The organism is Vibrio sp. 1401 (assembly GCF_033340295.1).
The window spans coordinates 57672-106613 of record NZ_JAWOWF010000012.1 but is presented as its reverse complement, the minus strand read 5'-3'; the positions used below and the strand labels follow the sequence as shown (position 1 = coordinate 106613).

Annotated in this window: 37 protein-coding genes (1 of these 37 cut by a window edge); 14 read left to right on the top strand and 23 right to left on the bottom strand. The window is 44.8% G+C overall.

Going from position 1 to position 48942, the window contains the following annotated elements; translation table 11 throughout:
• Positions 1 to 284: 284 nt before the first annotated feature.
• Complete coding sequence (locus tag R7Z77_RS08915) at positions 285 to 656, bottom strand: hypothetical protein (RefSeq protein WP_017634450.1); 372 nt, start codon at positions 654 to 656, stop codon at positions 285 to 287.
• 7 nt (positions 657 to 663) lie between these two features.
• Positions 664 to 972: a monooxygenase gene (locus R7Z77_RS08910; protein WP_005374871.1), complete on the bottom strand. Its 309-nt coding sequence runs from the start codon at positions 970 to 972 to the stop codon at positions 664 to 666.
• Positions 973 to 1080: 108 nt separating this feature from the next.
• On the opposite strand from R7Z77_RS08910, the gene R7Z77_RS08905 reads away from it, so the two are divergent.
• From R7Z77_RS08905 to R7Z77_RS08890, 4 genes are all read left to right on the top strand, one after another.
• Positions 1081 to 1971 (top strand): LysR family transcriptional regulator, encoded by an 891-nt coding sequence (locus R7Z77_RS08905; protein ID WP_064354962.1) that lies wholly within the window; start codon positions 1081 to 1083, stop codon positions 1969 to 1971.
• 280 nt (positions 1972 to 2251) lie between these two features.
• A complete protein-coding gene (locus R7Z77_RS08900) occupies positions 2252 to 3517 on the top strand; it encodes a DUF1835 domain-containing protein (protein WP_213967499.1) in 1266 nt (421 codons plus the stop codon).
• Positions 3518 to 3906: 389 nt separating this feature from the next.
• Complete coding sequence (locus R7Z77_RS08895; protein ID WP_213895966.1) at positions 3907 to 5211, top strand: dicarboxylate/amino acid:cation symporter; 1305 nt, start codon at positions 3907 to 3909, stop codon at positions 5209 to 5211.
• A gap of 402 nt (positions 5212 to 5613) precedes the next feature.
• Complete coding sequence (locus R7Z77_RS08890) at positions 5614 to 6078, top strand: DUF6795 domain-containing protein (protein ID WP_225491615.1); 465 nt, start codon at positions 5614 to 5616, stop codon at positions 6076 to 6078.
• Positions 6079 to 6211: 133 nt separating this feature from the next.
• Here the strand turns inward: R7Z77_RS08890 and R7Z77_RS08885 are convergent, their stop codons facing one another.
• The 5 genes from R7Z77_RS08885 to R7Z77_RS08865 form a co-directional block, all read right to left on the bottom strand.
• Positions 6212 to 6655: a DUF6795 domain-containing protein gene (locus R7Z77_RS08885; protein ID WP_104980194.1), complete on the bottom strand. Its 444-nt coding sequence runs from the start codon at positions 6653 to 6655 to the stop codon at positions 6212 to 6214.
• Positions 6656 to 6825: 170 nt separating this feature from the next.
• Positions 6826 to 7200: a YkvA family protein gene (locus R7Z77_RS08880; RefSeq protein ID WP_054700617.1), complete on the bottom strand. Its 375-nt coding sequence runs from the start codon at positions 7198 to 7200 to the stop codon at positions 6826 to 6828.
• 212 nt (positions 7201 to 7412) lie between these two features.
• A complete protein-coding gene (locus R7Z77_RS08875; protein WP_025768633.1) occupies positions 7413 to 8537 on the bottom strand; it encodes a M20 family metallopeptidase in 1125 nt (374 codons plus the stop codon).
• Between the two features lie 9 nt (positions 8538 to 8546).
• Positions 8547 to 9014 (bottom strand): YjiG family protein, encoded by a 468-nt coding sequence (locus R7Z77_RS08870; protein ID WP_005374849.1) that lies wholly within the window; start codon positions 9012 to 9014, stop codon positions 8547 to 8549.
• Positions 9014 to 9754, bottom strand: coding sequence for a nucleoside recognition domain-containing protein (locus tag R7Z77_RS08865; RefSeq protein WP_213891063.1), 741 nt, complete (start codon positions 9752 to 9754; stop codon positions 9014 to 9016). Before R7Z77_RS08865 ends, R7Z77_RS08870 begins: the two co-directional genes overlap by 1 nt.
• A gap of 529 nt (positions 9755 to 10283) precedes the next feature.
• On the opposite strand from R7Z77_RS08865, the gene R7Z77_RS08860 reads away from it, so the two are divergent.
• Both R7Z77_RS08860 and R7Z77_RS08855 read left to right on the top strand, forming a co-directional pair.
• Positions 10284 to 10490, top strand: coding sequence for a hypothetical protein (locus tag R7Z77_RS08860; protein WP_005374843.1), 207 nt, complete (start codon positions 10284 to 10286; stop codon positions 10488 to 10490).
• A 96-nt stretch (positions 10491 to 10586) separates the two neighbouring features.
• Entirely contained in the window at positions 10587 to 11303 is a 717-nt protein-coding gene (locus tag R7Z77_RS08855; protein ID WP_213967500.1) for a DsbA family protein, read from the top strand.
• Between the two features lie 69 nt (positions 11304 to 11372).
• On the opposite strand, the gene R7Z77_RS08850 is transcribed toward R7Z77_RS08855, so the two are convergent.
• From R7Z77_RS08850 to R7Z77_RS08830, 5 genes are all read right to left on the bottom strand, one after another.
• Positions 11373 to 13433 (bottom strand): alpha-amylase, encoded by a 2061-nt coding sequence (locus tag R7Z77_RS08850; protein ID WP_213967501.1) that lies wholly within the window; start codon positions 13431 to 13433, stop codon positions 11373 to 11375.
• 180 nt (positions 13434 to 13613) lie between these two features.
• Complete coding sequence (gene mtgA / locus R7Z77_RS08845; protein ID WP_025768637.1) at positions 13614 to 14288, bottom strand: monofunctional biosynthetic peptidoglycan transglycosylase; 675 nt, start codon at positions 14286 to 14288, stop codon at positions 13614 to 13616.
• 136 nt (positions 14289 to 14424) lie between these two features.
• A complete protein-coding gene (gene glgB, locus R7Z77_RS08840) occupies positions 14425 to 16617 on the bottom strand; it encodes a 1,4-alpha-glucan branching protein GlgB (protein WP_250155567.1) in 2193 nt (730 codons plus the stop codon).
• A 283-nt stretch (positions 16618 to 16900) separates the two neighbouring features.
• Entirely contained in the window at positions 16901 to 19081 is a 2181-nt protein-coding gene (malQ, locus tag R7Z77_RS08835; RefSeq protein WP_005374838.1) for a 4-alpha-glucanotransferase, read from the bottom strand.
• Positions 19082 to 19198: 117 nt separating this feature from the next.
• Complete coding sequence (locus R7Z77_RS08830) at positions 19199 to 21652, bottom strand: glycogen/starch/alpha-glucan phosphorylase (protein WP_053307964.1); 2454 nt, start codon at positions 21650 to 21652, stop codon at positions 19199 to 19201.
• 734 nt (positions 21653 to 22386) lie between these two features.
• Between R7Z77_RS08830 and malT the strand changes: the two genes are divergently transcribed.
• The 7 genes from malT (at position 22387) to sstT (ending at position 31108) form a co-directional block, all read left to right on the top strand.
• Positions 22387 to 25095: an HTH-type transcriptional regulator MalT gene (gene malT, locus R7Z77_RS08825; protein WP_213967503.1), complete on the top strand. Its 2709-nt coding sequence runs from the start codon at positions 22387 to 22389 to the stop codon at positions 25093 to 25095.
• 578 nt (positions 25096 to 25673) lie between these two features.
• A complete protein-coding gene (locus R7Z77_RS08820; protein WP_031778872.1) occupies positions 25674 to 26591 on the top strand; it encodes a DUF368 domain-containing protein in 918 nt (305 codons plus the stop codon).
• Between the two features lie 243 nt (positions 26592 to 26834).
• Entirely contained in the window at positions 26835 to 27260 is a 426-nt protein-coding gene (locus tag R7Z77_RS08815; RefSeq protein WP_025768641.1) for a hypothetical protein, read from the top strand.
• A gap of 9 nt (positions 27261 to 27269) precedes the next feature.
• Positions 27270 to 27884, top strand: a complete 615-nt coding sequence (locus R7Z77_RS08810; RefSeq protein ID WP_213967504.1) for an SCO family protein — start codon at positions 27270 to 27272, stop codon at positions 27882 to 27884.
• Entirely contained in the window at positions 27874 to 28182 is a 309-nt protein-coding gene (locus R7Z77_RS08805; protein ID WP_213967505.1) for a PTS transporter subunit EIIB, read from the top strand. Before R7Z77_RS08810 ends, R7Z77_RS08805 begins: the two co-directional genes overlap by 11 nt.
• 275 nt (positions 28183 to 28457) lie before the next feature.
• A complete protein-coding gene (gene rsgA, locus R7Z77_RS08800) occupies positions 28458 to 29534 on the top strand; it encodes a ribosome small subunit-dependent GTPase A (protein ID WP_213967506.1) in 1077 nt (358 codons plus the stop codon).
• Between the two features lie 356 nt (positions 29535 to 29890).
• Complete coding sequence (gene sstT / locus R7Z77_RS08795; protein ID WP_005374821.1) at positions 29891 to 31108, top strand: serine/threonine transporter SstT; 1218 nt, start codon at positions 29891 to 29893, stop codon at positions 31106 to 31108.
• A gap of 65 nt (positions 31109 to 31173) precedes the next feature.
• Here sstT and pdxY read toward each other — a convergent pair whose 3' ends face one another.
• From pdxY to R7Z77_RS08765, 6 genes are all read right to left on the bottom strand, one after another.
• Positions 31174 to 32043, bottom strand: a complete 870-nt coding sequence (gene pdxY, locus R7Z77_RS08790; RefSeq protein WP_054574874.1) for a pyridoxal kinase PdxY — start codon at positions 32041 to 32043, stop codon at positions 31174 to 31176.
• A 101-nt stretch (positions 32044 to 32144) separates the two neighbouring features.
• A complete protein-coding gene (locus tag R7Z77_RS08785; protein ID WP_017634469.1) occupies positions 32145 to 32333 on the bottom strand; it encodes an AbrB/MazE/SpoVT family DNA-binding domain-containing protein in 189 nt (62 codons plus the stop codon).
• 146 nt (positions 32334 to 32479) lie between these two features.
• Positions 32480 to 33790, bottom strand: coding sequence for a putrescine-ornithine antiporter (gene potE / locus R7Z77_RS08780; protein WP_005374814.1), 1311 nt, complete (start codon positions 33788 to 33790; stop codon positions 32480 to 32482).
• Positions 33791 to 33851: 61 nt separating this feature from the next.
• Positions 33852 to 36032 carry an ornithine decarboxylase SpeF gene (speF, locus tag R7Z77_RS08775; protein ID WP_011106546.1) on the bottom strand — a complete coding sequence of 727 codons (2181 nt, stop codon included), beginning with the start codon at positions 36030 to 36032 and terminating at the stop codon, positions 33852 to 33854.
• Positions 36033 to 36442: 410 nt separating this feature from the next.
• Positions 36443 to 36889, bottom strand: a complete 447-nt coding sequence (locus R7Z77_RS08770; RefSeq protein ID WP_005374797.1) for a helix-turn-helix transcriptional regulator — start codon at positions 36887 to 36889, stop codon at positions 36443 to 36445.
• Positions 36890 to 37426: 537 nt separating this feature from the next.
• Positions 37427 to 38623 carry a tetratricopeptide repeat protein gene (locus R7Z77_RS08765; RefSeq protein ID WP_213967507.1) on the bottom strand — a complete coding sequence of 399 codons (1197 nt, stop codon included), beginning with the start codon at positions 38621 to 38623 and terminating at the stop codon, positions 37427 to 37429.
• A 546-nt stretch (positions 38624 to 39169) separates the two neighbouring features.
• Here R7Z77_RS08765 and pulA point away from each other — a divergent pair.
• Positions 39170 to 43159, top strand: a complete 3990-nt coding sequence (gene pulA / locus R7Z77_RS08760; protein WP_213967508.1) for a pullulanase-type alpha-1,6-glucosidase — start codon at positions 39170 to 39172, stop codon at positions 43157 to 43159.
• Between the two features lie 99 nt (positions 43160 to 43258).
• Here pulA and R7Z77_RS08755 read toward each other — a convergent pair whose 3' ends face one another.
• The 5 genes from R7Z77_RS08755 to R7Z77_RS08735 all read right to left on the bottom strand — a co-directional run.
• Positions 43259 to 44875, bottom strand: a complete 1617-nt coding sequence (locus R7Z77_RS08755) for an endonuclease (RefSeq protein WP_158173269.1) — start codon at positions 44873 to 44875, stop codon at positions 43259 to 43261.
• A gap of 331 nt (positions 44876 to 45206) precedes the next feature.
• Positions 45207 to 46820, bottom strand: a complete 1614-nt coding sequence (locus R7Z77_RS08750; protein ID WP_213967509.1) for an alpha-amylase family glycosyl hydrolase — start codon at positions 46818 to 46820, stop codon at positions 45207 to 45209.
• A gap of 120 nt (positions 46821 to 46940) precedes the next feature.
• Positions 46941 to 47447, bottom strand: coding sequence for a hypothetical protein (locus R7Z77_RS08745; RefSeq protein ID WP_005374788.1), 507 nt, complete (start codon positions 47445 to 47447; stop codon positions 46941 to 46943).
• Between the two features lie 316 nt (positions 47448 to 47763).
• Positions 47764 to 48573 carry a MalM family protein gene (locus tag R7Z77_RS08740; RefSeq protein ID WP_005374786.1) on the bottom strand — a complete coding sequence of 270 codons (810 nt, stop codon included), beginning with the start codon at positions 48571 to 48573 and terminating at the stop codon, positions 47764 to 47766.
• Positions 48574 to 48673: 100 nt separating this feature from the next.
• On the bottom strand, positions 48674 to 48942 hold the final stretch of the coding sequence (locus R7Z77_RS08735) for a maltoporin (RefSeq protein WP_005374784.1). It continues 1003 nt past the right edge of the window; 269 of the gene's 1272 nt are visible here — the last part of the coding sequence; its start codon lies off the right edge, out of view; it ends in the stop codon at positions 48674 to 48676.

The following is a 48942-nucleotide window of genomic DNA, read 5'->3' as shown; positions in this document are numbered from 1 at the left end:
GCCTGATATCGACTCACTTCTTCCCTGGAACTTCTCCCACACATAAAAAAGCGCCCGTGTGTTCATGGGGCGCTTACGATTGAAGTCGCGCAAGGTCGCTTCGAGCAATCAGGCGTTGAAGTTAAAGGTGTGATTCTCAATGCAGTTGAGAAAAAAGCATCTAACTCATACGGCTATGGATACGGCTACTATAACTACGCGTACAAAAGCGAATCATAACTTGAATTTAGATCGCTAATTAAACCAAATATGACAAAGCCCTGCTAGAAACAGCAGGGCTTTTTCTATTGCACTCTTAATTGCTTGTACGTAATCAAACTAAGCAAGACAAAGAATATTGGGTCACTCCAACCAAAACCGACAAATACTCCGATAATGCCGGCATAGGTAGTAATCACTGCCCCTAAGCCATTAGTAATCAATAATGCTTTAAACAGCTGTTTCGCAGTATGCCCTGATTCCACATTACGTAACATCAAACTCACCGCTGCGATTCCACCTAAAAAGATCGAAGTATGCTGCGATAAAAACAGCGCGTACTGGTCGTTAATTTGTACTCCATACATCGGCCACATTATGGTTGGTACAAAAAACAACGCAAAAGCGAATACCGTATATACGACACCATGAACGGTTAGAAAAGTGCGGTTGGTCATCATCTCCTTATCCTCTAATAGGCCCTTGATTGAGCGTCGTTAACGGCACATTGATATCGAAAATTTGACCTCGTACTTCGACTACGCCCATTTTTCGTAAGCGTGCGGCATGCATTTCGAGATAAGCTTGCGCCGTGGCTTCATCTTCAAAAAGATAGATACCACCACCGAGTTTGTCTTTTTCGCTTTCCGTCCAGATTTTCCAAATCATGCCCGGCTCTTGGTTAATCGACTTAGCTAAGTCGACCAGAGCATTCGACATCTCGTCACCAAACGGACCATGAAATTCAAAATCAACTTGCAATAATTTCGCCATCTTGAGTCTCCTCTTCTTATTGACTCGTTTTCGATGACAAGATTATTACCTTTATAAAACTGACAGAAAAGTTCATAATTTCGCCATTAACTGTCTAAAAATTGACTCATGAGACTAAAAACGACCTTAGAACAATGGCAAACGCTACAAGCGATTAATCAAGAAGGCAGCATTCAATCCGCAGCTTTACTGCTCAACAAGAGCCATACCACATTGATCTACTCGGTGAGGAAGTTAGAAGACCAACTTGGTATTCAACTTATCGAAGTACGAGGGCGCAAAGCGGGTTTGACAGAGCACGGCAAAACCATACTGCGTCGTGCACAATCCATGCTTGAACAAGCGCGGGAACTAGAAGTCATCAGCGAGCAGTTAAAAAGTGGGGTGGAATCTCAAATCACGGTCGCAGTAGATCATCTTTGTGACCCTTGTTGGCTTTATGCACCACTCAGTCAATTTTTGGAGGACAACAACACAACCTCCGTTCAAGTGGTTGAAACGTCACTGAGCAAAACAACCGAAATGGTCGTAAATGATCTCGCTGACATCGCAATCATCAACTTACCGATAACCAACTACCCTGCCGAAGCATTTGGCGTAACAACCATGCTGCCTGTAATCGCAGCACACCATCCACTCGCTAAAAAGCCGCATGTTTCCATCGACGATTTTGCAACCACCAGCCAAATTGTCATCCGTGACTTAGGTGATTCAGACAAAACGAAAAGAGATGTGGGTTGGTTACGCGCACGTCAGCGTATTACCGTCGATAACTTCGACCACGCTTTTCACGCCGTAGAGCAAGGCGTTGGGTTTTGTCGGCTACCAGCGCACTTAGTCTCAGCCCGAAAGAGCGATAAAATTAAAGTATTGGAGCTCGAACACTCCCATCAATATCAAGTTGCGCTACACCTCACTTTGCCCAAAGGAGCCAAAAGTGGTCCTGCGACTCAAGCGCTTTATCGTATTTTACTCAAAAGTGTAGAAACTCGAGTCTAGCAACAGTGGTATTGAGTTGAATCGCTAGTGTTATCGCCTATTGATTCTCCCTAAACATAGAGAAACGGCCATTTTGTGACGCTACACTCTCACAAAAGGTTGCACGAAGGATAGCGACCACCTACTATCACTCTGCTCATGCCTAAAGCCCCCAACACTCGCGGAAAGAACTCGGTTCACGGCAATATCCTCACCTGCTTGGTTTAGCAGGCACAATCTGTTTTTACCTTCTTTTTAGCTTCTATTTAGGCGAGTGTGGAAGAAATAAGAAAGGTGAAATATGAACTCTACAAATAGCTTCTCGATCAATATCAATCAGCAAAAATCCATTGCTAAAAAAAGGCTCAAAGCTATCCGCCTATACGATGACGCCACGTTGGAGTTAGTTAAGCGATTTCACTCCAAACCAGAATCTTTGGCTCCCAATACAATTCAATTGGCTGACGTTCAACATGCACTCGCAAGAGAACTGAGCTTATCCAGTTGGAGTAAACTAAAAGCTCATGTCGAAGCGCTAGAAGCGCACAAACTAGCCATCAAAGAACAAAAACCGCCCCTAGATGCAAAAGTAAAAACGCTACACGTTCGTTGTGGCCACGACATTCAACAACAACTTAAAGCCAGCGGATTTGAAGGGACATTTTTAGCCCTGATCGATCCGCTTTGTATTGGCCCCATACCAGCAACACCGCAGAACTTCCTTGCCATTCGTGCCCAATATGTCGTAGAGACTCTGCTGCCTGTGATGAAGCGTGAAGACTCGGTTCAAGATATAGTCACATTGGAACAATCAAACCTCGATCTGTTGCAAAGTGATGTATTTGAACGAATCGTCTTTTGGGTCGAACATGACAGTTATGATCAATTGATGCTAATTCGTGCTCTAACACAGTTAGAGAATGTAGAGAATAAAGTGATAGAGGTCATTGAGTTGAACCAGTTCCCGGGCACTGAACGATTCATCGGCTTTGGGCAGTTGCCTGAAGAAGCTATTCGTTCTTGTTGGCGATACCGTAAACCTGTGACAGCAAAATTATTCAGTCAGGCTAAACGGTGTTGGCACGCTATTACATCACCGACACCTATTTCCATAGTTAATTTGATTCAGCAACATAACCTGGATTGCTTGCCCAATATATTCAACGTGCTTAAACGCCATTTGCAAGAGTTACCTAATTCACAAACTGGATTGAGCTTGACACAACACCTCGCGCTAAAGGTCTTGAGCTCGCAAAATCGTTCAATTCCCATCAAAGATTGGTTTGAGCAATATCAACAACTAGAACCTCTTCCTTACCTAGGAGACGTGATGTTTTACGCGTTACTCCTCCCTCTAGCACAGTGTCAAACACCTTTGATCACGATTGAGTCACGTGAAAGGCACTGGTGGGAACAAAGCGTCCGTATCACTGAGGCTGGCAAGCAGTGTTTGGAGGGTTTAATACGAGCGAAACAATGCTATTGGGTTGGAGGGATTAAAAATACCAGTCAAAGTTATTGGAGCTGGGATCACCTCCAACTAACTACACTTGCCAACCATTATTGAGTTGACAAATATGAAAGCATAAAAGGTTCGTTGGCTCTGATGAACACTCAATACTAAAGTATCGCTAAAGAAGCGACCGCTAGTCTGAATACAACTTAAATAGTTATGCAGAAATGCATCCACTCAAAGAGAGTATGCACTCTATCTCTTATTAAAATTTATTGTAAATCCTCTTTGTTATCGGTTGTATATTCGATAAAAGTGTTAAAATACAAACTTTTCATCCGGCCAATTCGTTAATATTTGGTTAAAATCCCATTTTTATTAGTGATAAAGTTCACATCTATTAACCATTTAGAGGATTATTCTTTCGTATTTTCTCACTCCGCTGCTAATCTGCTCGCCGCTTTGAAGTGAACTCAAGGTGCATAACTATAAGGAGTGTTCTCATGAATACCAAGAAACCGATGTCGCTTACCAGCCGCGTAATTTTAGGTATGGTTGCGGGTATCTTGACAGGATTTGCAATTCGCACACTTTTTGCCGACAACGGATTTGTCGACGCATACATTGTTAATGGATTATTCGAAGTTGGTGGACAGATCTTCGTTGCCAGCTTAAAAATGCTTGTTGTACCGCTAGTATTTGTTTCGTTAGTTTGTGGTACTAGCTCTCTCAAAGACCTCTCTACACTGGGTCGTATGGGCGGTAAAACCCTCGCTTTCTACGTTACGACAACGGCTATCGCGATTACGCTTGCTCTAACTATGGGTACTCTATTCCAGCCAGGTGCAGGGGCAGATCTAACGGCAGCAAGTTCATTCAAATCAGCTGAAGCGCCATCTTTAGGTCAAGTGATCATTGATATGTTCCCGACTAACCCAATCAGCGCGATGGCAGAAGGTAAAACCCTGCAAGTTATCGTGTTCGCCGTCCTATTCGGTATCGCGATCAGTGCAGCAGGTAAGCCAGGCGAGCGTATCGCAGCATTCTTCTCTGATCTGAATGAAGTAATCATGAAATTGGTTGCGATTCTGATGAACCTTGCGCCTTACGGTGTGTTCTTCCTAATGGCGAAGCTGTTTACAGGCCTTGGTCTAAGCGCAATCTTTAACCTTGCTGAATACTTCGTTGTACTAGCAGGTACGCTATTGCTGCACGGCCTTGTGACTTACAGCCTGATGCTAAAAGGTTTCACAGGTCTAAACCCAATTACGTTCCTACGTAAGATGGAAGACGCAATCATGTTTGCTTTCTCTACAGCATCATCGAACGCGACGATTCCAGTGACAATGGAAACAGCAAAGCACCGCATGGGTGTTGAGAACCGTGTATCATCATTCACAGTACCACTAGGTGCAACCGTGAACATGGACGGTACGGCGATCATGCAAGGCGTAGCAACTGCGTTTATTGCTCAAGCTTTCAATATTGATTTAACTATGGGCGATTACCTAATGGTTATCATGACGGCAACTCTGGCGTCTATCGGTACCGCAGGTGTTCCTGGTGTGGGTCTAGTAATGTTGGCAATGGTATTGAACCAAGTTGGTCTGCCTCTTGAAGGTATCGCGCTCATCATGGGTGTTGACCGTCTTCTCGATATGATTCGTACCGCGGTAAATATCACTGGTGACAGTGCTGTAACCGTCATCGTTGCAAAATCAGAGGGTGCATTGGATGAGGCTCGCTTCAACGACCCAATGGCAGGCGTAGCCGAAGAAGAAGTGCACCTGAAACGCGCGGAAGCTTAAACCCTTCCAAGTTAAATTATCCTGTCTAAGCAAAAACCACCTTACTCTAAGGTGGTTTTTTATTTCCAATTAACCCGAAGTCAAAAAGGTTTAGATAAATTTCTCGTCCCCCGAGGTTGTTTCAATTACTAATCGGTAAGTAGTTAGATTCTATATTAGTTCATCTAGAGGGTTAAGATAACTCGCCTATGTTTATCACTTTGAAAATGATATAAGGAACATTTTCATCATATAGAGATACAAATTCCATTATCAAATTAAAGTTCAAAACCAAATCGCGATAGATAGTAGTCTGATAATTAAGTTGGTACTAAGATACATACATCATAATTTCATGTTTAAAAATAGTCTTTTTTATTCATTTTCTCATTTCCAATACTTGCATTAGGTTTCAACGAAAGTATGTTCGATTTTTTTAAGAAATTTAAATATACATTAAGCCCAGAGGTAAAAGGTACTTTAGTTCTTGATCAAAGACCTCTAGAAAATGTAACGGTTTACTTAGAAGCTAATTTTTTAAAAAATAATTACAAAAGGAGTTCAAGTACTAATGAGTTAGGTGAATTTCACTTTAAACCAGTCATACATGCTCAAAGGTTCAAAGAATCAGCTTTGAATCAAACATATTCATATATCGGAATATATACCTATATAAATGAAGAAAAGAAATATATTTGGGAGTCTCAGTTAAACTACGTTTCACCACCTATATTTATAGAGGACAACTTAAGTAATCTTTACTGTGAGCTTGAAGATACCGAGTTTCGATACTTTTTCAAGAATATCAATCTAGAAAATGCTGGAGATCTAATGGTTATTAGCAACTGCAATTTAAATGGATTTTTATATAAAAGACATTTTTCATAGAGTTTATGATTGTGATGATTATTAAACTCAAAGTTCTTTAAAAGAAAAAGCTATACCTGCACGCCTCAATCAAGTTTAAACATATCAATCAAAGTGCTAATTCGCAGAATATTTCTCTAAAGTAATTCACTACTTAACTTTCGTATACTCCTGATTCTACATAACCAGTTAGTTTGCACTGACTGTACACATAAGTATCATCTTCACCATTTCCAAAATAAGAAAAAGCGAAGTAGTAAACTTCATTGGTTACTTCACAATTCAAATTTCCCATATTTTCTCTAGCAAACTCATAAGTCTCATAACCATCAATTGAAGACTCCCATATCGTCACCTCTTCTCCATTTGCTAGATGAGTCTTCAGGAAAACGAGCACGTATTTCTGATCTAAGTTCAATAAGTCTTGAGACTCATGCTCTTCAAATACAGGGAAGGCAAACGATCCGTTAGCATCAGTAATAGTTTGAAACTCATGAATGGTTCCACGCACACCGACTCGGAGGACCACTAATTGAGATGACAACGGTTTTCCGTTCAAAGTTAGCATACCAATAATATCTGGCGTATACCTGTACATGAAAGGTTTCTCTTAGATAAAAACTTGAATCTGAAAGTACCCTTTCAAATCGAGCAAATCTACTACGGAAAAACGTATTGTGACGAGCTCGTGTGCTTTGAGTAAATGTTAAAAATAACAATTTCTTGTTTGCGCTAAACCAAACATAGAACATGTTTGATGGGCCATACCTACTCCACCATCGAATTCAGTTTTTCTCTAGCTTGTGCTTCGTGTTCTTTAGTGATGGCATTACCGACTGAGTTCGCGGCTAAGGTAAGTGCCGCCATATCATCGGTAAAACCGACGCCAGCTAGTACGTCTGGCACCATATCTGTTGGTAGGACGAAGTAAGCCAGCGCGCCACCTAAAATAGCCTTGTGGCGAACAGAGGTGTTGGAATCTGCCATCGCGAGCCATGATTTTATGCCCATTACGGCAATTTCTTCACCCGCTTTCTTAACCGACCCTTTCATTTTTCGCCAGAATGTTTTCTCATCTGGCGCTTGCATCGTTTGATCTTTGGCGTCTTTCGGCGCCGATTTTACAGACATTGTTGTGGTCATCGTTGCCTCCGAAATTTATGACTATGTCCAACATATTAATAAATCGAACCTGAACGCAAGATTAATAACAAGAAATGATAGTAAAGTGAAACACAGATAGAAAAATCCCCAAACCGAAGTCCGGGGATTATTGCCTTGGAAACAAAAAGTCTTGGAAAACAAAAGTTTTGAAACCAAAAGCTTTGGGAGCCAAGCTTTAGAAGCAGAATGCCTTATTGAACAATCTTCTCCAGTACACGTATCAACATTTTGATACGTGGTTCAATAGACTCAAGCAACAAGTACTCTTGATCGCTGTGGAAGCCCGCACCGATAGGTCCTAGACCATCCAAAGTTGGAACACCAAGAATCGCCGTGTTGTTTGCATCAGAGCCACCACCTACTTCTTTCCAGTTGATTTCGATCGCCAGTTCACTTGCGGCTTCTTCAACTAGCATCATCAGGCTTTCTGTTTGTGGGCTTGGCACCATAGAAGGCTTATAAGCTTCACGAACCAACTCAATTCTCACGCCACCAACGAATGGTGTTTCCAGCATGCCATTTAGCTTGCTATCGACATCATCGTATTCTTCGTTGCTCCAGAAACGCACATCCACGATCGCTTCCGCGTGCTCAGGGACGATGTTCGCACCGTTGCCGCCAGAAACAATGCCGACGTTCAATGTGGTACCAGATTCAAAGTTGGTCATTGCATTGACAGCCAGAATCCAATTCGCCATCTCAGTGATTGCGCTGCGGCCGTTTTCTGGCTCGTTACCTGCGTGAGCAGCAACGCCATTAAAGGTCATTTTGTAGCGAGCCATGCCTTTGCGCGCTTTCACTAAACCACCGTCTGCACGTGCTGCTTCTGCAACCAGCACATTCTTAGCGTTTTTCGCAACTGATTGAATCCAATCCACAGAGTCCAGAGAGCCCGTCTCTTCATCTGGGTTCATGCAGATAGCGATAGACAACTTATCCAACACCGCTTGGTCTAGATTGCGCATCGCGTATACGATGTTCAGCAAGCCAGATTTCATGTCCGAGACGCCCGGACCGTAGGCTTTCTCTGCATCTTGAGACATTGGACGAAGCTCAGCAGTACCCACAGGGAACACGGTATCCATGTGACCAATCAGCATTACGTCGATTTGCTCAGCTTCCGGCTTGTTTCGAACTTCAAGACCGATGCCCGCTCTGCCACAGTCGATGCGTTTTACGCTCCAACCTGACATCGCTTGGTACTTCTCTTCAAATTGAGAAGCGATAAACTCGATACCATCAGTCGTGTAAGTGCCACAATCCACATTAATCAGCGGACGTAGCTCTTCTAGATATTCATTTAGAGAGAATTGCATGACTCACTCCTAGACAAACAGATTCATCACCAGCATTGCGCCAAACGCGTTCAATACTGAGATTGCAATCATAACTGGGATGTAACGACCTTCAGTACCAATTGGACCCATGATACGACCCATGTACTGAACTTGAGAGCCCATTAGGTAGATAGCAGGCGCAAGAATCGCAATGTGCGTACCGTTCAGGATACCTTGGTCAAACAGCGTAATCACTACGCCAACCGCACCGCCCATCGACATCCAAGCACCGATCAATACCGCTGCTGCTTCACCCGGAAGACCAAACACTGCCATGATTGGAGAAAACACCGTGCCCATCAGATCCAACGCGCCAGTGATTTGAAGCGCTTTGATGATAACGAACGCCATCAATACGTTAGGCACCGTAGAGGTAGTCGCAATTACCCAGCCTTTCTTAGCACCCTCGACGAAGATATCCGTCACCATTGGTTTTTTCGCTTTAACGTCACCCATTATGCCGTCTCCTCTTTTAGGTTCTCTGATTTGTTTTGGTCTTGCTTGTCTTCTTTACCTTCCGTCATGTTCAGGTAGATACGGAACAGGTTCGCGCCGATGATCTTAAATGCGAACATCACCACAACTGCTAAACCAATAGAAGACGTTACTGCTAGAGAGCCGTCAGCCATCGTCAGTGTGAACAGCACAGCACCCGATGAGAAGAAGTTCACGATGGTTGCACCTGCAGTGAACTGGAACATGGTAAATACGTCCGTTTCACGCTTAGTTAGGTGACCTTCATCTTTTAGCTGACGCGTCATTGCCGCACCTGCATCGGTACTTTGTAGAGAAGCAATTAAAGCCAGACCAGAGTTACCAGGGATGCCCATTAGAGGACGTAGAAGAGGAGTAAGAAGCTTACGAGCTGCTTCAAGTGCACCGTAGTGCTCAAGTACGTTGATCATACCTAATGCGAACATAACGGTTGGAATCAAAGTAAGTGCGAAAATGAAACCGTCACGAGCACCGCTACCGCCAGTACCACGGAAAGATGTGGTCGCAGCTTGTACCTCGCCATCCGCACCTTCCGTTACGCCGTAAGCCACTTTACCGAAAGAGCCATTAAGCGTTGTAAAGTCGAATACACCGTACCATTCGTTGGATTGCATCAGACCAGAAAAGAACACAACCGCAAACGCCAGAGCAACGTAGCACCCCAGTGTAACTTTACGCTCAGTTTGAACAGGAATTTTCATAACATTACCTACACATGTGGACCTTAACACATATGTTCACCTGAATAATGTGCTAGAGAGATGATCAAAATCAATCCGTCTGCCGAACATTATCGCGACTCAGTTATGAAGTTTTATTTTATGATTCCAATCACAATTGAAAGATAATAAAGATTTGTGCTAACAATTAGGTATATTAATCTATGTTGATAGCTCACGACTTCTTCATCAACTCAACAAATGATTCTGACGAATATTGCTTTCTACAACATTCATGACGTACTTCATACTTTGGCATTGAGGCAACATCGATTAACTCGAAAGTAACATTCAGCCACGAAATTTAGGTTAGGATGGCCCGGTCATATGTAAACGGCATAAACCAGAATTAACAGGACTATACGACCCATTGTTACGCTCACAATATAAAATAGCCAAATGGACACTCGCCCTCGTGCTTTGGGTGGTGATGATATGCTTAAGCCAAAATTCTGGTTTCTCGAAAAACTGCCCGAAGGCTCACCAAATACAGAGTCAGCAAGATGAAAGCGTGAATTTATCACCATCTTGCGACCTTTCAGAAAAGCTGGTTCAAGCTTACCAACATCAGTTTGATCATATTCTTATTCCATTTTTTCTGTTTGCTTTGATTGTGGCGCTGCCGATGACAACCACAGCAATTCGCTATCTGGAATACACAGAACCGATACCGGAAAAGTATCGGGTTCACCTAAAACTTTGCGTGTTTAGAGAATAAAGCCAGCAAGGCGAGAGACCTTTCGGCCTGACTTTTGTACATATTTTATTCACTTCACATAACAAACAACGAAATTTAAAAGTTTTAGGAAATATTATGACATTCACTCGTACACTTTTGGCGTTAACGATGGCTATCGTACCTGCCGTATCTTTCGCATCAGAAAAGACCGCAGAACAAAAGCTAGAGGAAGTTACTCAGATACTAAAAGAAAACCCTCAAATTCTTGATTCATTGCACCAAAACCTTCAAGAGTACATTGCGTATCAACAGTCATTTGGCGACACCTTGAAGGAGGTTCGTCAATATCTAAGTGATGGCAAACATTCCTCTTTTGGTGCTGAAAACCCTGAGTTAACCATTATTAACGTAACAGACTATAGCTGCCCTTTTTGTAAACGTTTAGAAGGAGAGCTGGTCAAAGTTGGTAAGGAATATCCGCAGGTAAAAGTGCTTAACCTCAATGTCTCTTTTAAAGAACAATACGAGAAAAACGGCTACAACTCGGCAAGTTACGCATTAAATGTTTGGCAAAACCAGCGAGATAAGTACGAACAAGTGCATGAGTTATTGGTGAAAAAACCGGGCGCACATGACGCACGTTCCTTAAATCAAATAGCGAAAAAAACGGGGACAGAAGCACAGATTGTCGACGACAAAGAGACCAAGGCGTTGCTTGATAAAAACTATCAGTATTTCACGCAACTTGGTTTACGCGGCACGCCCGCGTTGATCATTAATGATCAAGTCATTCCTGGCTATGTGCCGTTTGACGAGCTAGAAAAAGTCATCGACCAAGAACTGGCGAACTAATACAACAAAGCCCTTCCCTGATAACTCAAGGAAGGGCTTTTTCTATCTAGGCTTAAAACGAAGTTCTAACTACTTGTCGCGACCCACAAACGCCACAACGACTTTGTCATTGCCAAGCGAGCGAGAGAACACGTACGCGCCTTCTTGTTCAATTACTTGATGCTGACCCGCACCAATCGCTGGGTGCGCTTTACGGAACTGACCAAGAGTTTGCCAGTGTTTGAGCAGCGCTTGCTTCTCATCAGATAGCTTCCATACCATGTCAGAACGAGTGCCTTGGTGGAAATCGTCCGCGTAAGGACCAATGTTACGACCAACTTCATCACCATAATAAACCTGAACAGCACCAGGACTCAAAAGCAGTGCATTCGCGGCGTTACGCTGCATACCGTAATCTTTGAAGCGAGAGAAGAACAGCTCGGTATCGTGAGAAGACATGTAGCTCACAGGGTTAAAGTCTTTCTCATTGGCGATAGTGTCCGCATAGCTTTGGTAAGTGTCTGCCATTTGGCTGAAACACGCCGCGCCTTTGTCTAACTTCTTCTGCATATCGAAGTTAATCAACGCATCAAAGCCGTCGTCGAAGTAAGGGCTGCGATATGCGGTATGTCCCCATACTTCACCCATCATCCAGAATGGCTGACCTGACTTACCGTTCTCTTTACGCCACTGCTCAAGGCTGCTTGATGCCTCTTCTTTCAAGCGTTTCCACACATCGCCTTCAACGTGCTTCACCGTGTCGACACGGTAACCATCAATACCAAAGCGTTTCACCCAATCAGTTTGCCACTCAATTAGGTAGTCCGAGACGGTGTAATTATCACGCTCCTCAACGCGAGTGCCAGGGTTATCCAATAGCCATTGAGCTGGCTTCACGGCTTTGTCTGATTCAGTGATAAAGTCTGGCAAACCCGCCAATGACATGGTGATATCACTGCTGCCCGGAACTGGGTATCCCGGTAGACCTGTTCTTACCCAGTCACCGCCCCACCATTTCGCCCAGTTTGGACTCTGGTAATCAATATTCTGGTGGTAGCTATGCCAGTTTTCGCCCGCTTTTGGTTTCCAATCCCCCCATTTCTTAGGTAGGTCAGCGTTTGGTTTTAACATCTCAATACCGTCAAATTGCAAATCGGCTAACGTTGAGTAACCAGTGTGGTTGATTACTGCGTCCATCAAGACTTTAAGGCCACGTTTATGTGCCTCTTCCACCAGCTTTTTAAGATCAGCTTCGTTACCGAAGTTCTCATCAATCTTGGTAAAGTCACGCGTCCAGTAACCGTGGTAAGCGTAGAATGGGAATGAGCCGCTATCGCCGCCACCCACAAAGCCGTGTACTTGCTCAACGATTGGCGACAACCAAATCGCATCGGTACCTAGGCTCTTTATGTAATCTAGCTTTTCGATCACACCTTTTAGGTCACCACCGTGAAAGGTACCAATCTCTTCTTTACCGTCTTTCTTGCGACCATAGCTGTTGTCATTGCTCGTATCAGCATTATTGAAACGGTCGACCATCACGAAGTAAATGTTGGCATTGCGGTAATCAAACGGCACTGCTTCTTTGGTTTTCTTCACTGGCTCTAGTAGCACCAAACCGCCTGAATCTTTGCTTGGTGTCAGCGATACTTGCTGATCTTTTACTTCGACCATCTGACCAGAATAGGCATCACGCAACTTGGTGCCATCGGGGAAACTGTCACCCAGCGCGATGGTGACTTCGCCGCCTTGGTAAACCTCACATTGCACTTGTGGGATTGGGCGTTTAAATTCTGTCTTGGCAGCTTTCTTAGGCTCTCGCTTGAAGCGTAGAGTTTTGGCTTCCGCATCAAAAGCAAAAGAGTAATCGCCAGTAAAACGGATTTTTAAAGGCAGTTCTGTTGGCTTTCCACAGTTCAGCGCGATAGGTTTGTTGAATTTGACCTTCTGACCATCAGGCGCGACACAGTCGCCTTCAATACCCGTGATTTTGAGCGTGTATCCGTCTTTGGTTAAGGGCACAACCAAAGGCTGCTCTGCACTTAACGGAAAGTCACGGCTGTTGGTCGTGGTAGCAATGGTGATGTTTGGCTCGGCGATGGCACTTGCCGATGCAAGCAATAAGGTAGTCGTAATCAGATTCAGTTTCATCGTTCAGTCCATTGGTTGCGCATAGGCGCAGTATTCGTGTTGTAGTTTTATTCACACTAATAGTAAATGGATGAAAAACTGAGCACATCATTCTGAAAGGCTACGCCCTAAAGCTTGTGACGCTTCACATTTTGCTTTTATGGGGGCGTAGTTCTACTTATGAGCAGGGTAAAAAGGAGTTTAAAGCTGAATGCTACCAAGGTTACGCATTTGTCTCATCGCCCAATTGACGCGGCTGATGGTGTAAGAAGTCTGAGGGTAAACTTTGATGCGATACGGATTTGGCAGCACCACCGCAAGCCTTGCTGCTTGGCGTGTTGAAAGTTGTTTAGCAGGAATACCAAAGTAGTTTTGCGCAGCGGCTTCCGCGCCATAAATACCTGGACCAAACTCCACCACATTCAAATACACTTCAAGAATGCGTTTTTTACTCCACATTGCTTCCATCAGCAGAGCAAAATAAAGCTCATACGCTTTGCGCACATAAGAGTGTGAAGGAAACAGAAACACGTTCTTTGCAGTTTGCTGAGTAATCGTGCTCGCACCGCGAGAGGGACCGTTCTCGCCAGACTCTGAGATCACTTTAAACAAGGAATCAAAATCCACTCCGTAATGGGTCGGGAACTTTTGATCTTCTGTCGCAATCACGGCCAGTTGAATGTGTTTAGAAATATCACTCAAAGGCACCCATTCATTTTGACTCTCTTCAGGAAATCCTTCAGGAGGAGAAATCATGCGGCTGATCTTCCATCCCCAAATTGGTGGATCGATGTATTTCACTATGCCAACGAGCATCACTGGTAAAAGCAAAAGCACCAATAAGATATTGAACAGAAGGGATTTAATCTTTCTCAAAGTCCGACCTAGCCTGATTTAACAAAACAATATGATGCAAGTATAGAGTATGCAGTCTGTTTATCGTTAGTGAAAACTTGGTCAAAAAAAGCCCGATTTACAATGTAAAACGGGCTTAGAATTTGATTAGACTAAATTATTTGTGCAGCTTGTAGAACACGGTTGAAAGTGGAGGCAAACGAAGCTCAAGTGATTGAGGCAGTGATTCACTTTCAACTTTTTCCGTTTTCACACTGGTCAGCACTTTAAAATCGCTGCCGCCGTATTTGCTGTCGTCTGTATTCAGTAGCAGTTCGTATTGACCTGCATTTGGAACGCCTAAACGGAAACGCTCGTGCGGTACGGGCGTAAAGTTGGTGATGATCAGAATACGCTCACCTTCTTTACTAATACGCTCGTGCGCTAGGATGCTCGCATCCGCTTCGTCTTGTAGACGCCACTCAAAACCAGCAGGAACACAATCTTGATCGTGCATCGCCGCTTCATTTCGGTACAAGTGGTTCAAATCTCGCATCAGCTTTTGAACGCCTTGATGACGCTCGTATTCTAGCAAGAACCATTGCAACTGATCATCGTGGTTCCACTCCGCCGTTTGGCCGATTTCCGCGCCCATGAAGTTCAGCTTTTTGCCCGGTTGACCATACATATAACCGTAGTATGCTCGTAGGTTTGCGGTTTGCTGCCATTCATCGCCCGGCATCTTGTTGTGAATAGAGCCTTTGCCGTACACCACCTCGTCGTGAGAGAGAGACAAGACGTAGTTCTCGCTGTGCGCATAAACTAGCGGAAATGTGATGGTATTGTGGTGGTATTTGCGGTGAACAGGATCTTCTTTGATGTATGAAAGACTGTCGTGCATCCACCCCATATTCCACTTGAAGCCAAAGCCTAAACCACCCATAAAGGTTGGCGCAGACACACCCGGAAACGCCGTTGACTCTTCCGCAATCGTCATCGCATTCGGGAAGTACTTGTACACTTCTTCGTTCATCCATTTTAAGGTTGCGATTGCGTCGTAGTTTTCGTTGCCACCATCAACGTTCGGGACCCACTGATCGTGGCTACGTGAATAATCGAGATAGAGCATCGACGCGACGGCGTCCACGCGAATGCCATCAATATGGAATTGTTCAAACCAGTACAGCGCATTCGAGACAAGGAAGCGACGTACATGTTCACGGCCTAAATCGTAAATGTAGGAGTTCCAATCTTGGTGCCAACCGCGACGAGGATCTGGATCATGGAACAGAGGCGTACCATCAAAGTTCGCTAAACCATGATCATCCGATGGGAAGTGCGCAGGAACCCAATCCAGCACTACACCGATACCAGCTTGGTGACACGTATCCACGAAGAATTTGAAATCATCAGGTGAGCCAAAACGGCTAGTTGGTGCAAACAAGCCAACAGGTTGATAGCCCCATGAACCATAGAATGGATGCTCAGACACAGGCATCAGCTCAACGTGGGTGTAGCCCATATCCACAAGGTATGGCACCAACTGCTCCGCGAGTTCGCGGTAGTTCAGGAAATCACCTTTCTCGTCGCGCTTCCATGATCCAGCATGCAGCTCGTAAAACGATAACGCTTCATCACGCTTTTGTGTCACTGCGCGATTTTGCCATTTCGCATCTTGCCATTGGTAACGCTTGTGATCGTAAGTAATGGATGCGAACGATGGGTATTGCTCAGAGTAGAAACCCCAAGGGTCTTGTTTGTGTGGCAGCCCTTCCCCATTTGGCCCTTTGAGCTCAAATTTGTACTGAACGCCTTCTTCTAAGCCAGGAATGAATAGGCCCCAGATACCGTAGTCTAGGCGTTGCATTGGATGACGACGGCCATCCCATTGGTTGAAGCAACCCACAAGGCTAACAGCAGATGCATGTGGTGCATAAACAAGGAAACGCACACCAGAGATGTTTTCACCGCCACGTTCTAGCGTGACAAAGTGTGCGCCCATGTAGTGATACATGTCTTTTGGCGTATGCAGATGCTCGTACTCTTGGTAGATATTGTGGTACTGGTACGGGTCATCAATAATTTGTTCAACACCATTCCAATCGACCGCTAAACGGTAGTGGGTCAGGTGTAAATCGCGTTGCTCTTTTAAGATGAAACCGCTGTCGCCATCACGCTCAAGCGCCACACGAGGTTCACCATTAACAAGCAGTTCAACCTTGTTTGCGCCCGGCATCCAAACTCTCAGCGAAGCTTCGTCGTCAATGAAAGGACCCAGCGCCGCAAATGGATCTGAGTAAGCCGCCTCAGCAAGCAGTTCGTATGCGCGTTCGTGTTGTTTCTTTATTTTCTTGGTTTTGGTGGTTTTCAAATCTTTCTCCCTAGAGCCAACATCCTTTTCAAGACCAGAGATCTGAATCAAACATCGGTTTCTCCACAGCCAACGTTGTGAACTCACAAAAAGACTCCGCTTCTCACGTTCGTTGCGTAAACGGCGTCAAAATACAAAAATGCCCGCTATTGTCGCGGGCATAATAACGGTACTTCATCCTAACGGATTGTGTTTTAGGAATGAGTGACCTAGACGGAACTTTCGTACCTCTGAGCTAACAAAATTGGTAATCAGCTCGTCCATCTACGTCACTCTAGGCATCTTACTTACTCGCCTGTGCGCGAACTTCAGTAAGGCGTTTAGAAATACGATTCACATCTTCACGGCTGAAGATTTCATCTAGGTTCATCGACAATTTACGACGCCAGTTTGGATACTCATCCACCGTACCAGGAATATTGACAGGTTGATCCATTTCTAGCCAGTCTTCAAGCTGAACGCTAAGCAGTGCAGAGTCACCCGCGGCTACGTGCAGTTGCAGCGCTTCGCTTAGGTATGAATCCATTGGCACGTACTGAGCATCATGACCAATGCCTTCTGGCAGATAGCCATGCCAGCGAACACTGTCTAGAATGCCTTGTTTGCACTTCAAGCGGTCAGCGAATAGGCCTTCCAACTGCTGCTCATCAGGGTACAGACCAATCTCACGCCCCATCTTCAAGTCATCACAGTGCCAGAAACCGCGTAGTGTTGGCATATCGTGCGTACACAGCGCAGCCATAGACTGCTCAGCGTAGTGCTTCGGAGAAATAAAACCGCCGTCGTCTTTTGATGTTTCGAAGAAGAAGACTTTGTACGAATGCACACCCGCATCACGAAGGATATCAACGATTTCATCAGGTACAGTACCCAAGTCTTCACCGATTACAGAACACTGATGACGGTGAGATTCCAACGCTAGGATTGCTAGCATGTCTTCAACTGGGTAGTACAGGTATGCGCCTTCTGTCGCTTTCTCGCCTTTTGGAATCCACCAAAGGCGAAGCAGGCCAAGTACGTGGTCGATACGCAATGCACCACAATGCTTCATGTTAGCACGTAGCAATTTGATGTAAGCGTCGTAGCCAGTCGCTTCTAAAACCTGAGGGTTAAGCGGAGGCAGACCCCAGTTTTGGCCTAGTGGACCAAGTACATCTGGTGGTGCACCGATGCTTGCATCCAATACTAGCGCGCCTTCATCAGCCCATGTTTCACTACCAGAATCAGCAACACCAACCGCAAGGTCACGGTATAAACCCACAGCCATGCCTTTTTCTTCGGCTAGCGCTTGCGCTTCTTTGATTTGATCGTCTGCGATCCATTGCAGGTACATGTACAAGTGAACACGATCTTGGTTGTCCTTAATGTACTTCTGAGTACCAGCTGCGTCGAATGTGCGGTATTTCTCAGGGAATACAGGCCAACCCCACATGTTTGCATCTTCTGCATGTAAATCAGCATGAAGTGCATCGAATGCAGCTTGATGTAGCAAGCTGTCGCCGCCTTTTTCAACAAAGTCCAAGAAGGCACGAGCGCGATCGGTGTTCTTGTCTAAATGGCGAGCTTTAAACTCACTGAATAGCAGCGGAAGAACGCTCATTTTTAGTTGCGAAACTTCGGTGTAATTCACCCAATGAGAGTCTCGCGCTTTTTGTAAACGTTGTTGGAACTCTGCGCTACCAACACGCTGTTGTGCTTCTGCACTTAGCGCGAATTCAGGTACAGAGCTTACGTCGATGTACATGATGTTCAACCAACGACGAGAAGACGGGCTGTATGGGCTTGCCCCTTCTGGATTCGCAGGGAACAGCGAGTGAATAGGGTTCAAGCCAATGAAGTCACCGCCACGAGAGGCAATATCACTCACCAGTTGTTTTAGGTCGCCAAAATCACCTATGCCCCAGTTATGCTGAGTACGCAGTGTGTAAAGCTGGATACTAGGACCCCATAGCTTTTTGTGTTGGTTTAGATCGTCTTGTTTGAAACACGCTTTCGGCGTAATGATCAATGACATCTCGTAAGGTGTTTTACGACGCTTACGACTGATGATCAGTTTGTGATAACCCCAAGCCAAGTTCTTTGGCAATGCAAACACTAGAGGGCCACCCTCAGCACGCTCATCACGAACAATTTGGGACTGAAGATAGCCTTCAAGTACCTCTCCTTGTTCTGTTTCTAAACGCCAGCTGAATTCACTCTCACGAGCACTCGTACCTAGGTTTAGTTCCACTTCGACTGGTTCGCCGTCGCGTAAAACAAGAACAGGGGCTAGTACGTCTTTTTTATGTTTCTTTTCAGCAGAAGCCAGTAGCTTTTCATCACTGCTAGTATCGTAGCCAAGCGAAGCGAGCAAGCGGCGTAGCGTCTCCTCAGACACTTTAGCCTCATCTCCCCAAGCACTGACATAGCTATCAGCCAATCTCGCCATTTCCGCGACTTTCTTTAATGCTGTTTGTTCTTTCATCGCTTTCTCCGAAGGTAATACCAACACCTTCCATGTAGGGTTTTATTGTTATCAATAACTTCTTTTGGAAAATGACCAAAGGTAGCGCTTGGCTACCTTGGTCTTAACTAGGTTCTATTAGCGTTTCACCGCTTCAAGTTTCCAGATATTGTTCACGTAGTCTCGGATTGAGCGGTCTGACGTGAACTTGCCAACAAGGGCGGTATTAAGAATGGCCTTCTTCGCCCAGCCAGCTTGATCTTTATATTGTTCGCTCATGTCTTCGTGCGCTTTCACGTAAGATGCAAAGTCCGCAAGACATAAGTACGGGTCACCGCCGTCTAGTAGGCTGTCGTATGTGGCACGCAGTAAGCCCGGTTGACCTGGAGTGAATTCTTCACCCAGTAGTAGGTCCATGGACGCTTTGAGTAAGTGATCCGCATTGTAGTAATCAAATGGGTTATAACCTTGAGCTTTCAGCGCTTTCACACCTTCAACATCTAGACCGAAGATATAGATGTTCTCATCGCCTACTTCCTCACGAATCTCAACGTTTGCACCATCCATTGTACCGATAGTTAGCGCACCGTTTAGCGCCATCTTCATGTTACCTGTACCTGATGCTTCTTTACCCGCTAGCGAGATTTGTTGAGAAACGTCAGCCGCAGGGATAATGATTTCAGCCATGCTCACGCGGTAGTCAGGGATGAATACCACTTTCAGCTTGTTACCGATGCGAGGATCGTTGTTCACCTTGTCTGCAATCTTGTTGATTGCGAAGATGATTTCTTTCGCTAGGTGGTAACCCGGTGCTGCTTTTGCTGCGAAGAACACAACGCGTGGCGTACACTCAAAACCTGGTTCATTAAGAATACGGTGGTACAGAGACAGTACGTGTAGCAAGTCTAGATGCTGACGTTTGTACTCGTGCAGACGCTTGATTTGAACATCGAAGATTGCATTAGTATCGAGCTCGATACCCATGTTCTCTTTCACCCAAGTTGCTAGGCGTTCTTTGTTCTCTTTCTTCACTGCCATGAATTCTTTTTGGAATGTCGCGTCAGTAGCGTACTTCGCAATACCTTCAAGTTGCTCTAGTTTCGCTGGCCATTCTGGGCCGACTTTCTCAGTGATAAGCTGAGACAGACCTGGGTTACAGAACTTCAACCAGCGACGTGGCGTAATACCGTTCGTTACGTTGTGTAGACGTGTCGGGTACATTTCGTGGAACTCTGGGAATAGGTCTTTCTTAACCAATTCAGAGTGAAGTGCTGCTACACCGTTTACTGCGTAAGAGCCGATTACACATAGGTTTGCCATGCGAACCATGCGGTGGAAACCTTCTTCGATGATAGAAAGCTTCTGTTGTTTCGCGACATCACCCGGCCACATTGCACGTACGTCTTGTAGGAAGCGGTGGTTGATCTCGTAAATGATCTCCATGTGACGTGGTAGCAGGTGCTGGATTAGCGACTCTGGCCATGTCTCTAGTGCTTCTGGAAGTAGCGTGTGGTTGGTGTACGCAAATGTCTTAGAGCTGATTTCCCAAGCCGCTTCCCAAGTTAAACCTTTTTCATCCATCAGGATGCGCATTAGTTCAGGAATCGCAATCGTTGGGTGCGTATCGTTAAGCTGGATAGTCTCTTGCTTAGGTAGATCCGCTAGCGAGTAGCCTGCTGCTTCGTGGCGACGTAGGATGTCACGTACAGACGCTGCTGAGTGGAAGTACTGCTGCATCAGACGCAGTGTTTTACCTTTCTCGTGGTTGTCGTTCGGGTAAAGCACTTTAGTGATGTTACCTGCGTCGATCAGTGCGTGCTGAGCTTCGAAGTAATCACCATTGTTAAAGCTTGCTAGTGAGAATGGTGCAATCGCCTGACATTCCCAAAGACGTAGCGGGTAAACCGTGTCTGATTCGTAACCCACAATTGGAAGATCCCAAGGCATTGCTCTTACTGTCATGCCTGGTACCCATTTGCGAACTTCTTTACCGTTCTCGTTAATCACTTCAACGTGACCGTAGAAACCGATCTCTTGCGCAAGTTCTGGACGCGCAATTTCCCAAGGGTAGCCTTCTACACCGCGCCAAGCGTCAGGTGCTTCTTGCTGGCGACCATCTTTGAATGACTGTTTAAATAGACCGTATTCGTAATGTAAACCATAGCCGACAGTTGGGAATTCTTGTGCCGCACATGAATCCATGAAACACGCAGCCAGACGACCAAGGCCACCGTTACCCAATGATGGGTCGCGCTCTTCTTCTAGCAGATCAGTTAGGTTGTAACCCAGTTCAGCCATTGCTTCTGTTACTTGTTCATACAGACCCATGCTGATTAGGTTGTTACCCGTCAAACGACCGATAAGGAATTCTAGCGAAAGGTAGTTAACGCTCTTCGCACTTTTAATGCGTGGATCTTCTTCTGTCGCAAGCAAATCTAGAGTAGTAAATTCAGCCAGAGCATGCCCCATTGCTAGGTACCATGCGCGGCTGTCTGCGTTTTCAATCGTATGAGCGTAAGTTACAGATAAGTGTTTCTTTACGCTTTCTTGGAACGACTTCTTGTCAAATTGTTTTTGTTGAGTAGGTTTCATTACGAAATTCTCACGTCTTTTGGTAATTCATCTGCCATACATCGTGCATTTACCTCTGTGAATAAACATCCTCCTAATTCTCATCCTTTGAAGGAGGAGGGCTGAGGGCGTAGAGGGGGTACCATTGCTAGGTTAGTGATCCAAATCTCAACAAAGTGAACTTTGCACCAGTTCTTAGTGATTTTGATCACAATGGAATGTGAGAAAGGTTAAAACCCGTTCATGACGCTTTTTATAGTCCACTCATCTGATGATGTGAAAATTGTAATATCGGTCACATTAACTCGGTCAGCGTAGAAGAACTTTTCGTAATCTATGTGCAACGCGATCTTAACGCTAACGAAACAAACGACATTTAAGTGACGACAATCACAAATAAAGGGCGTAGTTGATGGTAAATCCATCAACCCTTGAGAATTAGGAAGTGGATCAAAGTAACGAACATTTCTGATGTCGTAACATCCCTCTCAGCTCACAGGATTGTACGCTTTTTATACAAACTAGAATTAGGCGATGTGAGTTATTTCTAGTTTTCGCTAGCTTTTATATCTAAGTGACCGTATGGAATGGTTTTTCAGACGGACACAAGCCCCAATAGTAGCGACATTATCCGGTATTCAAACAGTGTTTTTGATGCTGATGACATCATTCAGTAAGACGGCTTTCAAGGGGGCTTTACTAGAATGATCACGTTGCTGTCATTTGGGTATACATAAATAAGGACATAACTACTAATGTGGATTCCATCTAAGCTTACTCGACCAGGACGCCTGCACAATGCCATCGTGCGCCCACGAGTGTTGGACTTACTACAGCAAGCGCCTTACTACAAATTGGTTTTATTCCGATCCCCAGCAGGTTACGGAAAAACAACAATGGCAGCGCAGTGGCTATCCGATAAGCCAAACGTCGGTTGGTACAGCATTGATGACAGCGATAACGACGGCTTTCGCTTTGTAAACTATCTGCTTCAAGCATTAAACAAAGCCACCAACTTCAGTTGCGCTAACGCACAAAAACTGGCGGAAAAACGTCAGATCTCGTCTTTACGCTCCCTATTTAGCGAAGTATTCGCTGAAATGGCTGACTTTCATCAAGAGTGCTACGTGGTGCTTGATGACTACCATTTAATCACGAATGATGAAATCCATGAATCCATGCGTTTCTTCTTAAAGCACATGCCAGACAACCTCACCGTTGTGGTAACCAGTCGTGCAGCGCCGCCTCTGGGCACTGCAAACTTACGTGTTCGTGATTTAATGATCGAAATCGGCAACGAGATGTTGGCGTTTGATACCGAAGAAACCACTCGCTTCTTTAACCAGCGTATCGCCGATGGTATTGATGAAGACATGGCGAACAGCCTAAGAACCTATGTTGAAGGTTGGCCATCGGCGATGCAGTTGATCGCATTACAAGCCCAACATCAAAACCGCACATTGGCACAAACTGTAGAGTCGGTATCGCAGTTCAATCACGCGCACTTGTGGGATTACTTGGTCGAAGAAGTGTTTGACTTACTCGATCACGAAACTCGTCACTTTTTAATGCAAGTATCCGTGCTTGACCACTTCAATGATGAGTTAGTGTTTGCCCTTACCCAACGCGAAGACGCACTGGGAATGATTGAATCGCTTAACCGTTACGGCTTATTTATTTACCCGCTCGAAGGGGAACAGAACTGGTTCCGGTTCCATAACTTATTTGGCGAGTTTTTATCTCATGAGCGCCAAGCTCGTATTCCTCAGCAAGAAAAAGATCTCCACCGCAATGCTGCTATCGCTTGGTTACAACAAAAAGCACCACACCAAGCGATTCATCATGCACAAAAATCGAATGATAAGGACTTAGTGGTAGAGATCCTAAACGAATTCGGCTGGAAGATGTTTAACCAAGGCGAACTCAGCACACTGGAAAGCTCAATTAACAAGTTGGACGATGATCTGTTGTTCAGCCACCCAAAACTTACGATGCTCCGAGCATGGTTGGCTCAAAGTCAGCATCGTTATAACCAAGTGGGCCACCTGCTTGAAGAAGCGGAAGAGGAACACAAAAAGCGTAACATTGCGTTAGATATTCATTATCAAGGTCAAGCAAACGCGTTGCTTGCTCAAGTGGCTATCAACAGTAACCAGCCAGAAAAAGCTCTCGAATTAGCGGAGTTAGCGCTTAGCCAACTTGATAACACAATTTACCGTAGCCGAATTGTGGCGACTTCGGTTGTTGGTGAAGTTAACCACGTGCTAGGTAAACTAGACCGTGCTTTGCCAATGATGCAACAAACTGAAAAGCTAGCTCGTCAGTATCAGGTATACCACCAAGCGTTATGGGCAATATTGCAGCAAAGCGAGATTTTAATTGCACAAGGTTACGTGCAAGCGGCCTTTGAACTACAAGATTCCGCATTCCGTCTGATTGAAGATCAGCAGCTTCAGCATGTTCCTCTTCATGAATTTTTGCTGCGTATTCGCGCGCAAGTACTTTGGTGCTGGAACCGACTTGATGAAGCGGAAGAATGCGCGTACAAAGGTCTGCAAATTCTCGAAAACCATTCACCAAGCAAGCACTTACATAGCTATTCGATGTTGGCGCGTATTGCGATTGGACGCGGTGAATTAGACAAAGCCGGTAAATTCATTGAGCATATACAGCACTTGATGAAACAGTCGACTTATCACGTAGATTGGACTGCAAACGCTTCACTATCGTTGATTCTATTTTGGCAAGCGCGCGGGAATACCGATGCAATGCAAGAATGGCTCAACACTGCGGTTCATCCTGAATCGGCATGCAACCACTTTTCTCAATTGCAATGGCGTAACATTGCTCGCGCCCACATTAACTTAGGCCAATATACCGACGCTCGTGCTGCGTTAGATTTTCTCCAAGGTGAAGCTCGTCGCACTAACCTAATCACAGATACTAATCGCAACTTAGTGGTTGAAGCGGTCCTTTCTGCTCGCCAAAAAGATGAGGAGCAAGCCAAGGCTCTGTTAAAAGAAGCATTAGTAATGACGAACCAAACTGGCATGGTCGGAAACTTCCTGATTGATGGTGCAACCATTGGCGGTCTGCTGGAGAAGTTGAGCCTCCGCCATGAACTGGGCGATCTTGAGCGTCACCGTGCTCAACAGTTAATGAAGGACATTTCATCGAATCAACGTAGCCGGTCGATTCACTTTGATGAAGACTTTATTGAAAAGTTGGTGAATCATCCTAATGTGCCAGAGCTAGTACGTACCAGCCCATTAACACAACGCGAATGGCAGGTTCTGGGACTGATTTATTCAGGCTTTAGTAACGAGCAAATCGCACAAGAGCTGGATGTGGCAGGTACGACAATTAAAACCCACATTCGCAACCTGTACCAAAAGCTTAATATTGCTAATCGTAAAGAAGCCATTGTGACAGCTGAAAATTTGCTACAGTTAATGGGATACTGAACTGCTAGATAAACGGGTTAAAACGTAAAGTAAAACACAAGGGTTGGCGTAACACGTCAGCCCTTTTTTATGACTGACAGGAAGAGAAGTGCAATTTGCAAAGCACGTAAGTAACGTTGTTCATATAAAAAAATAGCCAACCGCAATAATCGCGATTGGCTTATATTTAGTGTGAACAAATTGTATTCACTAACAACGTCAGTTGGCTAGGTGACCCTCGGCTTAAGAAGGGTCGAGCAGTATTATGCATTAATCATGCCAAAATGCAAAGACTTATTTTTGGGCACAAGATCTCATATAAGCTGGATTTATTCACGCGAAAATTATCAAAATGCAATTTGATAATGCGAATTGCAATTGCATAATGCAACCAAGATTGATAATTGATAGTAGAGTTAATCATCTCAAAAATGTAAACCAAGCATTAAAAGCTCGTTACGGCGGCATTGTCTTTTGGCGGGTAATAAAGATAGGCAATAGATTGGATATAAAACCAAGTAGTTACAGCACTATTTCATACTTTTTTCATCGCAATGTTTGTATACTCTCTGCCATCGAAACGACTTAGCATTAGAGCAATGAACTACTTAATTACTTTCTTCAAAGGAATCGCCATGGGTGCAGCAGATGTGGTACCTGGTGTATCTGGCGGCACCATCGCGTTTATCACTGGTATTTACGATACGCTGCTTGAAAGCATTCGACGCATTAACCCCTCACTTTTCTCTATCTGGCGAAAAGAAGGGGTTAAAGCCGCGTTTAATCACATCAACGGATTCTTCCTTATCGCTCTGTTTGCCGGCATTTTCACCAGTATTGCAACGCTAGCAAAGTTGATTACTTGGCTTCTTGACACACACCCGATCCCACTTTGGTCATTTTTCTTTGGTCTGATTTTGGTCTCTGTGTATCACATTATTCGTCAGGTTGAGCAACGCGATCTTGTCCGCTTTGTCATTCTGCTCGTTGGTGTCGGGTTTGCTTATAGTATTACTGTGCTCAAACCTTTACACATGGAACCAACGGCCATTAACACCTTATTCGCTGGAGCTATCGCGATTTGTGCGATGATCTTGCCGGGTATCTCTGGCAGTTTTATTTTGCTGCTGATTGGCATGTATGCTCCTGTATTAGCCGCAGTGAAAGGTTTTCAAGTCGATACATTAGCGCTATTTTTGTCTGGCTGCGTGATCGGTTTACTGTCCTTCTCTCACTTATTGTCGTGGTTACTACGCAAGTTCCGTGATTTCACCCTGATGTTTTTGACTGGATTAATGATTGGTACGTTGCCAAAGATTTGGCCATGGAAAGAAACCATCACTTGGCGCACCAATTCGAAGGGCGAACAAGTGCCATTGCTACAGCACAACCTATCACCATTTGAATTTGAACACGTGACATCACAACCTTCTCAGTTAGTACTTGCTGTCGTGATGATGCTTGCAGCCATTGCTCTGGTTTTAGGTCTAGAGAAATTCGCAGACTCAGATAAATAACTTTGGTATCAAATACATACTGAACCAAATAAAAACGGAGCCAATTGGCTCCGTTTTTATTTATTGGCTAAGGGCAAAACATCTCAATTGAAAACTCTGCTGTATTTGATGCAATAAAGTCCGTCGCGTTACTAGGAAGCTGGTCACCGAGGTATAACGCACAATTTACCGAGGTCACGAGTTGGCGAGCGGCGCATCTGTGCTACGATGCTCGTAATGTTAAGTGATAAATGCTGAACCTTAATGAAACTGTTACAAATCGCCGCTGTTTCAGCCGCATTAGTTGCGGGATTTTATGCCCCGACTCTAATAAAAAGCTTTTCTTCTTCCACTCAAAGCAAGTCAATAGATGAATACTGCTTTCTCTCTACAACCTCTTGCGTCCAAGAAAATGTTACGATGACGCTAAACTCAGAAACTGCTCAACCCTTGGTTCCTACCACTCTAAATGTTGAGTGGCATACAAGCGATGCTAAGCAACTCATCCTAAGTCTTTCAGGAAGAGAAATGGAGATGGGTGAGCCCAAGTTTTTGCTTAAGCAAATCGCTCCTGGCCAATATCAAGGTGACATCATTCTCCCGGTTTGCACGGAGGATGCAATGACTTGGGTTGGTGAACTCAGTGATGGAGAGAATACCGTTTACCCTGCTATAAAAATGCAAAGATAAGGAATCGTTATGAGCCGCAATTGGTCCCTATTTCTCGTAGCTGCTTTCGCACTCGGGTTTGGCGTAAAGAGCTATTTAGATAACCAGAAAACGAAGCCAGAGCAAGTGGACAGTTCCACCTCTCAACAAACGGTATTGTTTGGGGAAAATAACCAAGCCGTCAATATCTTCGATGTGAATGACCCTCGCATCCGAGTCGTCTATTTTGGCTTTACTCGCTGCCCAGACGTTTGCCCAACTTCTCTTGCAATGCTGGCAGGAGCACTGAATCAAATTGACGACGCGCAAAAAACACAACTACGCCCGATGTTCATTTCTTTAGACCCAGAGCGTGATGAGGCCGATGCATCAGCAAAATATGCCCATTACTTCCATCCAATGATTGAAGGCCTATCGGCACCACTTGATGTAACGACACCTTTGGCACACAACTATGGTGTCATTTTCCGCAAGACAGAATTGGAAGGCTCGGAACTAAAATACACGCTGGATCATAGCTCTTACTTTTACTTCTTGAAGCCGGATGGCACGTTAATCACTAAAGTACCGCATACGCTCTCGCCGGCACCGATTGTTGAAGCCATTTCAAAACTAACGACCGAAGGCTCTTCAAATGACGGTTAAGTCAGTGCTGAAGCAATTTTTCAATTTCCTAACTCATACCAACCCCAATGTCGAACAAGACGTCGATACGATCATTGACGCCATTGGGGGCGTAGAGAACCTGCTAGAAACTGGTGCATGTGCGACTCGGCTGCGTCTTACCCTCAGAGCGACGTCCGTCATCGATAAGAACGCACTCAAAAATCATGGCGCGCATGGCGTCGTGATATTGGATGATCGTCATGTCCAAATCATATACGGCTTAAAAGCCAACACGTATTCGCAGATTATGGAAGAGCGCATCACAAAACAAAGTTAATATTTTTGCAGTATAGCTACCCTCTTTAAAAAAGGGCGGCTATACTCTTTTGGCTTAATTAACTCACTTATTTATTAACCAACGAAGAGGACACAAGATGATTGTATTGAATAACACTAACTGGGCATCGCAAGGGTAACCCTAACAGCACCAACTCTGTGGCATAACCACAACTCCCCTTCTCTGCCCGGTCTTCACCGGGGTCAACTCTATCCGAATTAGACCCTAATGCGATTTGTATTAAGGCGCTTTGTTGCGTCTGGGATAATTCAATAATGAATCAAACACATACTTTTTGTGACACATTAGTTTCAACTTCAAACCCTCTAAAACAATTGGGTTGGAAACCATTTTTTCAGCAACAACTGACATTAGACGATTACGACAACACTATCTTTGCTCGTGTAATTGCGCATCACCGAAGTGGTTATTTATTGGCAACAGAAACTGGGCAAGTTCATCTTAATGCCCACCATTCTTTACCCAACATGACCGTCGGAGACTGGGTAATCTTAAATGAAGATCAGCAATTTGTTCGCTTACTGGATCGCTTGAGCCTCTTTAGCCGCAAAGCCGCTGGCAGCAAAGTGGCAGAGCAACTCATCGCAGCCAATGTGGATACAGTGTTTATCGTCTGTTCCCTTAACGACGACTTCAATTTAAGTCGTATTGAACGTTATCTTGCCTTGGCTCATGAAGCCGAAGTCGAACCCGTCATCGTGCTTTCCAAAGCCGATTTGTGTGACAATACTGATGAACTAAAAAGCCAAGTACAGAAGCTCGACCCTCTATTAGCTATAGAGACAGTCAACGGCTTAGAAATAGAGAGTGCTTCTAAACTCATGGCCTGGTGCAAAGAAGGACAAACCCTCGCTTTTATCGGTTCTTCAGGCGTTGGCAAATCAACTCTTGTTAATGCATTACTCGGGCAACAAGAACAGGCAACTGGGCATATTCGTGAAGACGATAGCAAAGGGCGACATACAACTACATCGCGCTCTATCCATCTATTACCTGATGGCGGCATCTTGATTGATACTCCGGGAATGCGCGAGCTTCAACTAGCAGATTGTGAATCGGGGGTCAGTGAGGCATTTTCTGACATTGAGGCTCTCGCTCAGCGTTGTCGCTTTGGCAATTGTAAGCACCAAACTGAGCCAGGCTGCGCAGTTCAAACTGCGATTGCAAATGGCAAACTGGAGGTTCGTCGTTTCAATAACTATCAAAAACTATTGCGAGAACAAGCCTTTAACGGCGCGACTTTGGCAGAGCAACGAGCTCAAAGTCGACAGTTCGGGAAACTCACTCGAAATGCCATGAGTGATAAGCGCAGGCGCCAACAAAGTTATTAATTTGTTGCGTTTGAGTTGTCAATAAAATCAAAGGAGACGAAAGTCTCCTTTTTAACAACTTTATTAAAAACCATTACTCATAACTAATGATAATTTTCAACATAAAAATCTTATTTAAATAACATTGAGCAAACATTTAATCCAAAAACAAACTAAAACTAGACACAAAATATTACCAAGCTAAGATATGTGATATTCAGCAAGAAAATGGCTGAATTTATAAAAACAGGATAATTGATAATCATGTGTCTTAGTGACCAGAAGCAATGCTCACCCCTTGCAATACAAGGGCATTATCGCCGTGTAATGATGGACTATTGCCCTGCCACTCTGGCATAAAATTGCAGGAATGATGTATGCAACACAACAGCCTCGTTGCCCGATATGCTCGTGGTAACCTCGTCGTCCAGATCCTTGTCGGTATCGTCTTTGGTATTTTGCTCGCGACAATTTCTCCAAGCCATGCCGAAAGCGCGGGATTAATTGGTAGCCTTTTTGTCGGTGCGCTTAAAGCGATCGCGCCAATTCTTGTGTTTATTTTGGTTGCCGCTTCAATTGCAAACCAAAAGAAAAACCAACACACTTACATGCGCCCAATCGTTGTACTGTACCTGATGGGTACATTCTTCGCGGCGCTATCAGCAGTGGTTCTAAGCTTCCTTTTCCCGACCAATTTAACGCTTGTCACCGGCGCTGAAGGTGCAACGCCTCCTCAAGGTATTGCTGAAATTCTACGCACATTGTTGTTTAAACTGGTCGACAACCCAGTAAATGCACTAGTAGAAGCAAACTACATCGGCATTCTTGCTTGGGGTGTGGGTCTGGGTCTTGCACTACACCACGCATCGGCAACAACGAAGGCCGTATTTGAAGATCTAAGCCACAGCGTGTCTCACATTGTGCGCTTTATCATTCGTCTTGCACCATTTGGTATCTTTGGCTTGGTTGCTTCAACGTTTGCGACAACGGGCTTTAGCGCACTAGCAAGCTACGCACACCTTCTGGCGGTTCTTCTTGGCGCAATGATGATCATCGCACTCGTTGTAAACCCGGCGATCGTGTTCGTTAAAACCAAACAAAACCCTTACCCACTTGTATTCCGTTGTCTACGTGAAAGTGGTGTAACTGCGTTCTTCACTCGTTCAAGTGCGGCGAATATTCCAGTAAACATGGCACTATGTGAGAAGCTAAAACTGGACGAGGATACATACTCAGTATCTATCCCTCTAGGTGCGACCATCAACATGGCTGGTGCTGCAATCACTATCACAACACTAACGCTTGCAGCTGTGCACACTATGGGTATCGAAGTTGATCTACTGACTGCGCTACTTCTAAGTATTGTAGCTGCGGTTTCTGCATGCGGCGCATCAGGTGTTGCAGGTGGCTCTCTACTACTTATCCCTCTAGCGTGTGGCCTGTTTGGTATCTCAAACGACGTAGCCATGCAGGTTGTAGCGGTTGGCTTCATCATTGGTGTGATTCAAGACTCGGCTGAAACAGCACTAAACAGCTCAACAGACGTTGTCTTTACGGCAGCAGTTTGTAAATCAGAGCAGCAAAAAGCTCAGTAAGACTGACAGAACAAAGAGAAAGGGGAGCCGATGATGGCTCCCCTTTTTTGTTTAATTGCGCTCAATTACGCGGTGACCAAAGCCACCTCTTCAATTGAGAAATGCTTACTTGGCTCAACAAACTCTTGCTGCGCAGCAATAGTTTGCAGCTCCCATTCGCCTGCATGGTACGTTGCACTTAACACCCCGTAGCATGCGTCATGACAATGTTGGAAAGCTTGCTTGGGAGACCAGCCTTTTAAGAGTCCCGCGGTAAAGATAGCTGAAATAAGATCGCCCACGCCAACAGGTTGTTTAGCAAACTCAAATTGAGGACGCTTCGCAAGGTAAATGCCTTCTTGCGTAGCCAATAGCATGTTGAAGCTGCCATTTTCTAGGCAGTAAAGGTGCTTAACTAGCACCACTTTTGGACCTTTTTCTAGCGCACGTTGGCATGCGGTGATCGCATCGTCTAGTGAGTGGATTTCCATCTCAGAAAATTGACTTAGCTCGAATTGGTTCGGAACGATCACGTCCGCCATTGGCATCAAACGCGTTAGAAGATTTTCAGCAATGCCCGGAGCCACAATGCAGCCTTTGTCTGGCGCGCCCATCACAGGGTCGCAAACGTAAAGTGCGTTCGGGTTTGCTTGTTTCACTTTCGTCACGGTATCTTCAACAGCAAGGCACTGCTCTGCGCTACCTTGGTAGCCCGTCAATACCGCTTGGCACTTTTCCAGCGCGCCGATGTTACCAAGTCCACGAACTAACTCGCTGATGTCTTCAGCCGCAAACGCTCGCCCAGTCCAGCCTTCTTGATACTGCGTGTGGTTAGAAAATTGAACGGTATGAATCGGCCATACTTCGAAACCCATGCGTTGCATTGGGAAAACGGCACTGCTGTTACCAGCATGACCAAAAGAAACATGAGATTGTATAGAGAGGATACCTTGCATAGTACCTTACCTCTTATTGTAGTTATCGATAGTTCAAAGACAGCGGCAAGCGCCAGTTTTGCGAAACCAGTAGTGTATCCGACAAACCAAGATTCTCTAACTCAATTCTCCTCAATATCTTCAGAGTAAGTTGGCGCGCTGGTTTTCAACACCATCTTCTTAATTTCCATTTTGTCTTTATTCAGTGCGATTTCTAGGGTATCTCCTTCCCTTATCCCGAGCTGAGCCAGGATTACGCTTGGAATGACTACGGCGGTGTCGTCACCGATTTTAACAGGTTGACTTATCATCTTTCGTCCTCCAAATGTCGAAAATGAGTTTTCACGTCATTGGATGTCTAGCCTCAAATACATTAAGCTGACTTGGATTTGGCGTAAATGCCTAAAAGCAAAGAGCCTTCCACACCGCGTTTGGGAAGGCTCTTTCAGTATTATTTTCAATTTGCTAAAGGCTCATGCTTCGCAGCAATCAGACCGTAAGCACTCCAGCCTAGGAAGGTTACGATAGAGCCCCACATCATCGCTTCGTAGCCGGAGCCATAAAGCGCATAGAAGCTGTACAGAGAGCCAATCAGAGCGATAACGTTGGTGGTTTTCATCTCACGCTCTGGCACGTGCGCCACTTGCTGCATAATAAAGATTGCGCCCATACATAAGATGTAAGGAATAACGTTTGTTACTACCGCTAGGTTAACCAGTGCTTCGAACTGCTCGTTCAGCGTTGGAGAAATCGTCATTAGAGACAATACTGATTGGATGATAGTAATCGCGATCATACCTTTGATCGGTGTGCCGCGTTTGTCCACTTGAGAGAACAATTTAGGGAAGAAGCCCGCGTCAGAAGACGATTTGAACACTGACGCGATAGTGAATTGCCAACCCAATAGAGAGCCTGCACAAGCCAATACCGCCATACCCGCAACCACTTTACCAGCGGCTGAACCTAACATCACTGTCCATACGGTTGAGAATGGTGCTGTAGATGCAGCAAGCTCAGAGTTTGCAACGATACCAGAACAGATGTTTGTCGATACAATGTAAACCACAGCCGCGATTAGCGTACCGCCTAGCACTGCGATTGGTACGTTCTTCTCTGGGTTTTCTACCGCTTCAGAGTTCGCACAAGCTGATTCAAGACCAAGGAATGCCCATAGCGTCATCGCAATAGAAGCACTCACTGCCTCACCAAATGGCAAGCTGTGTGGGTTCCAAGCTTCAATGTACATGGTTGGGTTAAACCAGAACCAACCAACAATACCCAATGAACACACTGGTAGGATTACGCCCCACACGGTGAATGTACCAATTTGACCTGTGATTTTCGCACCACCGAAGTTAGCGAAAGTACAAATCCAAAGAATGGCGATGGTGTACAAACAGGTTTCGACCGGAGATAGGGTCACTTCAAAGAATGCGGAGCCGTAACCCACACAAGTAATCGCGATCGCAATGTTCGCAATAAGGAGCGACAAACCGTAAGTCCAGCCCGCCATAAATGCACCCGATTTACCGAATGCATAAGACGCGTAACCGTTCATACCACCGTCACGTTTACTAAAGCGACCACATTTTGCAAACACATAGGCCAACGCCAAAGAGCCCGCCGCCGTGATCAGCCAAGACAACACAGAAATGGTGCCCACTTGCGCCAGTTTACTTGGCAGCATGATGATGCCGGAGCCGGCCATGTTGATGAATGTCAGAATGGTTAACTGCACCACCGACATTTTTTTAGTTTCAGTACTCATAAATTATTCTCCACGAATAAGCGGTTCGCACCGACGCCGGAGCGTGGTGCGAACGGGTAGATTAATCTTTTAGGACATAACAATGTGCGGTAGTGCGACCGTTAACATCTTCAAGGTACACACCTTGAATTTCTGGCGCGAAGCCTGGGAAGCGGTTGATGCCTTCTTCTAGAGATAGGAAGTAATCCACCACGTGTGGGGTCCAGATTTCACCAGTGATCACACAGATGATGCCTGGAGGGTAAGGAAGTGCACCCTCAGCGGCTACGCGACCCACGGCCTCTTTAAGTGGTAGGTAATCGCATTCACCACGGAAGTATTTGCGTGTTGCCACGTCTGGTTTGTGAACCATTTGTGGGAAGTACTCGCTGCGGAACATCGCTTTTTGTAGCTGTTTCACGTTCAGCTCTTTGTACATGTCATGCATTTCCTGACATAGCTGACGGATGGTGTAGCCACGGTAGCGTTCTTTATTCGCTTCGTAGACGCTTGGAAGTACGATACTTAGAGGCGCATCATCACGGATGAATTTTTCGAATCGGTTAATTTGAGCCACAAGGTGACGGATCTTACCCATATCTTCCGCAGGAGTGAGTAGGAACAAGATAGAGTTCAAGTCACACTTCTCAGGGATGATGCCGTTTTCACGAAGGAAGTTCGCCAATAGCGTTGCAGGAATACCGAAATCTGCGTAGCTGCCGTCTTCTGCAATACCCGCAGTAGTTAGCAACAATTTACATGGGTCAACGAAGTATTGACCTTCACCGTAACCTTCAAATTTGTGCCAGCTTGCGTTTGGCTCAAACATGAAGAATTTCTTGTTCGTGGCGATCACGTCAGTGTCGTAGCTGCCCCAAGGTTGACCTTCGACTTCGTCTGGAATGAACGGACGAATCAATTCACAACTCTTAAGGATTTCTTTACGCGCTTCGATACCAGTCTTAACCGCATCACGCCATAAACGCAGACCTGCTTCGCCATCGTGGATCTTCGCGTTCACATCAAGCGCAGAGAACAGTGCGTAGAATGGTGAAGTCGATGCGTGCATCATAAACGCGTTGTTAAAGCGTTTGTGGTTACAGTAACGAGCTTGACCTTTGATATGGCGGTCTTTTTTGTGGATTTGCGATGTTTGAGAGAAGCCAGCTTGTTGTTTGTGAACAGACTGAGTCACGATCACACCTGCGTCTTCTGGTTTCAAATCCAGCAGCAGTGGTGAACAGTCTTTCATCATAGGGATGAACTGCTCATAACCAACCCACGCAGAGTCAAACAGGATGTAGTCACAAAGATGACCGATCTTATCCATCACGTAACGAGCGTTGTAGATAGTACCGTCGTAAGTACCAAGCTGGATAATAGCAAGACGGAAAGGACGTTCATCGCGTGCACGTTCTGGATCCACTTTCGCGATTTGAGCACGAATGTATTCTTCATCGAAACAGTGCTCATCCATACCACCGATGAAGCCCCAAGGGTTACGCGCCGTTTCTAAGTAAACTGGCATACCACCCGCTTGGATTAACGCACCGTGGTGGTTCGATTTGTGGTTGTTACGGTCGAACAGTACCAAATCACCTTCAGTTACTAGCGCGTTACACACCACTTTGTTTGAAGCAGAAGTACCGTTGAGTACGAAGTAAGTTTTGTCCGCGTTAAATACTTTTGCAGCGTGCGCTTGCGCTTGGTGTGCAGAACCTTCGTGGATCAGCAAGTCACCTAAATCCACGTCCGCGTTACACAAGTCACTACGGAACAGGTTTTCGCCAAAGAAATCGTAGAATTGTTTACCAGCTGGGTGTTTTTTGAAGAACTGACCACCTTGGTGTCCCGGACAGTCAAACGCTGAGTTACCCATCTCAACATAGTGCGTTAATTGCTTGAAGAAAGGAGGAAGCAGACGACATTCGTACTTGGTTACTGCTTCGTTGATTTGACGACAGTAGTACTCAATAGATTGTCTTTCTAAATCGATAACGCCAGTTAGCCAAACGTAATCTTCTGCCGAAACTGGGTTTTCATCCGTTACTAAGAAAACTGGAATACCGTAACCCGTTTCGGAAATCATTTTATGCAGACCTGCTTTAATGTCTGCTGAAGTAATAATAGCCGCACCAACGTCGGTTAATTCAACTTGCTCTAAAGGTTGTAAATGACGATTAAATTGTTCATCTAAAGATTCAGCTAATAAACTGAAGTCTTCTGGCATGTAATTACTAACACCTATAATTAAACGTTTCATTTGGAATATCTCTTTTTTGTTCTTTAAAATTGACAGGTACAGATATTACAAACTAAAATGATATTTAAAATTAAAAAAACAAATTTCGTGATTAAATTTTCATATTTAAAAGTCTTATTTTCTCGAATTAGAATTTCGCGACCTTCATCACTTTCCAATTGATAGTCCAATGATATTTAAACCAGAATTAAAAGGAAAAATAATTAAAAATTGTGTGACCACAACCATTATTGTTATAAATAAAATATCAATAAAATAATTTTTTGAGATTTACATCACTATATAATTATTAGGAATGTATTATTAGGGATGATAAATATTTTAATTTTAACTAAATTCAAACATATAATAAAAAAGCCATCAACACATGTATTGATGGCTTTTTACTTAAGGTGCAAAGGAAACACAATTCAATTAAATAAATGACTATCTAGTTTGACTCCATCATTCGACCATTGCTGATAACGTTTTACAGACATGCCTGACGAGTACATAGTGTGTTTACAATCCATGCACTCGACAAAATACAAGCCACTCATGCCAGCCATAACGTGCAGTCTACGGCTATCGCAACGCTTACAGGACAAGCGTTTTACTTTGGTATTGACGTCAATACGACGAGCAAAGTTTAACGTTTCATGAGAACATAAAGCATCAACAGCACTATCTTTAAATGGATGTTCACTCAACAAGTAATTAATGGCGTAATCATACACCGGGGGGATTGAAGATTTTCCACTTTCAATATTACTTATTTTAGCGACGGAAACACCTAATAAAGAAGCGAACTCAGCCTTACTGTACTCTAAGATAAACCTTGAAGAGATAAATTTATCTGCACTAATGATTCTCAACATACACAAATCTCTAATATAAATAAAAACAGAGATAAAAAATCATCTCTATTTATTATGAAACATGTAATGAAAAAGTTACTTCCTAGTGTAATTCTGCATATTAACTATGCTATTTTATTTTTACGTTATCTTGCGCCTAATTAATCATAAAATCAATAATCGACACCTAAATATAAAAGAACAATTTAAGATTTATAATACATTTTTTAATTTACATTATTAGATAAAGTAATGAGTACTATTCACCTATAAATCGGGACATCAAGTATTGCTCTTCAATCATTATTACTATCAATTGAAAAGGCTTGATCTAAGCCCAATAGCGGAAGTAAATAAAGAGGGAAAAACCTCTTTTTTAAGGTAAACAGATCCCATCTTAGTTAAGTACTAAAAATATGTTGAAAAATCGCATAAATAGTATGCACATCAGTAAAATGACTGCTTAAGTAAGTTTACATTCTGTTGTCGTGACTGATAGAGATACTGGCAAAAGAGCAAAAGAAAAGCCTCAATCTTGAGGCTTCTGGATAAGATAGGTTATGGCTGAAGGAAGTTTTGAGTGAAATCGAGCGCCTCTTTAGAGAGTTTTTTTTCGTTGGGCGATGTGCTTGCCTGGTCTTCTGCTGTTACCGTTGTCATGTTAGGCTGAAAATCTAGTGTTGATGCCTCCTCCCAAGCTTCGGAGGCGTCTTTATTCTCATCATTCAACACCGCATTGAGCTCCTCTTCCGCAGGAAAATACGCTTCGCGTTTGTACACTTTGTTAAGGGCTCGAATAATAGAGTGCTTTCTCACCATTCCTGAGGCCAGCTTTCTTTGCAACGGCTTCGCTATGGACTGCAATCCAACGACAACATCAACACCAATATTGGTTGCCACTTCATCACGTAACATACGCGCAGGTTGGTAGCCCATATTGGCAGCAAGAAACAGCCAAACGTAAGCAATTGCATTACCCGTTTTACCTTTATCCTTCCACGCTTCGCCAGCATGATACATCGCTTTAGCACTGCCACCTTCCGCGGCCCGTTCCAGCCAGTAGCAACCTTTAACCATGCTTTTTTCTGTACCAATGCCATTTAGGTAACATAAGCCGACTTGGATCTTGCCATCTGCACTGTCTTTTTCCGCCGCTTTCATAAACCAGTAAAGCGCATCTGCACTGCGTCCCGCACTATTGTCTGGTGAAAGCTGCCATTCCCCCATATAAATCATGGCATCAATGCAGCCTTCTTCGGCGGCAGTTTCAATCAGTTGGTTACCTTTTGGGATATTTTTTTCAGTTCCTCGACCAAAGACCAAGGCCTTGCCCGTCGAAAATTTCGCTTCGGTATCCCCTTCCATTCCCGCAATTGCGGTACGCCAGAAGTTTGCCTGCTCTTTTAAAATCACATCTTCGCGCATGCGTTCACTTAAGCGAACAATGCCGTACATCCCCGTCACATTGTCCAGTTTAGCGGCTTTATCATACCAATACAGCGCTTGGCGAATGTTGTCCTTTTCGGCTTCTTTCGCTAGAAATAAAATGGTGGGGATATGCCCGGTTTCTGCTTTGAACTCTCGCTCTTTACGCTCTTGCTCTCGCGCTTTATGCATCGCCTTTCGATAAGCGGCTTCGCGAGCTTTCCTCTCTGCCTCGAGTCTCTGTTTCCGCATCGACAACGAGATCATCCACACAAATATCAGGACGAGTGAAAGGCCAGTTGCCGCAATGGCAATGCCCATACTACTCATAAATAGCCTCTTTTGGTTTCAGGGCCCAATTCAACTCCCTTTCAGGGAAATCTTATGATTACGCGCCGACATAACGCCGACTACCTTCATTATATAACGACCACTTAGCGAAAATCTGAAGCTTGCGAAGACTTAATGGCGGTATTTTATTCAACATCACTGCAACTTATTTTTAAAAGAAAAATATAGCCCTCATTTTTATAGAACTTAATCACGGTTTTGGGGCTGAGACATTCTCATCCCCTATCATCCCCCCTTACTCATCCCATAAAAATTTACATTTTAATGATGTGCAGAATCTCTCACTATGCGCCTGTTTTATTATTTAATTTGTGAACAAAATCGACTGTGACAGAAAATTTGCACCTGTAAAAAACTTAACAGCCTGCTCTCACATTTTGCTGATGATTCAGTGTATTAGCATCTAATTGAACATTTCCTTTTTTGGCATCTGCCTTTCTAGCGTGTGCAAAACCTTCTTGATGATTGAGTCAGCGAAGGCAGCGCGCAGCTCAATATCAATTCAATAACAATGGATTTGTAAACGTGGACAATAAGACATTTAAATTATCAACAATTGCCAAAACCGTACTGCCTTTGATTTCCGTCGCGGTAATCAGCGGTTGTGGTAGTGATAGCACGAACGAAGATACGACGACCCCTGGCTCAGGCTTGTACCCTGCGGGAGAGAACGAAGTCGTCATTTATTACAAACGTGACGTAGCATCAGCTTCAACAGCCAGCGACTACGAAGGTTGGGGCTTGCACCTATGGAACGGTGAGGGCTGTACCAGCACAGATTTAGACGCAATGGGCATTCCGGGAACAGGAACGGATTGGTCTGCGCCACACCCATTCGATGGCATCAACGACACCTACGGTGCTTACTACGTACTGAAAATAAACCCTGACGCCTCTGACCCACACGAATGCATGAACTTCATTCTGCACAAAGGTGATGAGAAAGCGTTCGGCAGCGCAAACTCAAAAGTAGAGTTGACGAAAATCGGCGAATCGAAAGGTTTGTTTGGCTTCCACGGCAGCAGTGAACTTTACTACGAGCCAATAGAAGAGCGCCCTGTTGATATTGATGGTCAAAAAGCCCATTGGTTAGACGCCAACACCATCGCATGGGAAGCGGCGACCAGTGCGGATTCCATGAAGCTGTTCTACAGCCTTAGCAATGACATCAAAATGGATGAAGACAAGCAAATCTCTGGCGGTACAGCCGTTGAGCTGACAAAAGCTGGTGAGTTGTCTGATGGTCTGAAATCACGCTTCCGTCACCTTGCTAGCCTTCAAGCTGCGGGTATCGATGTCGATGACGCGACCTTGCGTACGATCCTGAAGTCACAAATTGTTATGGTGGCTTACAACGCAAATGGTGACGTCATTTCTGCAACTGAAATGCAAAAGCCGGGCGTTTTGGATGCGGTGTTTGCCGATTCCAAGGCAGGTAACGCGATCGGTCAAGAACTCGGTGCGATTGTGGAAGGCGGTGCCGCAACCTTCAAACTATGGGCACCAACTGCCCAAGATGTTGATCTGATAATCTACGATGAAAACTTAGCAGAAGAAGCGACCGTTGCCATGACGGAAGACCCAGCAACAGGTATCTGGGTTTCTGAGGCACAAAGCAACGTTGTCAACAAATACTATCGCTACCAAGTTAAAGTATACCACCCAACAACTGGCGTCGTTGAAACGCGTTTGGTAACAGACCCATATTCAATGAGCTTGTCTAAGAACTCACGATACTCGCAAGTGGTTGATTTAGATGATCCAAGCTTAATGCCTCAAGATTGGAAAAACTACGCACGCCCAACGGTTAAAAAAGACGAAGACCACGTCCTTTACGAGTCACACATTCGTGATTTCAGCTTTAACGACAGCAAAGGCACACCAAGTCTTGATGGCAAATATCTGGCGCTTACAGAACCTGAGCGTGAGTCTGTATCTCACTTACAAGCTTTAAAAGATGCTGGCCTAACAACGCTACATATCCTGCCTGCGTTTGATATTGCAACCGTGGATGAAGACGCTGACAAGCGAGTCGATATCACCGACACCGTGGGTAAACTTTGTGGCATCAAGCCAGAAGCCTCCATTTGTGAGACCGAAGATGACGGCAAAGTAATTGAAGAGGTATTAAATAGCTACGACCCAACAACGGGCAAAGCACAAGCGTTGATGAACGATCTTCGCATGCTAGACAGCTTCAACTGGGGTTATGACCCTTACCACTACACCGTGCCAGAAGGCAGTTATGCGACCGATCCTAACGGGTCTAAGCGTATTCTTGAGTTCCGCGAAATGGTTCAAGCGACGCATAAAATGGATCTGAAACTGGTCATGGACGTCGTGTACAACCACACAAATGCATCTGGTGTGAACGAAAAATCAGTACTGGATAAGATTGTCCCTGGGTACTACCACCGCCTAAACGTCAACACTGGCGGCGTCGAAAACTCAACCTGTTGTGATAACACCGCAACCGAGAACTTGATGATGGGTAAACTAATGGTTGACTCATTGATGGTATGGGCGGATGACTATAAAGTCGATGGTTTCCGTTTTGACCTTATGGGCCACCAGCCGAAAGATGTGATGGTTTACGCACTTGAAAAAGTCCGTGAAATTGACCCGAATACCTTGTTCTACGGCGAAGGTTGGGACTTTGGTGAAGTCGCGCAAAACGCTCGCTTCGATCAGGCGACACAAGTCAACATGGCGGGGACAGAAATCGGTACTTTCTCTGATCGTCTGCGTGACGCAGTTCGTGGCGGAAGCCCGTTTGATGGCGGTGTAGATTCTGAAGGTAAGCACCCACTTCGCTTTAACCAAGGCTTTGGTAACGCCGCTTACCCTAACGAAGAAACCAAAACTGACGCAGAGTCGGTGAATGGTCGTTTACACAACCAAGATCTGGTTCGTCTAGGTATGGCTGGTAACTTGGCTGACTACATCCTTCTTGATTACAAAGGCGAAACCAAGCTGGGTAAGAACGTTGATTACAATGGTGCGCCTGCAGGCTACACAAAAGTGCCATCAGAGAACATCTCTTACGTGTCTAAGCACGACAACCAAACATTGTGGGATAACAACGCCTACAAGATTGCGACAGGCACTTCATCTGCCGAGCGTGCACGTATGCAGTCTGTGTCCCTATCAACGGTGATGCTTGGTCAAGGCATTCCATTCATCCACATGGGTTCTGAGCTATTGCGCTCTAAATCTATGCAGCGCGACTCGTACGATTCTGGTGACTGGTTCAACCGTGTATTCTTCGACGGAAGCGACAATAACTGGAACGTTGGTCTACCACGTGAAGACAAAGACGGTGCAAACTGGGAGCTGATCAAAACCATCGTTGGTGACAGCACGGCGAAACCAGATTCAACCGACATCGAGCTGACTAAGCAACAATTCCTAGAGCTACTTAAAATCCGTAGCACAAGCGAACTGTTCCGCCTAGATACCGCGCAAGAAGTGATGAACCGTGTGGACTTCCGCAACGTAGGGAAAGACCAAGTGGAAGGCTTGATTGTGATGTCTATCGACGATGGTACATCAGCGGGTGCCGATTTGGATTCGAACTACGATGCTGTCGTGGCCGTTGTGAACTCAACATCAACTGAGAAATCTTTCAAAGTTGCTGGCGCAACTGGTTTCGAACTGCATGAAGTTCAACAAAACTCTGCGGATGACATCGTCAAAGGTGCAAGCTTCACCAATGAAACGTTCACAGTACCAGCACTGACAACAGCGGTATTCGTGCAGCCACAAAACGGCGCGCAAGGTGCTGGCCTACCAGTAAACACGGATAACAAAGACGTATCGAGTATTCCTCCTTACGGCGAAACCGTTGTTTACGTGAAAGGCACGATGAACGAGTGGTCTGATAGCAGTGATTGGGCGATGACCTTTATTGGCAACGGTATGTACTCTGTAACTGGCGTTCTTGAAGCTGGTGAACACGAGTTCAAATTCGCGGACTCTGGTTGGGCAAATCCAAACATCGGTTGTGATGCTGCGAATATAGCTTCTGGTTCACTAGAATTAGGTTCAGAAGGTAACTGTAAGCTGTCTGTTGCTGAAACAGGTAAGTACAACTTCACTCTGAACGCGCTACATGTTCAAGATGAAAGCGTAGAAAAACCGGTCGTGTCAGTGACCAAGTCAGCAGATGCACCAACATTCGGTGAAACAGCACTTTACTTACGTGGCACTATCACTACATGGGATGCTCCAGCACAAGACTCAACAGCGAAGTTCAGCTATGTTGCAAATGACGTTTATTCGCTAGACATTACCCTAGCGGCGGGCAACTACGAGATGAAAGTTGCGAGCGCAGACTGGGCAGCAGACACCAACTTCGGTGGTGAAGGCAGTGTTGAGCTTGGTAAAGCGCTGACGATGGAAGCCGGTGGCGGTAGCGCAAACCTAAAAATTGCGATTGCAGAAGCAGGAAACTACAACTTCCACTTCAATGCGGCTGACAAGTCGGCGCCAATCGTGACGGTAACGAAAAACTAGTTTCATTTAAAAACATCCGTAATGAAAAAGGGGAAGCATCACGCTTCCCCTTTGTTTTGTTGGCGTCACTAAATGGTGGATACCAAAATCAAAAAGGTGTTAGTTTCCCCAAATCTGTTCAACAAACTCAGGATGATCAATGAATGGATTACGATTGCCCTGAAAATCAAACACTTGTTGATTGCGGTTTCGTTCTTTTTCACTAACGGGATCATTTTTGTGCCAACGTTTCAGCATGTTTAACATCCAAGGTTCAAAAACCGTTGAACTTGAACCATCAAGGACAGCATCCGCATTGCTTGAATTGCCTTCCCAGTTACCTACAACATTTTCATAGCGGGTTGCCATGTAGAAATAAGCACGGGCGAAGTCGCCCTTAAACTCATCAATCGGCTCAAACACCGTACCGGAGTAGCCCAGACTAGTGCTTGCTTGTCCAAGTTTAGAGCCATTACTAGACACGTAGGTCGCGGTGCCCACTTCACCAAATGGCCAATTACTGCGCTTCGCGTTTACATAACCATCAGTTGCAAACAAGTGATGACCGTCTGAGTTCATCGGCTCAACCTTACCGCCAAACCAGCTTTTCGGAAAAGAGTGCTCACGGTTGTAGCAATCCCCTTCCGTTTTGTATTGGCCACATTGGTCTGTGACTTTGGTAAAGCTTACTGTATCGCTAGCAGATGGCTTTTCAGAGTACATATCGAGAATAGAGCCATCATTTTCATAATAACGATCAATATCGGCATCTTTTACCAAGGTCCAGACCGCAGAATAGCCTCGGCTGGAGTGATTACTGATAATGTTAAACAACGCTGTTTTTAGAGCGTATCCCGTCTTACCAGATGCCGCTTGATAGTAACCATCAACCACTGGTGGGGTCGTCGTTGTGTCACCTAAGTTAAAATCGGTGGTTTCACTTTTCGAGAATTCAGCGCCAGAAGCAAGAGTCTTATCTCCCTCAGTCAGCGTGTACGACCCCGCGCCACTGCCACAACAAATGCCGTCACCATACTCGTCTTGAATCGTGAATTGGTAGTTACCGTCAGCTAAGCACATGCTCTTTTCAATGGTGGTTGCTGACTCGTACCCCTGACCAGAAAACAGCACTTCGGCTTGGTTGTTTTTTAACGTCCAGCTAGTTTCTGAACCATAGTCATCTGTTGTGAGAGTCAAGACCACTTGGTGATCACTACAACTTTCTACAGGAGGTTGTGTACTCGTCTCAGTCGGTTGAAAATTATCGACGTAGACAACTTCTGAGCCATCAAAACTGGCTTCATCGTAAAAACGCAAACCGACGTTGATGGTCTTGTTCGAGCTCGCTGTGTAGTTGTGCGCGAGCTCTTGCCACTGGTTTATCTGTTGTGGGTTCGAGTAATTGTGATAACCATCAACCACCAGACGTGCTTTTACATTTCCTTCGGTATGATAAACCGAGACAGAAAACGGATAGGTTTTCCCTTGCTCCACATTAATGGTTTGCAAAAAGTCGGTGTTGCTTTGGGTACCTGTATTCACGACGACCTGGGCAACCAGACCACCCGATTTGATTTGCTCGCTGCTTGGCGACACTGTAATGCCCGCGTCAATCTCTGACCACTGCGTAGGTACATTGCCATTCCACTGCTCAAAGTCACCGTTGATAATTTGGCTATATGCAAACGGAGAGCTAACAGCAGCAAGGAGACAGAGGGAGTTCGTTATGGATTTCATTATACTTTTCCATTAGTTATATAAATCCCAAACACGATAAACATATTAGTGGGGCATAAGTAATCCTTCAGTCACATTTTTACGTTGCACAAGTGTTAATTTACTTTTTAATGTGCAGCTTATCTCACAAATATCCATCTGCTGAAAACAAATGCCAATACAAAAAGCGAAGCAACTTGTTGGCTACATCGTCGTAAAACCATTAAGGGAAAAGTAAAACAGACAGAAACAAGCCAAGTGTGAGCCTATGGAGGTCAGCAACAACACTTGGCTTGTTTATAAGAAAGCTTGTGGTCAGCTCAACTGGTGAGCATCAATTCTGGATAATTCCTTAAGGTTTTACCGCAAAGAATCGTCCTTGTAGTGGCGACATCAGAATCTGATATTGACCATTACTCGGAGTAATTTTTTCATTCGTGAGCAAATCCACCAACTCACCAGTACCAACACTCTCCTGAGTAAGAGTGACGCTTCTAGCGCTCTCTAAGGTATTTAGCGCAAACAAGACTTTGTCCGAACCAGATTGTTTCAAGTCCACATAACTGCCGTTACTCGCAACTAAATTCGTGCGTGACCCTTGATAAAGTGCAGGATGCGCATCGCGCATTGTCATCAGCGATGTCACATAAGATTTGAGATCGGCTTGGTTTGCATCAAGCGTCGCCGTCACGCCTTCAATTTTCGCACTACTGCGCGCAACGTGATCATCGCACAAACCTTGAATGGCGCAGGTGCTGTTGTCTTCTTTTGCGGCAAAACCATCCACTTGATCCCCGATTTCATCACCGTAGTACAACGTGATTGGCCCGGTGTACGCCGCTTGGAAAGCAAACGCGGCTTTATGGCGTAACCAATATTCTGCATCATTCACATCCGCCAAGTTTCCGCGCTGTAACAAGTCACCAAAGCGCACTAAATCATGGTTGCCGATCATCAAATTCGGCTGCGCATGTGTTGGATATTGGTTGTGTGTGCTGTAGCCGTTGTCTAACCAATCCGCACCGCGACCACCCACGCCGCTCTCATTCACGGCCAAAGTTTCAACGATGCGATATCGCATAGGGAAGTCAAACGCAGAGCACAATGCTGGATCGCTGTTCGATCCATACGCCTCATTCGCGATTTCAGACTCCCCTTTCCAAATCTCTGCCACCATATAGCCCAACGGATTCACTTGTTCGCCTTTGCTATTGGTGTACGTCACACTTTGTGAGGCTTCATCGACGGCTTTACGAAGTTGTGTCCAAGCGTCTGTCGGAACTTGATAGGCTTGATCTAAACGCCAGCCGTCAATCTTCAGTTCTTTGATCCAATACGTTGCCACTTCTTTGTAGAAATCGAGACTGGCCGGGTAATCAACGGGATTGCTCGATCCCGATGGCAACAAACCGGAAGGAGATGGTTTGATCAAACCATCTTTGTGATGACCAAATACACCATCAAAAAACACGTATAAGCCGCGTTTGTGTGCTTCCTCGACCAAGGTTCTCGCCGTTTCTAAATCACCAAAACGTGGATCAATGGTGAAGTAATCCGTTGCAAAGTAGCCCGTGGCATCCAGACGATCGGCCCAGTGCTCTTGGCCCGCTATCGCTTCCGATTCAAAAACTGGCGTCAACCAAATCGCGTTCATCCCTAAATCTTGGATGTAATCGAGTGAATCAATCACTCCTTGCAAATCGCCATTATGATGGCTGGTGCCATAACCTGTACCGTGACCAATGCTCGCATCACCATCCACAAAACTCTCTACCATGATTTGATAAGTACGAAGTTGGTTACTTTGCGCCATGACATTGGCTTGGCAAGCATAACTGGTATCCGGTAGCGGAGTGCTGCTATTAGTGTCGCCACCACCAGAAGAATTACACGCAGATAAAGCACCAATCACACTTAACGCAAGCAACGATCGAGGCAGGCGATGGTTACGTAGGATATTACGCATTTTATTCTCCCTAACTTACTCAAATAAACTACGGAAATTTGAGTAATAAAATTAACCCCGACATGTGTTTCATGCAGGGGTTAATAAATAAAAATAGATTTTAAATAACTGAATGGAATATTATTGGCACTTATTTACCATGACATGAACAGGTTTGCCTTTTCCTTCAAACTGAAGACTCCATACATATTTACCATCTTCTTTAATATCAACCGAAGTGTCCGTACCGTAACCACCAAATGTTAATGGTGTTAATTCACCAACGTTCATTCTATTACCTTTTGCGGTAAATTGTGGGAACCACAACTCGGTCGCGTACTGCATTTTGTAGGAGCCTACTTTTTCTTGAACCACGGCTTGGTAGAAATTATTCCCTTTGTAGGTGTATTGACGCTGAGGCACGTGTTTCCAATCGGAATCCGCAAAAGTACCCACCACAAATAGTGGTTTAGAAATAGGTCCTTTCGCTGTGCTATCTGGGTTGTCACACGCTTTCATGAAAGCAACCACTTCGTCTTGAGACATATTAACAACAGGCTCTGCGGCCGCTTCTGGTTCTGCAGTCGATTGACAACCCACTAAGGCAACAAGTAGAGCAGCAGCAAGAGAGGTCTTCATCATGTTCATTTCACGTAATTCCTTTTTAGTATATCCAAAGCAAAATAAACTCAACGGTTAAAAGAAATATTAATCGTTATTAAAATGGAAATATCAAACGCCAAATAAATATCGTCAGATTGTGAATTTAAATCACTTCGAGAAGTTTGTTTATTTCCTAAGTACAAAAAATAAATTAGGAACTGCCATTAATTATTGATCCAACCTATATAAAAAACAAAGTAATAAAAATAATTATGTGAATAAGGTAACTCTATGTAGGGGTATTTTTATTAGTTTATTTTCTATGAAAAAGGTCAGCATTTCGCTGACCTTTTTTATCTGATTATTTTCTATTTACGGCTTTCACAAACACTTGTTGTGCACCTTCAATACCTAGCTCTTTTGCTTCATCAAGCAAAGTGAGCGCTTTCGGAATATCATTCGCTGCGACTGCCGCTTCAATTGAGCTGTAGTAGTAGCTAGTAAGGTCCGTACCTTGGGGAATGTTGTCGTTTTTCGCAACAATCTTAGTATTCACAATATCATTCGCGGATACCGAAAAGCGGAACTGACCGAGTGGGCTATGTTTCGCTAGAGGGTCTGCAATATCTGGCGGCTGAGTGTGACGCGCCATGGCGAAGGCTTTTGCAGGGTGTAAAACTTGTGTACTTCCTTTTAGATCGGCGGAAGTCGTGTAAACCAACACATGCAGATCGTTACCTGTCATGTCTGGAATCACATTGAGATCAAGTACGAATTTATCGTTGTCCAACAGTTTTGCTGGTTCGTACTTAAACTTTGAAAAATCTGCTTGGTAAATGGTTTCTCCTGCCGAGTTCATCACTGCGACATTAGGAGCATAAAATTGAAGTTCTTTACTTACGAATGTCTCTAATTTGATATCGAGACTGCCACGGTTACCTGGAAGAGCAAACGCTGCAATAGCGCCAGCACTGTTACCATCCAACAACATTTGGCTTTTATCAGTCAAAGCGAACTCAGTAACCACAGGCACGTTAAGCGGTACCCATTGAATATCACCCGATTGCGTGATCACTTGTTGCTGACCTTTTGGACTCATCTCTACTTGTTCTACAGACGCACAACCAGTAGCCAACATGCCCAGCAGTACGGGAGCAAGCCATTTTTTCATTACTGTCTACCTCGACTCTTTATTGTTTTTTAAATAAATACAGCCAGATAAGTTCTGGCTGTATCATTCTAGGACAATTTAGGACTTAGTGGTTAGATGATTACCACCAAGCTTCAGCTTGTACACCGAATTGGAACGTATCGTCTGAACGACCGTTGTCAAATGTGTTTGAGTTGTCTTCTTTGTCAGCCGTTAGGTAAGAAGCGTAAACACGGATTTCAGGACGAGCCCAGAAGCTAGAGCCAGCAGACCATGCTTGAGCAACAGTTAGCTTACCGTATTTGTTTTCTTCGCCGTCGTTATCGTCGATAGCGTAACCAGCTTCGAAAATAGTTTTGTGGTTGTCATCCCATTTGTACATTGGACGAA

What these genes read in the sequence shown, in the direction of transcription:
- R7Z77_RS08915 (WP_017634450.1), bottom strand. Translation starts at nt 656, where the DNA reads ATGACCAACCGCACTTTTCTAACCGTTCATGGTGTCGTATATACGGTA.
- R7Z77_RS08910 (WP_005374871.1), bottom strand. Translation starts at nt 972, where the DNA reads ATGGCGAAATTATTGCAAGTTGATTTTGAATTTCATGGTCCGTTTGGT.
- R7Z77_RS08905 (WP_064354962.1), top strand. Translation starts at nt 1,081, where the DNA reads ATGAGACTAAAAACGACCTTAGAACAATGGCAAACGCTACAAGCGATT.
- R7Z77_RS08900 (WP_213967499.1), top strand. Translation starts at nt 2,252, where the DNA reads ATGAACTCTACAAATAGCTTCTCGATCAATATCAATCAGCAAAAATCC.
- R7Z77_RS08895 (WP_213895966.1), top strand. Translation starts at nt 3,907, where the DNA reads ATGAATACCAAGAAACCGATGTCGCTTACCAGCCGCGTAATTTTAGGT.
- R7Z77_RS08890 (WP_225491615.1), top strand. Translation starts at nt 5,614, where the DNA reads ATGTTCGATTTTTTTAAGAAATTTAAATATACATTAAGCCCAGAGGTA.
- R7Z77_RS08885 (WP_104980194.1), bottom strand. Translation starts at nt 6,655, where the DNA reads ATGTACAGGTATACGCCAGATATTATTGGTATGCTAACTTTGAACGGA.
- R7Z77_RS08880 (WP_054700617.1), bottom strand. Translation starts at nt 7,200, where the DNA reads ATGACCACAACAATGTCTGTAAAATCGGCGCCGAAAGACGCCAAAGAT.
- R7Z77_RS08875 (WP_025768633.1), bottom strand. Translation starts at nt 8,537, where the DNA reads ATGCAATTCTCTCTAAATGAATATCTAGAAGAGCTACGTCCGCTGATT.
- R7Z77_RS08870 (WP_005374849.1), bottom strand. Translation starts at nt 9,014, where the DNA reads ATGGGTGACGTTAAAGCGAAAAAACCAATGGTGACGGATATCTTCGTC.
- R7Z77_RS08865 (WP_213891063.1), bottom strand. Translation starts at nt 9,754, where the DNA reads ATGAAAATTCCTGTTCAAACTGAGCGTAAAGTTACACTGGGGTGCTAC.
- R7Z77_RS08855 (WP_213967500.1), top strand. Translation starts at nt 10,587, where the DNA reads ATGACATTCACTCGTACACTTTTGGCGTTAACGATGGCTATCGTACCT.
- R7Z77_RS08850 (WP_213967501.1), bottom strand. Translation starts at nt 13,433, where the DNA reads ATGAAACTGAATCTGATTACGACTACCTTATTGCTTGCATCGGCAAGT.
- malQ (WP_005374838.1), bottom strand. Translation starts at nt 19,081, where the DNA reads ATGAAAGAACAAACAGCATTAAAGAAAGTCGCGGAAATGGCGAGATTG.
- R7Z77_RS08830 (WP_053307964.1), bottom strand. Translation starts at nt 21,652, where the DNA reads ATGAAACCTACTCAACAAAAACAATTTGACAAGAAGTCGTTCCAAGAA.
- malT (WP_213967503.1), top strand. Translation starts at nt 22,387, where the DNA reads ATGTGGATTCCATCTAAGCTTACTCGACCAGGACGCCTGCACAATGCC.
- R7Z77_RS08820 (WP_031778872.1), top strand. Translation starts at nt 25,674, where the DNA reads ATGAACTACTTAATTACTTTCTTCAAAGGAATCGCCATGGGTGCAGCA.
- R7Z77_RS08815 (WP_025768641.1), top strand. Translation starts at nt 26,835, where the DNA reads ATGAAACTGTTACAAATCGCCGCTGTTTCAGCCGCATTAGTTGCGGGA.
- R7Z77_RS08810 (WP_213967504.1), top strand. Translation starts at nt 27,270, where the DNA reads ATGAGCCGCAATTGGTCCCTATTTCTCGTAGCTGCTTTCGCACTCGGG.
- R7Z77_RS08805 (WP_213967505.1), top strand. Translation starts at nt 27,874, where the DNA reads ATGACGGTTAAGTCAGTGCTGAAGCAATTTTTCAATTTCCTAACTCAT.
- rsgA (WP_213967506.1), top strand. Translation starts at nt 28,458, where the DNA reads ATGAATCAAACACATACTTTTTGTGACACATTAGTTTCAACTTCAAAC.
- sstT (WP_005374821.1), top strand. Translation starts at nt 29,891, where the DNA reads ATGCAACACAACAGCCTCGTTGCCCGATATGCTCGTGGTAACCTCGTC.
- pdxY (WP_054574874.1), bottom strand. Translation starts at nt 32,043, where the DNA reads ATGCAAGGTATCCTCTCTATACAATCTCATGTTTCTTTTGGTCATGCT.
- R7Z77_RS08785 (WP_017634469.1), bottom strand. Translation starts at nt 32,333, where the DNA reads ATGATAAGTCAACCTGTTAAAATCGGTGACGACACCGCCGTAGTCATT.
- potE (WP_005374814.1), bottom strand. Translation starts at nt 33,790, where the DNA reads ATGAGTACTGAAACTAAAAAAATGTCGGTGGTGCAGTTAACCATTCTG.
- speF (WP_011106546.1), bottom strand. Translation starts at nt 36,032, where the DNA reads ATGAAACGTTTAATTATAGGTGTTAGTAATTACATGCCAGAAGACTTC.
- R7Z77_RS08770 (WP_005374797.1), bottom strand. Translation starts at nt 36,889, where the DNA reads ATGTTGAGAATCATTAGTGCAGATAAATTTATCTCTTCAAGGTTTATC.
- R7Z77_RS08765 (WP_213967507.1), bottom strand. Translation starts at nt 38,623, where the DNA reads ATGAGTAGTATGGGCATTGCCATTGCGGCAACTGGCCTTTCACTCGTC.
- R7Z77_RS08755 (WP_158173269.1), bottom strand. Translation starts at nt 44,875, where the DNA reads ATGAAATCCATAACGAACTCCCTCTGTCTCCTTGCTGCTGTTAGCTCT.
- R7Z77_RS08750 (WP_213967509.1), bottom strand. Translation starts at nt 46,820, where the DNA reads ATGCGTAATATCCTACGTAACCATCGCCTGCCTCGATCGTTGCTTGCG.
- R7Z77_RS08745 (WP_005374788.1), bottom strand. Translation starts at nt 47,447, where the DNA reads ATGAACATGATGAAGACCTCTCTTGCTGCTGCTCTACTTGTTGCCTTA.
- R7Z77_RS08740 (WP_005374786.1), bottom strand. Translation starts at nt 48,573, where the DNA reads ATGAAAAAATGGCTTGCTCCCGTACTGCTGGGCATGTTGGCTACTGGT.